We start from the raw sequence: 56,488 nt of genomic DNA on the forward strand, positions 1-56,488 counted from the left end.
ATTGTTGGGAAAGGCCAGCACGGTTTTGCCTCCGACGGGCAGGCCGCCGGGGTTCGGCGTTGCATCCGCATCGATGTAAAACGGTGCTGTATTTACAAGCGCCTTGGTTTGCGCGATCTGTGCGATGTTGCGCGAATACCAGCGATTGTTGGCAGGGTCGTTGGTGCGCAGGAAAAGCCCGCCGGTTTCGGGTGCCCGCATCAGGCCGGTGATGTCGATCGGGCCAGTCATTTCACTTTGTGGGCGCATCGAGGGATCGCGTTTATCGGTGGGCACAAAGCCACGGTTGATGATGACAAGTGAACCGTCAGCTTGTTGCAAAGGCGTCAGTACCCAATAGCCGGGGCCGAGATCGGACACCGTATAGACCTGCACCTCGTCCTGATGGCGGAACGTGCCGGAGACGTGCACGCGGCGGTATTCATATAGGGCGGGAGTGGTGAGTGACGGCCACTCGGTGGCCGCAGGCGCTTCCACCGGCGCGGCGTGGGCGCGTTGCTCCACTTGGGCGATGAGATCGCGTTTCCACATCAGGCGGCTCACTTGCCATGTGCCTAATGCCAGCAGGCAGCCCGTCAGAACCAGTGTTATCGCCATGACGAAGACGGCGGCAGGGCGAATGCCTTTGGTTGGAGAGACTTCTTTTTGGACTGTCATCGACGTTTTCCAGCTCAACAAAAAACCCACAAACCGGCTCTCCGATGTGTGGGTTTATGAGGTCTTTCGGAGAGATACAGCCGGCTTGAAAGCGGGCCGCGATTTCGTATGCAGGTCTGCCTGTCAAGGCATGTTGCGCATCTGCTCCATAGTCATGGTCGGCATCATGTTCTTGTTCATGTTGTACATGACCCAGAGCGAACCAACGAGAGTGATCATAACCACCACCAGCGTGAACAGCAGCGACATGAATATCCAGCCGCCCTGCGACTTCGTGTTCATGTGCAGGAAGTAGATCATGTGCACAAAAACCTGCACCACGCCGAACAGCATGATGACCAGCAGGGTGGCCGTGCGGCTTTCCAGCACATCACCCATGACCAGCCAGAATGGAATGGCCGTCAGGATGACCGAGAGGATAAAGCCGATCATGTAGCTCTTGAACGAGCCGTGATCTTCTCCGCTGTCGTGGTCATGCCCATGGTCATGATCATGATCGTGTCCGTGGTCATGCGAATGACCGTGATCGTGTGTGTTCGAAACCATCACAGAACTCCAGCCAGATATACGAAGGAAAATACGCCGATCCAGATCACGTCCAGGAAGTGCCAGAACATGGACAGACACATCAGGCGGCGCTTGTTTGCAGCGTGAAGGCCATATTTCTTGACCTGTACCATCAGCGTGACCAGCCAGATGACACCGAATGTGACGTGCAAACCGTGGGTGCCGACCAGCGCGAAGAATGCCGACAGGAAGGCAGAACGCTGTGGCGTCGCACCTTCATGGATCAGGTGGTAGAACTCGTAAAGTTCGACACAGAGGAAGGCCAGACCAAACAGGCCGGTGATGGCAAGCCAGATCAGCGTTGTGTTGATCTTCTTCTTGTCCGCTTCCAGCATGGCAAAGCCATAGGTGATGGAAGACAAAAGCAGGAAGGCCGTGTTGATGGCCACGAGCTTCAGATCGAACAAATCCGCGCCGGAAGGGCCAGCCGCATAGTTGCGGCCGACAACGGCATAGGTTGCAAAGAGCGTTGCGAAGATAAGGCAGTCGCTCATGAGGTACAGCCAGAAACCGACTGCTGTGCCGTTTTCCGGGTGGTGGTCTTCCTTCAGGTAGAAGACCGGCTTTTCCGCGCCATTGGCGCTCTGGGCAGGTGCTTGAGACATTCTGTTACGCCTGATTTGCCAGCAGCTTGGTACGGGCTGCTTCAACGTCCGTCACATCCGATGCCGGAATGTAATAGTCGCGATTATAGTTGAAGGTGTGGGCGATGGAGACCCCGATGATGGCAACCAGCGCCACGATTGCCAACCACCAAATGTGCCACACCAGAGCGAAGCCGAGCGCAATGCTGATGGCGCTGAGGATGACGCCCGTGCCTGTGTTCTTCGGCATGTGGATGGGTATGAACCCGTCCACAGGGCGTTCCGCACCGTGTCTCTTCATGTGCGCCCAGGCATCGATTTCATGCACGACCGGCGTGAAAGCGAAGTTGTAAGCAGGCGGAGGAGACGATGTGGACCATTCCAGCGTGCGACCATGGAAGGGGTCGCCCGTAACGTCACGCAGCTCTTCGCGTTTGAAGTAGCTGACAATGAGCTGGATGATGAAAGACGCAATGCCAAGCGCGATGAGAAAGGCACCGAATGCGGCGATGATGAACCAGATTTGCAGCGACGTGTCTTCGAACTGGCTGAGGCGGCGGGTCACGCCCATCAGGCCCAGTACGTAGAGCGGCATGAAGGCAAAGTAGAAGCCGATGAACCAGAACCAGAACGACATTTTGCCCCAGAAAGGATCGAGACGGTAGCCGAACGCCTTCGGGAACCAGTAGACGATACCCGCCAGCACGCCGAACAGCACGCCGCCGATGATCACATTGTGGAAGTGTGCGACCAGGAACAGCGAGTTGTGCAGCACGAAGTCTGCTGGAGGAACGGCGAGCAGAACGCCCGTCATGCCGCCGATGACGAAGGTGATCATGAAGCCGATCGTCCACAACATCGGGACATCGAACGTGATGCGACCCTTATACATGGTGAACAGCCAGTTGAAGATCTTCGCACCCGTCGGAATCGAGATGATCATGGTCGTTATGCCGAAGAAGGCATTGACGCTGGCACCAGAACCCATGGTGAAGAAGTGGTGCAGCCAGACGACGTAAGCAAGAATGGTGATAACCACTGTCGCGTAAACCATCGAAGCGTAACCGAAGAGGCGCTTGTTGGAGAAGGTCGATACGATTTCGGAGAAGATGCCGAAGGCAGGCAGCACCAGAATGTAAACTTCCGGGTGGCCCCAGATCCAGATGAGGTTCACATACATCATCGGGTTGCCGCCCAGCTCGTTGGTGAAGAAGTTTGTACCAACGTAACGGTCAAGCGTCAGCAGCGCGAGTGTTCCGGTCAGGATCGGGAAGGAGGCCACGATCAGGATGTTGGAACACAGCGATGTCCAGACGAAAATCGGCAGGCGCATCATGGTCATGCCCGGTGCGCGCATCTTGATGATGGTGACGATCAGGTTGATGCCCGATAACGTCGTTCCCACGCCGGCGACCTGTAGACCCCAGATATAATAGTCCACACCGACGCTTGGACTTCCCTCGATGCCGGACAGTGGTGGATAGGCCAGCCAGCCGGTCTGGGCATATTCACCGATGAACAGCGAAATCATGGTGATGATGGCACCAGCCATGGTCATCCAGAAGGAGAAGTTGTTCAGGAACGGGAAGGAAACGTCACGCGCGCCGATTTGCAGCGGGATGACGAAGTTCATCAGACCCGTGATCATGGGCATTGCCACGAACAGGATCATGATCACGCCATGGGCGGTGAAAATCTGGTCGTAGTGATGCGGGTTGAGATAACCTTCCGAACCGCCAGAGGAAATGGCCTGCTGGAGACGCATCATGACAGCATCGGCAAAGCCGCGCATGAGCATGACGAGCGCCAGAATAATGTACATGATACCGATCTTCTTGTGATCGATGCTCGTGAACCATTCCTTCCAGAGATACCCCCAGAGCTTGAAATAGGTGAGCAGACCCAGAAGGGCTGCGCCACCAAGAGCCACGACCGCAAAAGTGACGATCAGAATGGGCTCGTGGAGGGGGATGGATTCCAACGTCAGCTTCCCGAAGAGAAACGACGTTTGATCGGTAGTGGCGACCATTTTAGCCTCTTGCGATTGACTTAGAGTGCCTTGCTTCCATCTGGATGCAAGGGACGCTCCAATCTATTAATTCTACGCATCGTCATTCAGATGCGCTTTACGACGTTCAGCCTGCGTTTTTTGGTGCAGACGACAGCTGAGCCTTGGTGTCTGGCAGAGCCGCTGGCTGGAAAGTCTGGCCCTGGATTGCAGCAGGCAGCGACTGTGAGCCTGATGCAACGCCATAAGGCGAAAGCGGCGTGCAGATCACGGAATTCAGCGCCTTGGCCATATCAATGCCTTCCTTACCGCCGCCGCCATTTGCATCGATATGCATCATGTCGCGCATGCAAAGCTTGTTCGGCTCCACACAGCGGTTGAGGATTGCGTCGAACAGCTCAGGATCGACGCTGGCGAAATACTGTACAGGCTCGCGCTCGCTTGGTTTTGCGAGGTCGAGATATTCCATGCGGCCAAAGCCCTTGCCGCCATCCTTGACCTTCGCAACCCACTGGTCAAAACCTTCCTGGCTCAGACCATGGAACTTGAAGCGCATGTGCGAAAAGCCGGGGCCGGAGAAGTTGGCCGAGAAACCATCATACACGCCGGGCTTGTTGATGACCGCGTGAAGCTTGGTCTGCATGCCGCCCATGGAATAAATCTGGCCGGCGAGTGCGGGAACAAAGAACGAGTTCATGGCGGTCGTGCCGGTGATCTTGAAATTGATCGGCACATCGACCGGTGCTGCGAATTCATTGACGCTGCCGATGCCGAGTTCCGGATAGAAGAACAGCCACTTCCAGTCCATCGACACAACTTCGACCGTGATCGGCTTCATATCAGCCGTCACCTGACGTTCGTGGTCGATACGCTCGATGGGGCGATACGGATCGAGACGGTGCGTGGAAATCCACGTCACGGTTCCGAGCATCAGGATAATCGCCACCGGCGCGGACCAGATGACCATTTCGAGACGGGTAGAGTGGTGCCATTCAGGATCGTAATCCTCCGCCTTGGCGGACGCACGGTACTTCCACGCAAAGAAAAGCGTGAGGGCAAGCACCGGAACGATGATGAGGAGCATCAAAACCGTTGAGGTGATGATGAGGTCGCGCTGCTGGATGGCGATATCGCCCGCAGGGTTCATCACAACGAGATCGCAACCGCTTAACAGCAGCAGAGACGAAATGGCCAGGAGGGCAGAGGGTATTTTCATGAGCGTGCGCACGTTCTCGTACTCGTACTGTTTTTGGTAATGTCGCGTATAATTGTCAAACGTCATAAATGACATGAGGTAGTTTGTCGCGGTGCAGCATAACCTTCCGACCGTGATCATCGCGGCACAGGGATTGGACCCGGAAGGCAAGACGGTGAGCCATTATCTCATAGGATACCGTCTGGGCAACCCCTTACGGCATCGGCCGGAAAATCGGGATCAATTTTCGGAAAGCGCGATGCTCGAATCTAAACGGCTGGAGCGTCCTTTTGTGTGCCCGAGAGGGCGTACAACGCTCTTGCAGCAATCTTCAATTGACGGTCTGAAAACCCTGTGTGACAATCCGCCGCATGCGACGCAACGGAAGAGGAGCCGGTTGCGTTGCACACATGGCTTGCCCATACGCAGGAGGGAATTTTTATGAGTTATACTGATACGGCCTCATCCTACAAACAACCGAACGGCCAACCCGGTGCGCCGGTGGCTGTTGATCCAGATCGCATTACGATCGCGGTCATTCTGGCAAGAATGACGGAGTTTTTCGACTTCTTCGTGTATGCCATTGCCTCTGCTCTGGTTTTCCCTCACGTCTTCTTCTCGTTTGTCGATCCTCTCACGGCAACGCTTTATTCCTTCGCCGTGTTTTCGCTGGCCTTCATTGCCCGCCCCATCGGTTCCCTTCTATTTCTGCAAATCGACCGCAAGTTCGGACGTGGCGTCAAACTCACGGCAGCGCTTTTCACCCTCTGTGGATCGACGATGGCGATCAGCTTCCTGCCCTCATACGCAGAAGCCGGAATGCTCGCGCCCGTTCTTCTTGCTGTGTTCCGTATCGGCCAAGGCATTGGCCTCGGTGGCGCATGGGATGGTCTTGTTTCGCTGCTGGCGATGAACGCACCTGAAAAACAGCGCGGCTGGTACGCGATGATGCCGCAGCTGGGTGCCGCCATGGGCTTCGGTCTTGCCAGCGCGTTCTTCATCATCTTCACCACGCAGCTTTCCAACCCGGAATTTCTGGCATGGGGCTGGCGCTTCCCGTTCTTCGTCGCGCTGGCACTCAACGTTCTGGCGCTGTTTGCGCGGCTTCGTATGATCATGACGCCGGAATTCCAGAGCATGTTGGAGCAGCATGAACTGGAACCAAAGCCGATGTTCCGCATGTTGCGTCAACAGTCTCGAGTCGTGATAACAGGCGCGTTCGTGCCATTGGCGAGTTTTGCGCTGTTCCATCTCGTTACCGTGTTTCCGCTCAGCTGGGTGTCGCTCAACACCAATCAGAGAATTTCTGATTTTCTGTTCGTGCAGTTCGTCAGCGCCATCATCGCGGGCGGTATGATTGTCGTGTCGGGCATTCTGGCGGACAGGATCGGCCGTCGCAAACTGCTCGGCATCGCCGCGGTGTTGATCGGGATATTCAGCTTTATTGCACCAATCCTGTTGGCGTCCGGCGATATCGGTCGTTACCTCTTCGTGTTGATCGGGTTCTCGCTGCTGGGCTTGTCCTTCGGTCAGGCTGGTGGCGCGTTGGCCTCCCGTTTCAGTCGAGAATATCGCTACACGGGTGCATCTTTGACTTCGGACATTTCGTGGCTCATCGGCGCAGGTTTTGCACCATTGGTGGCGCTTGGCTTCTCATCGAAATTTGGCCTGTTTGCGGTTGGCATCTACCTGTTCTCAGGGGCAGCCTGCACACTCATCGCATTGGCTTTCAGCCGCAAACTGGACATGCCCGCCGACTAACTCCGTTATGACAACAAAAAACGCTGCGAAATCGAGATCGATTCCGCAGCGTTTATTTTTTCATGAAGCCGAGGGTTCTCTTAGCAATTGCTACAGGGGATAGGATCTGCCTCACGCTTGGCGAAGTAATAATCGCGACCAATGGTAATGGGCGTGATCTTGGTGGATACCGACGACATGAACATCAGCAGCGTATGCGGTATCGTCAGTTCGGCGTGAACAAGAAACGCATTCGGTTGTTTCAGGTTCTCCGGAATGTTGACGATGGAATTCACCACATACGGGCGTCCATCACTCTGATCCCACGACCAGCTTATCTTTGCGACCTTGTTGGCATCCACCAGGATGCCGCTGATCTTCAGTTTAAGACCATCGGTGCCGTACGGAGCGAAGATCGCCCCTGCAACATCTTCCATCGTGTTGAGATAGACCTTGTTGACGGTGGACTGTTGCGACACAAGGTCGGCAATCGAGCCAGCCGCATGTGTCGCTCGCTTATAGACGCTGAAGCCGATGGTCAGTTCGAAGGCCGTAATATAGAGCGCCAGAAGCAGTGGAAAGACGATGGCGAATTCGACAGCGCCGACGCCTTGCCGGTCGCGTCTCAGGCGTCCCAGCATATTGCCTATTGCGCGTAGGGCTTGCTTCGATCTCTGTGTCATCCGGGCACGCTCTTTAATAGGATTCATTGCGGAAAGCGTCCGTAGAGACAATCAGGAAATGTGATGGCATGGAGCCGTCTGCCGGGCGGATTTTGGTGAGGTAGGGCCGCACAAGATCGGTAATCACCTGCCAGCGATAATAGACGCGCAGCATATTGATGGTGTTGGGGCCACCCGGCTTAAAGCCAAAGGTGCTATAATCGATATCGTAATATTGACCGTTCGCGATCAAGGGAATGGTCTTTGGTATATCCGCGAAGGTGCTGAACTGCCGAAGATCGATATAGAGCTTGCTCTCTTTCTTGATTTCATCTGCGGAGCACGTAATCAGCACTGACACTTCCGCGCAAAACTGCTTCCTGAAGTCTTCTTTTGCAATCGTGCTGGCAATCTGTCCGGTGCGCAGCTTGCGCGCCATGGTGTCTGTCGCATTCGACACCAGTTGCTCGCCCATCATCGCCAGAAAGGTTTCGATGATAGCGAAAACGACGAGAAAATAAGGAATTGCCAGAATGGCAAACTCTATCGCCGCTGTGCCATCGCGAGAGCGTGCGAACCTCCGGGCCAGCTTTGCTTTGGAAAAGAGTGATCGCATTGAGCTTTTTCTATCTTCATGATGGGAAAGCATGTCTGCCGGACAGCATTTATAGAATAGAAGTGTATTGCGGCTTCGTTTAAATTTTCTTGCGTGAAAGCCTCGCATTTCCTGTATTGGGACGATTTTGTCCTCCACAACCGATCGGGAACGGAGATCATATCAATGTGCGTCAGAAATAATATAAATATTGCCAATTTGCTTTGATTACGGGATATTTGGAAAATCAAAAAATGAGGACGCAGACAATTCGCAAAAGCGATGTCTCGAATTTGCCTGGAGTGAATATTGGCCAGCTTCAATGAAAACGTCGAAGGCGGCGCAAAAGAACATGCCACTGTTGGCCGTGCCGGCGGCTCGCTGGTCAGCCAGACGGCTGAGGCGTTGCGGCAATCCATCCTGTCCGGTGAATACAAGCCGGGTGATAAGTTGCCCAGCGAGGCCGGTCTGACCGAGCTTTACAAGGTCAGCCGCACGGTGGTGCGCGAAGCCGTTGCGGCTCTTAGGGCCGACAAGTTGGTCGAGGCGCGGCATGGGGCAGGCATTTTCGTGCTGACGCTGCCTGCGCAGCAACCACAGCCGTTTCAGGATGTGGACCACGATCGTATTTCCTCCATCATCGAACTTCTGGAATTGCGTGCTGCCGTCGAAACCGAAGCGGCCGAGCTTGCTGCAATCCGCAGATCGCCTGCGCAGGAGGAGGCCATCATCCGCTGCCTGTCAGCCGTGCAGGATTGCATCGAAAACGGTAAGCCGACAGCGGAAGCCGATTTCAAGCTGCATCTTGCCATTGCTGACGCCACCAACAACCCGCGCTTCCGCGAGTTTTTGGAAGTGATGGGCCAGAACGTTATTCCGCGTGCGGCGTTGCGGTCATCGCAATCCGAGAAAACCGCCGCCTCCTATCTGCAACAGCTTCAAAACGAGCATGATGTGATCGTCCACGCCATTTCGGATGGCGACGCATCCGCAGCGCGTGAGGCCATGCGTCTGCATTTGAAGGGCAGCCAGCAGCGCTACCGCGCCATGTTGCGGCAGGGCTGATCAAGCACAGAAGTAAAAGGCTGACGCCACAGGGAGTTTTCATGACACTGGTTAGAACCTTTGAGGGCAGGCGCCCGCACATCGCCATGCCCAAGGGCGCAATCGACACCCAGATGCATATGTATCTGCCCGGTTTCCCCGGACTGGCGGGCGGACCGCCTGTGCCGGAAGGCACGCCGGGACCGGAAGAATACCGCCGCCTGATGAAATGGATCGGCATCGACCGCGTCGTCATCACGCAGGGCAATGCCCATCAGCGCGACAACACCAGCCTGATCGCCTGCTTGCGCGCCATGGGCCACGTTGCCAAGGGCGTCGCGGTCGTGACCCGCGAAACGCCACTGGATGAATTGCAGGAGCTTATCGATGTCGGCGTCGTGGGCGCGCGTATCATGGACCTGCCGGGCGGTGCGGTTGATCTGACGCATCTGGAAGAGGTCGACAGTCTCGCGCAGGAACTTGGTTGGAGTATCGCCGTCCAGTTTGATGGCTCGAGTATTCTCGATCATGAAAAGCGGCTGGCCGCCATCAAAAGCCGCTGGATTTGCGACCACCACGGCAAGTTCTTCGCAGGCGTGACCCCGGATAGTCCGCAGGTTACGGCACTGAAGCGGTTAATCGACAAGGGCAATTGCTGGTTCAAATTTGCAGGCTGCTATGAATCCAGCCGTTCCGGTGGCCCAGATTTCGAAGACATCGCCGCTGTTGCAAGGGTGATAGCCGAATACGCCCCCGACCGCATCATCTGGGGCACCAACTGGCCGCATAACAACGCCAAGACAACGGAAGAATATCCTGATGATGCGGACCTGCTGGACACGGTTCTGTCATGGCTGCCGTCGGACGAAGCGCAGTTAAAGGCGCTCGTGACGAATCCGGAAGAACTGTTTGGCTTTGACCCGGTTTGAGTGGAAAGTAGACAAAGAAAAAGCCCGGCGTTGACCGGGCTTTTTTTGTTCGTAAACGCTCTCCAAACCCACCTTCGTCGTCCCTGGGCTTGTCCCGAGGATCTAATCACGTCTCCAAAATTGCGACGTAGCAGATGCTCGGGACAAGCCCGAGCATGACGAGTGAGAAGTTTGCGCCTTACTCAGCGTCAGCGTTGTAAAGCACTTCCAGTGTCGGGATCGACGTGATGTTGAAGCCGCCGTCGACGTAGTGACATTCGCCCGTCACGCCGCGTGACAGGGACGACAGAAGATAAAGTGCAGAGCCGCCAATGTCTTCGATGTCAGGTGTACGACGCAGCGGTGCATTCTTCTGGTTCCAGGAGAAGATCGCGCGGGCATCCGAAATGCCAGCGCCTGCCAGTGTGCGCACCGGGCCAGCGGAGATGGCGTTGACGCGAATGCCCTTCGGGCCGTAATCGGCGGCGAGGTAACGAACGGATGCTTCAAGAGCAGCCTTGGCGACGCCCATGACGTTATAGTTCGGGATCACGCGCTGCGAACCATTATAGGTCAGCGTCAGCATGGAGCCGCCATCGCCCATCAGGGCCGCTGCGCGCTTGGCGATTTCCGTGAATGAGAAGCAGGAGATAACCATCGTGCGGCTGAAGTTTTCGCGGGTCGTGTCGGCGTAAAAGCCCTTCAGCTCGTTCTTGTCGGAAAAACCGATGGCGTGAACTACGAAGTCCAGCGAACCCCAGCGCTCGCGAACCGCTTCAAACAAAGCATCCACGGAGGCGATATCCTCCACGTCGCAGGGGACGATGAAGTCGGAGCCGAGTTCAGCTGCCAACGGCTTGACGCGCTTGCCCAAAGCGTCACCCTGATAGGTGAACGCCAGTTCTGCACCCTGTGCCGCCAGCGCCTTGGAGATGCCCCAGGCGATGGAGTGATTGTTTGCGACGCCCATGATGAGCCCGCGTTTTCCCTGCATGATGCCAGTCATGGACATTTATCCGTTGTAACGCTGGAAGACGAGCGTGGCGTTGGTGCCGCCGAAGCCGAAGGAGTTGGAAAGGACAGTGTCGATCTTGGCATCGTCGATACGCTTGCGGACAATCGGAACGCCATCGAATTCCGGGTCGAGCGTTTCGATATGCGCGCTCTCGCCAATGAAGCGTTCCTGCATCATCAGCAGGCCATAGATGGATTCCTGAACGCCAGCAGCACCCAGCGAGTGACCGGTCAGCGACTTGGTGGACTGGATATGCGGAATCTTCGAACCAAAGACTTCGCGAATCGCACCGATTTCCTTGCTGTCGCCAACAGGTGTGGATGTGCCGTGGGTGTTCACGTAATCAACTTCACCCTTAACGGTGGCCAGCGCCTGACGCATGCAGCGGATGGCACCTTCGCCAGACGGGGCGACCATGTCGTAACCGTCGGACGTTGCGCCGTAACCGACGATTTCCGCGTAAATCTTCGCACCGCGTGCCTTGGCATGTTCCAATTCTTCGAGAACCAGCACGCCAGCGCCACCAGCGATGACGAAACCATCGCGGTTGGCATCATAAGCGCGGGAAGCCACGTCGGGGGTTTCGTTGTATTTAGAAGACATTGCGCCCATGGCGTCGAACAGGTTCGACATGGACCAGTCGAGGTCTTCATGGCCGCCAGCAAACATAACATCCTGTTTGCCCCACTGGATCATTTCCGCAGCGTTGCCGATGCAATGTGCAGATGTCGAGCAGGCCGAGGAAATCGAGTAGTTGACGCCATGGATCTTGAACCAAGTTGCAAGCGTGGCCGACGCTGTCGAAGACATGGCCTTCGGCACGGCAAACGGGCCAATGCGCTTGGGGCTGTTGTTCTTCAGCGTAATGTCCGAAGCTTCGACGATTGTGCGGGTGGAAGGACCACCAGAACCCATGATAATGCCGGTACGCTCGTTGCCGCTGATGACGCTTTCTTCAAGCCCTGAATCGGCAATGGCCTGCTTCATGGCAACATGGTTCCACGCGCCACCTTGGCTGAGGAAGCGCATGGCGCGACGGTCGACAAGCTCAGTCGGGTCGAGTGATGGCTTGCCCCAGACCTGGCATTTAAAGCCATGCTCGGCAAAATCAGGGGAGAACGAGATTCCCGACTTAGCATCTCTCAGGGAAGCCGTAACTTCCGCAGCATCACTGCCGATTGATGAAACAATACCGAGGCCGGTGACTACAACTCTTCTCATGAAGTTGACCTTTTCTGTGTTTGCCGCCTGACTTGTTTGCGCTCCAGCGGAAAAAACCGCGGGGACCGAAACCTCAGGGTTCAGGCGGTCTTTTCTTTTGACAGGCCGACACGCAGGTCAGACGCTTGATAAATGGTTTCGCCATCCGCTTTCAGATAACCGTCGGCAGTGCCCAGAACGAGGCGACCGCGCATGACGCGCTTGAAATCGATGCCGTATTCCAAAAGCTTGGTTTCAGGGCGAACCATGCCCTTGAACTTCACTTCCCCGGTGGAGAGGGCCATTCCGCGACCCGGTTCACCCAGCCAACCGAGGAAAAAGCCGGTGAGCTGCCACATGCCGTCAAGGCCAAGGCAGCCGGGCATGATGGGGTTGCCCTGAAAATGGCAAGGGAAATACCAGTCATCCGGTGTGACATCATATTCGGCACGGATGTAGCCCTTGTCGAACGCGCCGCCTGTTTCCGAAATTTCAGTGATACGGTGAACCATGAGCATCGGAGGCAGAGGAAGCTGTGCATTGCCGGGGCCGAACAGTTCGCCACGTCCGCACGCCAGAATTTCCTCGTAATTGTAGCTCGGTTGCCTCGTTGCCATATTGTATCCGTTTCCCCGTTACTGGTGTTGAACGACTTCTGTAGAGCAAGTTAGGTCCAAAATGAAGCGCCACAAGGGCATCTTGCATGTTCGGCCACTAAAGCTCGAAGCTTAGGTCCGTCCTTAATATGGCGCCCGCATACAGGAAGCGTAAGGCCGTCACCAGAGGAAAATTGCAAAAACCCCCGGTTTCAGGCCAATTGCCGCGCCTGCCGGGCCGGAAACTATTGAAAGCCCTGCTCGTAAAAGTTATATGAAATCTGGATTGGGTTTATTTAACCGCTTTTGGGGCCGCATTGCATGGCATTTGACGCCACACTGGATATTGGAACGAGGTTGCGCCGCTTCGGCTTGCGGCCGACGCGACAGCGCGTTGCATTGGGCGATCTTCTGTTTGCAAAAGGCGACCGGCATCTGACCGTTGAAGAACTGCATGATGAAGCTGTAAATGCTAACGTGCCTGTGTCTCTGGCCACGGTTTACAACACGTTGCACCAGTTTACTGAGGCAGGCCTGATCCGCGTTTTGGCCGTCGAAGGTGCAAAAACCTATTTCGACACCAACGTGTCCGATCATCATCACTTCTTTGTGGAAGGTGAAAACGAGGTTCTGGATATTCCCGTCAACAACCTTCAGATCGGCAATCTGCCGGAGCCGCCAGAGGGTATGGAAATCGCCCATGTGGACGTGGTCATCCGCCTTCGCCGCAAGCGTCGCTGATTTTCTGCACCATCAGAAACAGTCAAAGCGCCTTCGGGCGCTTTTTTCGTTCCTGTTCACATCACATCTTCAGGTGGTCTGCCGGGGCGGGCCTTGTAACGCGGGAAGGTCCAGCCGAAAATCAGGGCGCCGCTTCTGATCGCAAACGCCGTCAGCACACCAGCGGCAGATGCTACGAGCAACGGCAGACCAATGGCATGGGCAGCGGTAAATACGCAGGCACCTGCCAACGCGCAGCTTATATAGACTTCCGGGCGCAGCAGCACGGAGGGTTCGCCCGCCAGAATATCGCGAAGCACGCCGCCAAAGGTGGCGGTCAATGTGCCGGTTACAATGGCAACCGTGGGAGAACCGCTGGCGGCAAGCCCTTTCGCAGCACCCATGACGCAATAGGCAGACAGGCCGATAGCATCTAGCCAGATCAGCAGCCGGTAACGGGATTCCATCAGATGTGCGGTCAGATAGACCAGCAATGCAATGCCGACGCAGACCAGAATATAGGTAGGGTTGACCACCCAGAACACCGGAGCGCGGCCAAGCACGAGGTCACGCAGCGTACCACCACCCATGCCGGTGGCAGCTGCAAAGAACACGAAACCAATGAGATCCAGCTGTTTGCGGGACGCCGCAAGTGCACCTGTCGCCGCAAAAACAGCAACGCCCGCATAATCGAGAAAAGCCAAAAGTGTCATGCGCAGGCCGCTCCTCGATTGTGGTTACGCGGGGTCAGTGTCACGCAAGGGCCGCGCCCTATAACCCATCGCCGGATTAAAGATGGCACGCTCCATGCGTCCGCATCCATAGCGGAAACAGACTTAAAGGAAAATGCAGTGAAACGCTTTCTCTTCGCAACGCTTCAAGCCCTGGTGTTCTTGGCCGTGCCGGTTGTTGCAACGGCCCAGCAGGCGCTTGTCAGCGACCCGGAAGTTTATGAGAAAGATCATTTCCGCAAGGAATGCAAAGTTGCCGAGTTTGATGCAGATTTTATCACTCGGCTCGATATCAACAATGACGGCCTGATCGATGCGGTGACCAATCGCGGCGCATTGACCTGCGACGGCGAAAAAGCGCGCAGTTGCAACGAGGATGGCTGCCCCTATAATTTTTATGTTCAGGTCAAAGAGGGGGGGTATCTGATGATCGCCACCGCCACGATTTATAGCTATGAGTTCGTCAAACGTTTTGGCAACATGGTTTTCGCATTCAAGATGCATCCGCGTTATTGCGAGCGGACCGATAGCGAACCCTGCCTGATGACGGTGCGCGTGCGCGGCACGAAGTTTGTGACCATTTCCAGCAAGTAGAACCCATCCAACTGTGTTCTTCCTAAGGGCGAGGTGGGGTGCTATCACGCTTGCAATGGAATGGGACGACTGAGACTATGGCTGAAGCCCCCCGGGTTCAGGAAAAATCGCTGCACGAGCGTATTACCAGCGAGGTGGAAGGCCGTATTCTGTCTGGTGAATGGCCACCGGGGCACCGTATTCCTTTCGAGTATGAGCTGACTGAGGAATATTCCTGTTCGCGCATGACCGTGAACAAGGCTCTGGGCGAACTGGTGAAGAAGGGCCTGATCGAGCGCCGTCGCCGTTCCGGCAGCTTCGTCACCCAACCACACGCGCAATCAGCAGTGCTTGAAATTCATGATATTCAGCGCGAGGTGCAAGCGCTTGGTCTCACCTATGCCTATCGGCTCGATAGCCGCGAAGTCAGAAAATCGACCGCCGAAGACCGGGTGATGTTGGAGGTTAAGGCTGGCGCACAGGTTCTGGCGTTAACCTGCCGTCACTTCACCGGCGACGTTCCCTTTTGTCTTGAGGAGCGCGTGATCAACGTCTCGTCCGTTCCAGAGGCGCGGGATGCGGATTTTTCCATTGTTGGTCCCGGTTCATGGTTGCTGAAAATGGTGCCGTGGAGTGCCGCCGAACATCGTATTCGCGCCGTGTCCGCAGACCGGCGCGTGGCTGAATCCCTGGCAATACCCACGGGAACTGCCTGTCTGGTCATCGAACGCCGCACCTGGAACGGGCAGACCTACATCACTCACGTTAAAGTGACCTATCCGGGTGACCGTCACGAATTGGTGGCGCAGTTTCTTCCATCACAACAAACGTGAATAGGCTGGGCGTCGTCTTTTCGTAAAAGAAGAGTTTACAGCTCTGCTTTCGGCAATGTATTAGTTGCCAATCTTACTCAAGTTTGTTAGCGGGTGCGCAGATAAAACTGCAACCGCCAGGTTTGAGAGCGCGGGCTGGCCTGCGAGAGCGACGCATTGTTACGGAAATCCGGGAAATACCATGATGGCATCTGAAAAATTGACCCTCTCGTTAAATCTCAAGGTTTTGCCCATCCGTCGGCGCGGGTCTGTCGCCTTCATGATGTCACTCGTTGCTTGCCTTTATGCAGGCGCAGCTAATGCCCAGACAGCGGCACCGGCTCCAGCCAGCGAGCCAGCACCTGTTGTTCAGCCTGCACCGCAGCCTGCTGCCCCTGAAGCGACGCAGCAAGCACCAGCAGCAGTCCAGCCCTCGACGCCTGCGCCCGCAGCTCCTGTCATTGAACAGCCTGCGCCGGATGCGGCAAACCAGCCTTTGATCCAGCCAAGCACAGGCGGGGTATCGCCCCAGCCACCGGTCAACCCGGAAAAGCGCAATGACATTCCGCATAATCTTTCCCCTTGGGGCATGTTCATGGCTGCCGATTGGGTGGTCAAGGGTGTGATGATCGGGCTGGCGTTCGCGTCGCTGGTGACATGGACAGTCTGGGTTGCAAAATCGATCGAACTGGCAGGTGCGCGCCTTCGTGCCGGTTCCACGCTCAAGATTGTCCATAAGGCCAAGACATTGGCGGAAGCGACGAATGCCGTTGAGAAGAAGGGTGGCCCTGGCGCCCTGATGCTGCGCATGGCAAGCCATGAAATGCATCTTTCCGATGCCGTTGTAGAGCACACGGACGGCGGCGGTATCAAGGAGCGCGTCTCGTCGGTTCTCGGACGCATCGAAACCCATGCGGGCCGCCGTATGGCGCGAGGCACCGGCGCACTGGCGACAATTGGTTCGACGGCACCTTTCGTCGGGCTGTTCGGCACGGTCTGGGGCATCATGAATTCCTTCATCAGCATTTCGGAATCGCAGACAACCAACCTCGCCATCGTGGCACCGGGTATCGCTGAAGCGCTTCTGGCAACGGCCATCGGTCTCGTCGCTGCTATTCCTGCGGTGGTGATCTACAACGTGTTTGCCCGCTCGATCACCGGTTATCGCCACCTGCTGGCCGATGTCGCCGCTGGTGTTGAACGTCTCGTCAGCCGTGATCTCGATTTCCGCCGCGTTCCGCCGGGCAGTTCTCTCAAACATCCAGTTTCACTGGTGGGGCGCTGAACCATGGCGGGCGGTATTCGCGAAAGCGGTGGGGACGACCTGACCGAAAATCATGAAATCAACGTCACGCCGTTCATCGACGTCATGTTGGTTCTGCTCATCATTTTCATGGTGGCCGCGCCACTGGCGACAGTGGACGTCAATGTCGATCTGCCAGCCTCCACGGCAAAGCCAGCCGAACGTCCCGATGAGCCGCTCTACCTAACCGTCAAAGATGATCTTTCGCTCAACCTTGGCAATGATGCCTTGGCACGGGAAGCGTTGGCGGCAAGTCTTGATGCCCGCACTGGCGGCAACAAGGACACGCGCATTTTCCTGCGGGCCGACAAAGCTGTCGATTACGGTCACTTCATGGAAATCATGAACCTGCTGCGGGACAGCGGTTATTTGAAGATTGCGCTTGTGGGACTTGAAGGGCCTGCGTCTGCGCCCGCAACCCCACCACCAGCTGTCGCACCTGTACCAAGTGGAACAACACCATGAGTGGAACCGGCTTGCTTCGACCCAGACGTTCCCGGTTGGGAGAATTGGCGTTGTGGACAGCTGCCGGCGTGCTCACACTTTCCGTGCACGCAGGTGCTGCCTATTATCTGATGCAGGAGCCGCCGGAATCAGAGGCCGATGGCGCACCGCCCGCTGCAATCATGATTGAACTTGCCGCCCTTCCAGAAGCTGCCAACGTCGAAGAAACGGTGGAGGCGGCCGATGTCGAGGATACGGAAGAAGTAAAAAGCGTCGTTCCAGAAAAAGTAGAAGAGGTACCGCCGGAAGAGCCGCCGCAGCCACAGCCAGAACCTGTTGTGGAAGAAACGCCACCGGAGCCTGAACCTGCACCAGAGCCGCCGCAGGAGGTTGCCGAACCTCTGCCGGAAGAAATGCCGGAACCAATCGAAGAAATCGACCCGATCCAGAACCAGCAGATGGCTGCGCTGGAAAATGTAGAGGTGCCGCTGCCCGTCATGCGCCCACCGCCGCCGCCCGTTGAAAAGAAGGTGGAGAAAAAAGAAGAGCCTGAGAAGAAGAAGGTCGAGCGCAAGCCACCACCGACACCAACTTCTGCTGCCTCGGTGGCGAAAGAAACGGCGAAGGTTGAGACGACCCAGTCGGATCGCACCGCTGCTTCGCGAAATAGTGCTGGATTATTCTCGTCCGCAATGACTCCTGCGAAATGGCAATCTCGAATTCGTTCGCAAATAGCACGTAAAAAGCCGAAATCTTTGAGTGCGGGTGGACTGATCGTGACCGTGAGGTTCAACGTGAGCGAAAGTGGTGCTCTGGGCTCCATCAAGCTGTTGGGTTCGACTGGCGATGCCTCCATCGATCAACAGGTTATCGCCTGGATTGAGAGAGCATCTCCCGTAACCGAGCCACCGCCAGAAGTGAACCGCGTTGTCACGCTTCCCATCAAGATTGAGTAGCTCTGGCTAAGTCCACCGCAAAAGACGTTTCGCTTTAGAGCGTCCTGCGCTATGGCTGGATTTTACCCACCGCAGGTCAAGCCAATCATGAAATTCAGCATAGAGCAGGCGGAAGAGTTCGTTTCTTCCATCTTTGAAAAAAACGGCGTCTTGCCGGACAATGCGCGTTCTGTTGCGCGAGCGCTTGTGGCGGCGGAGGCTGCCGGGCAGGGGGGGCACGGCGTTCGGCGCATTCCCGCTTATGTCAGCCAGCTGCATGTTGGAAAGATCGATGGAACGGCAAGGCCAGCGGCAACGCGGCTTCGCCCGGCCGTACTCTCCATCGATGCGGGTCATGGCTATGCTTATCCGGCTATTGATCTGACTGTCGAACAACTTCCAGACATCGCGCGGGAACAGGGCATCGCCCTTGCTGTGATTGGTCGGTCGCACCATGCCGGTGTTATGGCATTGACGGTAGAGCGGTTTGCCGAGCAGGGACTTGTTGCCTTCATGGTCGCCAACGCGCCTGCGTCGATGGCGCCTTGGGGCGGTATCAAGCCGCTTTACGGCACCAACCCTATCGCTTTTGCTGCACCCGTTGAGGGCGCCGATCCTTTGGTCATCGACCTTGCCTTGTCCAAGGTGGCGCGTGGAAAAATCATGGCGGCACGGCAGAAGGGTGAAAACATTCCCGAGGGCTGGGCGCTGGATGCCAGCGGACAGCCGACAACGGATGCCAATGCGGCGATCAACGGCACGATGGTGCCAGCGGGAGACGCCAAGGGCGCAGCTTTGGCCTTGATGGTTGAGATTATGGCAGCAGGTCTAACCGGCGGCAACTTCGGTTTTCAGGCCTCATCCTTGCTGGATGATACCGGCACCGCACCATCGCTCGGCCACACCATCATCGCGATAGATCCGGCTATTGCCGGAGATCACGTCTTTGCCAAGCGTCTGGCGCTGATGGCGAGTGAAATTGAAGGCCAAGAAAATGCGCGCCTGCCGGGGCGTCGAAGCCAAGGCATTCGCAAGCAATCGCTCGAAAATGGCATCACCATCGAAGACGATATTCTGGCCGAGATCAGGGCTTTATGAGTTGCAACGGCTGATCTGTTCTTCGAGCAAGTCAGCCAGCGCCTTGCCGGAATGTTCCAGCGAGCCGCTGTTGTCGATGGTCGTCACGTCAAAATCGCCGGAGACTTCGAGGGAGCTGCGCTGGAGGCGGCGAAGGATTTCCTCGCGGCTCTCGCGTCCACGGCTTTCCAACCGTGCCGCCAGAACATCTGGCGTGGCGACAATATTGATGACTTTCAAGACTGGAAATGCGGCCTTGAAATTGGCAAGAGCAGACCGCGACCCATTGGCGATGACGATTTCGCCCTGTTCCAGTCTGTCCTCCACAGATGCCGGAATGCCATAGCTCAGGCCATGCGCCTGCCATGACACACAAAAATCCCCGGCCTTCTGGCGACGGTCGAATTCTTCCTGACTTACACCATCATGGTTTTCACCACCCGCATCGCTGCTGCGGGTGATGACGCGGCGTGCGAAGTGCACGAGGCTGCAATCGGAAAGTCGCGCCGCCGCGAACTCCATCAGCGTGTCCTTACCAGCACCGCTCGGCCCCACCACCACGATCATCACACCGTGAGATTTTGCGCCGGGGTGGGAACGTTGTGGGGTGCTGTCACTCATGCCACGCGCTTGCCCTGCCGCCACACGGAACGAACGACGGGAACGCCGTTTTGGCGGTGTACCCGTACCAGATCCGCCCGCAAGCCCTGAGCAACACGACCGCGATCTTCAAGGCCCACAGTGCGCGCAGGCGTGGCTGTGACCATCGACAAAGCCTTCGGAAGCGTGATGCTGTCCACCTGATCGGCAAGAATGAACGGCGCATAGAGCAGGCTGAACGGCACGTAGTCGGACGATAGAACGTCCAGCACGCCAAGCTCTGCCAGATCACGCGCAGCGATGTTGCCGGAGTGGGATTTGCCACGAACGATGTTCGGCGCGCCCATCAAAACGCTCATGCCAGCGCCATGTGATGCTTTGGCGGCTTCTTCGCTGGTTGGAAATTCCGCCAGCCGTACGCCGTGGCCGATGGCTTCATCCACATGCGCCTGCGTCGCATCATCATGGCTGGCAACGGTTATGCCGCGTTCTGCACAACGGGCCGCAAGATAATCGCGGTGTTTGGTGGAATATTTCGAAGATGCCGCGACGCGCCGATCGACAAAAGCTTTGAAGACCTCATCGCTCAAGCCGCGCTTTTTCTGATAGAACATGATGTATTGATCCATCGTTTGAAACTGGCGCTGGCCCGGGGAATGGTCCATCAACGAAATCAGTTTCACATGCGGATCGTTTTCGAAATCCTCGAAATGCTCCAGCACATCCGAAGACGCCACTTCGCAACGCAGATGCAGCAGATGGTCGGCACGCAGACGGTTTTGTGTCTGGGCCTGCTCGATGGCATCGGCCATGTCGCGCATTTCACCCCGCGCAAAACCACCATCCTCGTCCGAACCCAGACGAAGGCAATCGAACACCGTAGTGATGCCAGAGGACGCGACCTGCGCATCATGGGCCTGAATGGCGGCAATCTTGTTCCACGTCACACCCGGACGCGGCGAATAATGCTGTTCCAGATGGTCCGTGTGCAGCTCGACAAGACCTGCGATCAAATAATCGCCTTCGAAATCCTCGCCCGTGCGGGATGTGCCCTCGCTGATATCGGCGATAAGGCCATCACGGATCAGCACCGAGCCTTCGATAATGTCGTCTTCAAGAACGACACGCGCGTTGGAAAGAACAAGTTCGGTCATGCGTGTGCTTCTTTCGTGTCAGGGCCGGTCAATGGCAGCCATGTGTGAACGGTAAATGGTTCGCCGCGTGCTTCTTCGATAAACAGGCCAAGGCCTGAAATGCTGAGCGGGCGATCCGTGAAATCGGAAAACTCTTGAGTGAGAACGCTGGTGATATGCGCAGAAACAGTGTCATCCACGGGGCCGGTCAGCGTCATATGAAAGCGAAAATCATCCATCACATGCGGATAACCCCAAACAAAGAGGTTCTCGCGCTGGCTGTCCGTCAGCTTTTGCGGCCTGCGCCGCGCTATATCGCTCTCCGATAAGGCAGCGCGAAACGGCTCAAAATGCTCGACGACATCAGCGGCGAAATCTTGAAGCGGCGGGTGAGTGTCGTGTGGCACAAGCGCGAAGAACGGGCCGAGATTACCGATGACGAGTTTTGGTATTTCAACGGCCGCGCGGCTTTTGGCAAAGGCATGAAAAGCCTCCAGAAGATCGGCTTCGCTGTGTTCATCGGAAAGCTCGAAAGGTGCTTTCAAGGTGGCGTGAAAACCGTAGCGGCGCGGTTCTGCGGTGGTGTCCGCGTAGGCCTGATGGTCATCGTGCCCGGTGCCGGAGAAAGCGTTGCGTCCCAGCCACCGCGATGCCTTTTGGGTCAAGGGATCGGTTTCGGCCGGTGTGAAATAGATGGCGTAGCGCACGAGGTCGCACTTTCAAATGTCAGGAAAACCGTAAGGAGGCTATTTGAGGTGACTCGCCTTCGCCCCGCAAGACTGGAATTGCGGGTTAGCCCTTTTCCGTGACAGAATGATGATATCCGCAAGGAATAGCGCCTCAGTGGTGTGTTTTTCCGATCAAGCGGGAGCGGATAGCGTTCGAGGCATTGTCGAACAGGAACACCACCATAAGAATGAGCAGCACCATATAGGCGACCTTGTCCCAGTCGGCATTGGTGCCCATGGCTTCCAGCAGTTTTAGGCCGATGCCGCCGGCACCCACCGCACCGATGATGGTGGCAGAGCGTGTGTTGCTTTCCCAGAAATACAGCGACTGCGAAATGAACACCGGTAGCACCTGCGGAATAACGCCGTAACGGTTGACGATGGCGGGCGATGCACCAACCGATTTGACACCCTCGCGCTGCTTGTCATCCACATTTTCCAGTGCTTCGGCATAAACCTTGCCGAGTGCGCCGGTGTCGGTGAAGAAAATCGCCGCGATGCCCGGGATTGGTCCGGGACCGAAACTGCGCGTGAAGAACAGTGCCCAGATCAGCATATCGATGGAGCGCAGGAAATCGAACATGCGTTTCATGCCCCAATTGGCAAGGCGGCTCTGGGTAATGTTGCGGGCCGCGATAAAAGCCAGAGGGAAGGCAAATAGCGTCCCGAGCAGCGTGCCGACAAAAGCCATCACCAAAGTCTGCATCAGCTTGGACAGAATATCTGCATGCTGCCAGACGTCATTGTTCAGGAAGTCCTGCTGCATTTTAGAGAGGTTCGATTGAGCAGGATCGATGCGCTCTCCCCAGAATGCAAGACCTGCAAGGTCACTCCAGCGTTTGCCCCAAAATGCGGAGCGCGTATCGAAGAAAAAGTTGGCCCAGCCCAGAAAGCGGCGCTGAACGTAGACCTGACTGGTACGAATTTCGGCCTGACCGGCAAATCCGTAGTCCACGATCACCTTGCTTCCATCCTGCCGGATTTCGCCGGGTGCGTTTGCTGGCGCAGTGACGGCGTCGGCGGTGATCATCACCGGATAAGATACGCCATCGACATGAACGTCGACACGCGCAGGTGTTACATCAAGCCGATTGTCCGTATTGCCGTAGGTGATTGCGTAGCCGCCATTTTGCAGCGGTTGCAGCCAGTCGATGTTGGCATTGGCAGGATATTGCCCACGGCTGGACCATTGCGGCACTACCTTGCCGTCATCGAAACGCAGCCGCGGCTGGGCGCGCCAGGAATACCAGTCCTGAATATAGCTTGATGCACGATCCCACCGGCCTTGCATGAAAGCTGGTCCGACATTGAAGGCGAAGAAGCAGATGACGAGATAGGCCAGCACACCACCTGCCGTTAGCAGCAGGCCATAACGTTTGAAGAAACTGCGCTGGAACACCTGCGGGTATTGGGCAAGCAGTCTTTCGCGGTCGGCACCATTCACGGCGAAGCTGGAAGACATCATGCGGCTCCTCTGCCGAAATCAAAGGATTGCTGGCCGATCAGTCGACGGCGAAGCCATGCCGAGAATTGGTCAACGGCAATGATGGTGAGCAGAAGCAGGATGATGATTGCGTAGGTTTTGGCCGCGTGGTCCCGCCCGATGGAAAGTCGGAAAACCTCACCAATACCGCCACCGCCCACAGCACCGATGATGGTGGAAGCACGCACATTGATCTCGGCGCGCAACAGCGCATAGGACACGAAGTTCGGCATAACCTGCGGTACGATAGCAAAACGCACGCGCTCAAACCAATTGGCACCGGAGGCACGCAAACCTTCATCCGGTTTCATATCGGCATTTTCGACCACTTCGAAAAACAGCTTACCAAGCGCGCCGACGGTGTGAACCGTGATGGCGATGATGGCGGCAATCGGCCCGATGGACAGAATGGCCGTCAAAAGACCGGCGACGACGATTTCGGGAAAAGCGCGCATCAGTTCCATCACGCGGCGCACCACAAAACGTACCATGCCTGCGCCCACCAGATTGGTGGAGGCGAAAAAGCACAGGGCAAAGGCAAAGGTGGTGCCGATGATGGTGGATATCAGTGCAATGTTGATGGTGATAACGAGTTGGTAGAAGAAATTCGGAATGTAAAAATTGTCGGTCAGATAAACCCGATCCGCCGTGTAATTGTATTTCAGCGACCCATCGGCATAAGGCGATGGCAGGTCGAACATGGCGCGGAAGACTTCCAGCGGGCTGTCCGGCGTAAAGGTTTTCATGAAATCGAAGAAGTATGGCAGGCGTTCAAAAAACTTGCCGGAATTGGCGCTGTTGGCAAAATTCAGAGAAGCGCACAGAACGGCCAGAAACACGGCGATGGCAATGCCTGTGTAGATACGGCGGGTCATCAACTGTTGCCGGTAGTGGCGCATCATGGTTTGCGAGGCTTCGCTCAAGCCACCATGCTGCCCTGGCGTTACTGTACTGACCATATCTTCCAAGTCCTTCTCTTAGAAAAACGGCGGCGTCCTCATGACACCGCCGTTCTCTTGATATTGCGGGCGATCAGCCGCCTATGATGGACTTACGGGCGTCAACGATGGTCTGGTAGAAGGACGCATCAACCTTGATGTAGTCCTTGTTTTTACCCTGCGTGAAGCCCTGGAAGCAGGCCAGGTCCTTCTTCGGCAGTTCAAGGAAGAAGTCTTCGATCTTCTGCTTCATGGGTTCACCAACCTTGTTGGCAACCATCAGCGGGCCGTTCGGGATCAGCGGTGACTTCCAGACTTCGACGATATCGTCCATGTCGAGATTGCCCTTGGCGACCATCTGGTGAAGGTTGCCGCCGGTGTAGCCATCTTCCCACTTGCCAACGCCAGAGCCGAAGGTGGTGCCGACATCGAACTTCTTGTCGAGAACGGCGAGAACGAGGTTCTCATGACCGCCACCGAAACCGGTTTCAGAGAAATATTCCTTGACCGGTGCGCCGATTTCCTTTGGCAGAGACACGTTTGGAACGAGGTAGCCGGAGGTGCTGTCTGGGTCGGCAAAACCGATTTTCTTGCCCTTGGCATCGGCCAGAGACTTGATGCCGCTGTCCTTGCGGGCAACCATGATGGAGTAATAACCGCTGGAACCGTCAGAGCCTGTGTAGGTCAGGATTGGATCGACGGCCTTCGGGTCCTGAAGGGCGATTTTGGCATAGGAAGAAGCGCCCATGGAAGCGATATCGATGGTGCCGCCGAGCAGGCCCTGAATAACGCCGTTATAATCTGGCGAAGGAAAAATCTGTACTTCGGAAACGCCGGTCGAAGCCTTCAGGCCATCGGCAATGCACTGCGCATTGCGCAGCTGGTCGGACGCGTTTTCAGAACCATCGAGACCGATGCGCAGAACCTTGACGTCCTGTGCCATGGCGGAACCGGCAAGCACACCGATGGCGACTGCCGATAGAAGAATTTTCTTCAACATGGATTTCTCTCCTGTTTTCCGGCGAACCGGAGTTTGTTGCCTGAGATGGATGCCCTTTACGCGGGCGAAAACGATGCGCAGATCAGAGCCCAGCCATAGCCAAGGGCTCCGGACCGGCAGATTGCGTTGCAAGGCGTGCGGGAAGTTGCGCGCCTTCAATATTGATGCTGGTCGATGTCATGGTCTCATCAATGCCAGCGCCTTGCTGATCCGTGCCGTAAATCGCCTTCACGGCGCTCGCGGTCAGTTCGTTTGGCGTGCCATCGAAAACAACGCGACCAGCGGCCATTCCGATGATGCGTTCGCAATAATTGCGCGCCGTATCCAGCGTGTGCAGGTTGGTGATGACGGTAATGCCTTCGCGCTCATTGATATCGCGCAACGCATCCATCACGATCTTCGCATTGAGGGGATCAAGCGAGGCAATCGGCTCGTCGGCCAAAAGCATGCGGGGAGATTGCATGAGTGCACGGGCAATCGCCACGCGCTGCTGCTGTCCACCGGATAGGGTGCCTGCCGCCTGCATGGCAACATGCTCGATGCCCAACCGCTCCAGCGCCGAGATCGCCATAAGGCGCTCTTCGGTGGAGAAAATGCCCAGAAGGCTCAGAACCGACGAGCGGTGATTGAGACGACCGAGCATCACATTGGTCAAAACATCGAGGCGTGGAACGAGATTGAACTGCTGAAAAATCATCGCGCAGTCGCGCTGCCAGTTGCGTAGTGCCGCGCCTTTAAGCGATGACACTTCACTATCATTAAAATGGATGGAGCCGGAGGACGGGTCGGCAAGACGGTTGATCATGCGCAACAGAGTGGATTTTCCAGCGCCTGAGCGGCCAATTACGCCAACCATCTGGCCTTGAGGAATATCGACAGTCACGGCATCGACGGCCAAGTGATTGCCGAAGCGCCGTGTGACCTGTCTAAGCTGAAAACTCATGTGCCAAACCCAACCTTATTCGTTGGAAGCGGCGTATCAGCGGTGCGTGAAATGCGAATGTCAGTTTGATGAAGAAAATATTACAGTGCGAACTCGTGAATGCTACCCGCCGTATCTCGTCACAAACTCCGCAGCGCCGAGTGCACGAAAGTCATCCAGTGCAGTACGCAGTCGCGCATGATCCCAGTCCCACCATCCCAGACGGTCCATGCGTTGTCCGAGTTCTGCGGGAAAACGCTCCTTAATGAGCTTTGTCGGAACACCGCCGACAATGGTGTAGGGCGCGACATCCTTGGCCACCACAGCACCAGCACCGATTACCGCACCATTACCAACCGTCACACCGGGAAGAATGGTTACGCCATGGCCGATCCAGACATCGTGGCCGATCACCACACGCTTTGCGCGGCGGGCCTCGAAAAACTCCGTCTCGTTCTCGGCGTCGTCCCAATAGCTTGCAGCGCGATAGGTGAAATGGTGCAGGGTTGCGCGCCATGTGGGGTGGTTGGTGGCGTTGATACGCACCGATGCTGCAATATTGACGAACTTGCCAATGGTCGTGCACCAGACTGCGCCGTCCTGCATGATGTAAGAGTAATCACCCATCTCGACTTCTTCGAGGCGGCAGCGCTCCGAGATTTCGGTGTATCGGCCAATCGTGGAGTTGGTAACGCGGGCCGTTTCGTGAATGGCGGGTTCGATACCGACCTTGACGCTCATGCTGCGGCCTTTCGTGGTGAAAACTGGCTGACATCGAGAATGCGGTCGGCCACGGCTTCGCGGACTTCTTCATCATGGAAAATACCGAGAAGGGCGGTGCCCTGTTCTTTCTTTTGCCGGATCATCTCCACCACCACACGGCGATTGGCGGCATCCAGTGACGCGGTCGGTTCGTCCAGCAGCAGAATGGTGTGGTCTGTAATGAACCCACGGGCGATGTTGACGCGCTGCTGTTCGCCGCCCGAAAAGGTCGCTGGTGGAAGGGACCAAAGTTCACGCGGCAGGTTGAGCCTGGCCAGAAGTTCGCCGGCCTTTTCGCGTGCTTGCTCAGCTGGCACCTTGCGTGCGACAAGCGGCTCTGCCACCACATCGATGGCCGCGACACGCGGAACGGTGCGCAGGAACTGGCTGACATAGCCTATCGTGCGATGACGAATTTCAAGGATAGAGCGTGGCAACGCGCTGCCGATATCGATGACCTGACCGTCGTGCTTGACGAGGATTTGGCCTCTATCGATGGCGTAGTTGCCATAGAGCATTTTCAAAATGGAGCTTTTGCCGATGCCGGACGGGCCGCCCAGCACGACGCATTCGCCAGCGGCGACGGAAAAGCTCACATCACGCACGACGGGCAATTCGATGCCATCACGCAGATGCATGGTGAAGCTTTTGAAGACTTCAGAAACAACGAGAGGTGTCGGCATGGGATTACACCTGCAAAATAGAGGAAACGAGAAGCTGGGTGTAAGGCTCACGCGGGTCGTCCAGCACCCGGTCGGTCAGACCATGCTCGATGACATTGCCGTCCTTCATCACCATCATGCGGTGAGACAGCAGACGCGCAACGGCCAGATCATGCGTGACGACGATGACCGACAGGCCGAGGTCGTTGACCAGACCGCGCACGAGATCAAGCAGCCGTGCCTGAACCGAGACATCCAGACCACCGGTCGGCTCATCCATAAAAATGAGACGCGGCGAGGTCACGAGATTACGGGCGATCTGCAAGCGCTGCCGCATGCCGCCAGAAAACGCCCGTGGCTCGTCGTCAATCCGGTCGGTGCCGATTTCCACCCGCTCCAGCCATTCGCTGGCCTCGTTGCGGATATTGCCGTAGTGGCGGTTGCCGATGGCCATCAGACGTTCACCCACATTGGCCCCGGCTGATACGGTCATTCGTAGGCCATCCGCCGGGTTCTGGTGCACGAAACCCCAGTCGGTGCGCATCAGCAGACGGCGCTCGGCCTCGCTCATATGGTAGAGATCACGCATGGAGCCATCGCGCATACGATATTCGACGCTGCCGGTGGTGGGCATCAACCGCGTGGAAATGCAGTTGAGTAGGGTGGTTTTCCCGGAGCCGGATTCCCCGACAATGGCCAGAACTTCGCCGGGCCAAAGCTCGAAGGACACATTGCGGCAACCGGCGCGGTCGCCATAATATTTCGAAACGTCGCGAACTTTCAGAAGCGGTGCGTCGCTCATTCGGCGGCCTCCTTGATATCGGCCAGCATGGTGCCACGGTGGCCATGGGCGCGGCGGTCTTCGCAATGGTCGGTATCGGAGCAGACGAACATGCGCCCGCCCTTGTCATCCAGCACCACCTCGTCGAGATAGACGTTCTCCCCGCCGCACAGCGCACAGGGTTTGTCGAAGGTCTGGATTTCGAAGGGATGATCCTCGAAATCAAGACTGACGACCTCAGTGAATGGCGGCACCGCATAAATGCGCTTTTCGCGACCCGCGCCAAAAAGCTGCAAGGCTTCCGACATGTGCATTTTTGGATTGTCGAATTTTGGTGTGGGTGAGGGGTCCATCACGTAACGACCAGCAACCTTCACCGGATAGGCATAGGTGCGCGAAATGCGGCCATTATGGGCGATGTCCTCGTAGAGCCGCACATGCATCAGGCCATATTCTTCCAGCGCATGCATGACGCGAGTTTCGGTTTCGCGTGGTTCCAGAAAGCGCAATGGCTCGGGGATCGGCACCTGATAGACCAGAACCTGACCTTCGCTCAGCCCTTCTTCGGGAACCCGGTGGCGGGTCTGGATGATGGTGGCGTCCTTGGTGTGGGTGGTAACGGCGACATTGGCGACCTTCTGGAAGAAGGCGCGGATGGATACCGCATTGGTCGTGTCGTCAGCACCCTGATCGATCACCTTCAACACATCATACGGGCCAATGATGGCGGCTGTGACCTGCACGCCACCCGTTCCCCAGCCGTAAGGCATAGGCATTTCCCGCGATGCAAACGGCACCTGATAACCGGGAATGGCGATGGCTTTGAGGATGGCGCGGCGGATCATTCGCTTGGTCTGTTCGTCCAGATAGGCGAAGTTGTAGCTCGCCAATCCTTCATCAAATGAAACTTCTTCAAACATTGTGCATTGTCCTTCCGTAGATCAACACGGACGTCAGGAGTACAGGCATATGGAAATCGGTATTCTCATCGCGATGTTCTTCACTGTGTTTGCAGCGTCCAGCGTTTGCTGCGCATACTGGTTTGGCGAACACGGAAATCGCTAAGACATTACTCTGCGGCATCTGAAAGCCGATCTATGAGGTCATTGTGCGCCGCTTCGAAATCGGCGCGCATCTTTCGAACCAAACCAAGCTCCGCTTGAAAATCCACATAATGCGGTAGCTTGAGGTGCTCTACGAAACCCGTTGCCTGCACGTTGTCAGCGTGAGAAATCACGAATTCCTCGTCCTGCGCTGGTGCGGTTCTGTCTTCTCCAAATTCGTCTGCGCGCAGCGCCCGATCCACCAGTGACATGGCCATGGCCTTACGTTCGCTCTGGCCAAAAACCAGCCCGTAGCCGCGTGTAAATTGCGGGGGCGCTTTGGCCGAGCCTTTGAACTGGTTGACCATCTGGCATTCGGTCACCTGAATATCACCAATTGAAACGGCAAAACCCAGCTCCGGCACATCCAGATCAATCTCTACATCACCGATGCGAATTTCCCCGACGAAGGGGTGGTTGCGCCCATAACCACGCTGGGTGGAATAGGCGAGCGCCAGAAGAAAACCTTCATCGCCGCGTGCCAGAGATTGCAGCCGCAAATCCCGCGGCATCGGAAACTCCATCGGTTCGCGGGTCAGGTCGCCGGGCAGGTGATCGGCAGCCATGTCTCCGTCGCTTTCGATCAGGCCTTCCGCTGCCAGAATGTCGGACACGCGGATCACGGGTTCCGCATCGCCATCGCGCAACGATGGTTCTTCCACGGCGTCGTCTTCCAGAAGTGAAGGGTCGAGAAGTCGGTGCGTATAGTCGAAAGTCGGGCCGAGAAGCTGGCCTCCCGGCAGGTCTTTGTAGGTGGCGGAAACGCGACGCTCCACCAGCATGTCCCCGGTTTCAACCGGAACAGAGTAACCGAAACGTGGCAATGTGGTGCGATACGCCCGCAGCAGGAAGATCGCCTCGATTATATCGCCCCGCGCCTGTTTGACGGCCAGTGCCGCCAGTGCGCGGTCATAAAGCGAGGCTTCGGCCATGACGCGATCCACAGCCAGACCAAGCTGCTCGACAATCTGCGCAACCGTCATCGCAGGCAGGGCGCGGTCGCCGCGACGGCGATCTGCCAGCAGGCGGTGCGCATTGGCAATGGCGGTCTCGCCACCTTTTACAGCAACATACATGACTAGCTCCCCATCACTTCAATGCGTGTGGTGCGCGGCAGGCAGATAAGGCGATTGCCGCAGGTGAGGATGACATCGACGCCACGCGGAAAAACCGCACGGTTTTCGTTCCACAGCCGTTCGAAAATCTCTGGCAGTCCAGATGGACGGATCGTCTCGGTGTGGCGGATGCCGGGACCGGACAGGACCATCTGCGGGCCGGTCTCAAAATCCGTGACCCCGATGATGACGGTGGCCGAACGGTCTGGATAGTCTTGGGTCCCCTGCGCAAACAGATCGAAGGAAGACAGGCCGCTGCCGGGTTCGATCACCGCGAAGCGGGCCTCGGTTTTCGCCTCGGCCACGGGTGCGCCCGTATGAAAGGCAAGCCAGCCGGCGACGATGGATTTGGCAAGCGGGGCGCTGAGCCAGACCGGCGTATCGTGGTCGCAAAGCGTTAGCAGGATGCCACCTGTTGCATGACCAAGCGGTGCGGGAGGGTTGATCGAGAGATCGATGGACTTCAATGTTCCAGGACGTGCCATGCCGTCCATCACGGTTTTGAAAACCTGTTGCGATTGGAAAACCGCATCTGAAAATCCACCGCTGACGATGGCTGCTTTCGTAGGCATCAGTCTTCTCCCCGAACCATGGTGAAGAAATCGACGCGTGTTGCCGCCGTTTCCTGTTGTTTCTGCGCTTTGCGCTCGCTCAAACGTTGGGCGACCGGCGCAAGAACACGGTCTTCTATGATCGACCGTGTCGCGTCCTCCTGCCACAGCGCATCCAGAATGGCGGCGTACCAGGCATGTTTGCGGCCGGTGCCAAGCGCATGCGCATGGCCAATGGTGCCGGAGGAAAGCTTGACCGTTGCGCGCGTGACCGTGGCTTCGCCCAGATTAAATGGCGCGCCGCCGCCGCCGATCTTTCCGCGCACCATAACGAGACCCGTTTCAGGACCACGCACCTTTTCAACGTCCGGTTTGTTATCCAGCGCATCCCAGCCGGACAAAAGTTCCTGCACTGTGGCGCGTGCCAGCAAACCTGCTGCGCGCCGTCTGCCATCCTCAACATCAATCATCGCAACACCTCAAATGTCTATTGATATAGACAACTAGACAATATAGACTATTGTTACGTGATGAGAATGACAAGTGTGTGACATGCCTGTAGCGAACCAGATGAAACGAAAAAACGGCGTGGCCCTTTGGCGGCAGATTGCGGACCGCATCAGAACGGCCATTGCTGCCGGTGAATACGATAGCAACAGTATGCTGCCGCCCGAAATAGCACTGGCCGAAAAGTTTGCCGTCAACCGCCATACCGTGAGAAGCGCAATCGCAGCCCTCGCGGAAGAGGGCATCGTGCAGGCCCTTCAGGGGCGCGGCACGATGATTACCCGCAAGGAACGCCTGAATTTCCCGATCTCGAAACGCACCCGCTTTACCGAGGGTTTGAGTGATCAGGCGCGGGATATGGAGGGCTTGTTGCTATTTCACTCGATCGAAGCGGCGACCGCGACGCTGTCTGAAAAACTGAGACTGCCGCTTGGCGCACCTCTCATCCGGCTGGAAATTCTGCGAAAGGTCAACCGCAGGCCGGTATCGCGGTCAACATCATGGTTTCCAGCGGATCGTTTCGAAGGCGTTGCGGAAGCTTATAAAACCAGCGGGTCCATCACGGCGGCGCTTCGCGCAACCGGCATTGACGATTACGTGCGTTTGTCGACCGTCATTTCTGCCCGCCATGCGGAAGCAGATGATCTCGCCGATCTTGAACTGTCACCCGGTGCCATCCTGCTTGTCACCGACGCGTTGAACACGGATATGGAGGGTACACCCGTTCAATATGCAGTCAGCCGGTTTTCGGCGGATATGGTGCAGTTCACCGTGGAAAATTGAAAACCGCGAGGCTCATGGTTTTTTACAGTCCACTCAGTTCGACGGGCCATCGTTGAACCCAACTTCGTCCACCAATTCGGATGCTTCCTTGCGATGGGCGGCAATGTCCGTAAGCGACAAACTATCCGGTTTGATGGGGCCGAAATTCTTGATGACATCCGAAGGCTGGGCGCCGGGTAGGACGGGGTATTCGTACACTTGGCTTGCGTAGAATTCCTGTGCTTCGCCGGAGGCCAGAAATTCCATCAGCTTCAGCGCGTTTTCCTTATTGGGCGCATATTTGGTCATAGCCACGCCGGAAATGTTGACATGTGTGCCGCGATCCTGCGCATTCGGGAAAATGACGCGCACGGCGTTGCCCCAGACCTTTTCCTCAGGTTCCTGTTCATTGGTCAGCATCAGTCCGACATAATAGGTATTGCCCAGTGCTATATCGCACTCGCCGGAATAGATGGATTTGGCCTGGGTGCGGTCCGTGCCGTCAGGCTTGCGGGCCAGATTGTTTTTGAGGCTCGTCAACCATGTGCGGGTATAATCCAGGCCGTGATGGGCGATCATTGAGGCAAACAAGGCTATGTTGTAGGAATGCTGGCCATCGCGAATGCAGATTTTGCCCTTCCATTTCGGATCGGCAAGCTCTTCATAGGTGATGTCTTTCTGGCTTACGCGGTCTTTCGAGGCGTAAACGACACGCCCGCGCGTCGTCAGCCCGAACCATTCGCCTTCCGGATCGCGCAGATTGGCGGGGATATCCTTTTCGATCACCGGATCGTTCAAAACGGGCTGCGTGACCTTGCCTTCCTTTGCTTCGACAAGGCGGGCTATATCCACCGTCAGCAGAATATCTGCCGGGGAATTGACACCTTCGGCCTGAATGCGCTCCACAAGTCCCTTGTCGAGAAACAGGACATTGGTTTCGATGCCAGTCTCTTTGGTGAAGGCGTCCAGCAGCGGCTGGATCAGTTCCGGCTGGCGGTAGGAATAGACATTGACCTCCCCACCCGCAAAAGCTGTGGACATTCCGCAACTGACAACCGATGTCGCTGCTGCAATCGCATAAATCGCGGATTTCATGCTTGCCATGGAAAAAGCCTCGGATAGATTGGATTCTTGAGTTGTTTGTTCATGAATCGAATGACCGGTCAACAGGGCAAATTTGGAACATGAAAAATCTCTTTAGGAATTTTTTATTTCTGGAATTGTTCTAAACTGAAAAAGCGACTATATGACTCCAGATTACTTGGAGTTAGGAGATCAGCATGCGTTTGACCAAACAGACCAACTACGCCGTTCGCATGTTGATGTACTGCGCAGCCAATGAAGGTAACCTCAGCCGAATTCCGGAAATTGCCAAGGCTTACGGTGTTTCGGAACTGTTTCTGTTCAAGATTCTTCAGCCTTTGAACAAGGCTGGCCTTGTTGAAACCGTTCGTGGTCGCAACGGCGGCGTCAAGCTCGGCAAGGCTGCTGATAAGATCAGCCTGTTCGATGTGGTCAAAGTGACCGAAGACAGCTTTGCCATGGCGGAGTGTTTTGAAAACGACGCAGTCGAATGCCCGCTGGTCGATAGCTGTGGCCTGAATTCGGCACTGCGCAAGGCACTCAACGCCTTCTTTGACGTGTTGACGCAATATTCCATCGACGATCTCGTCAAGGCGCGTCCGCAGATCAGCTTCCTGCTGGGCCTTGAGGACACGATGGCAAAACGGCGTCCGTCGCCGGTTGCGGTTGTTGCACCGGCAGCTTGAACGATCAAAACCATCCCATCAAACCCGCAAACTTCACTTGCGGGTTTTCTTTTTTGGGACGCGAGGTTGACGATAGCAGCTGAAAAGGCGCAACTGACCACCGCATTCCTACCGTTCCGATTCCCCTCGCATTTGTCATGATTATCAAGCCAGACTTTCATAGCTTTCTCCTGACTGCGATTATCGGCAGCCTCGGCGCTCTGATGGCTTATGTCATAGACCTTCCGGCACCTTTTCTGTGCGGTCCGGCACTGGCAGTCACCGTTGCCGGCTTGGCTGGCTTGCGGCTTTCGGTTCCTGTTTTTCTGCGCAACGCCACATTCGTGGTCGTCGGCATTTCCATGGGAACGAGCGTGACCCCCGATGTGATCGGGGCGGCAAAAACATGGCCGCTGAGCTTCCTCGCGGTTCTGCTGACAGTGGTTATCCTGCTTTACGTTGCCTACTGGATTTTACGGTACGGCTTTGGATATGACCGCACGACGGCCATGCTTGGCGCGTCCCCCGGACATCTCAGCTACATCATCAGCCTGACGGCAGAAACGAAAAGCGATCTTGCAACAGTCAGTGTCATTCAGAGCGTGCGTGTTCTCGCCTTGACGCTGATCGTGCCTTTAATCGTCGAGTATTTCGATCTGATCAGCATTGAGCCGGCAAACGTGCCGCAGCCCATGGGACTGTTTGTGCTTGGCCTTGTCGTACTTGCGTCGCTGGCGGTTGGCTGGATTTTCATGCGCTGGCGGTTTCCGGCGGCTCTTCTGCTGGGTGGCGTTGCCGTCTCCATCGGCGTCCACATCACCGGGCTGACAAGCGGTGGCGTTCCGAGCTGGCTGAGCCAACCCACCTACATCGTTCTCGGTAGCCTTATCGGCACACGGTTTTCCCGTGCGTCGTTGAGAGACATGAAAAAGGCATTTCTGGCAGGCGGTGTGGTGACGGTGGCTGTTATGGTACTGGCCTGCGTTATCGCAGTCGGCGTCTCAAGGTTTACCGGCGTGCCACTCAATGCGGTCATGATCGCCTTTTCTCCCGGCGGACTGGAAACCATGGCGGCGATGGCGGTGATGATGCATGCAGACACCGCCTATGTCGGTTCGCACCATGTGTTGCGCCTGCTGTTTCTTTCCGTGCTGATGCCCTTTGTGATGGGCAAGGATGCTCGCAAGACATCGGAATAATTTACGCCGGTTTCATGTCACCGAATACGGTCGGAATAAGCTCCGACACCGTGGGGTGAATGTGAACGGCCCGCGTGATGGTGGTGTAGGGTTTGTCGGCATACATCACATCCAGAATGCTCTGTACCGCTTCATCGCCGCCCGTTCCCAGAATGGACGCCCCAAGGATTTTGTTGGTCTCGGCATCCACGATGACTTTCATGAAGCCCAGCGTTTCGCCCTTTTCCACCGCCCGCCCAACGCGGCTCATCGGTCGCGTGCCGATCAAAAGTTTGCGTCCGCTGGCGCGAGCCGCCGTTTCGGTCATGCCGGCACGGCCAAGCGGCGGATCGATGTAAAGCGCATACGTGGAGATGCGGTCGCTGACCTTACGGGTGTCATTGTCCAGCAAATTGGCTGCAACGATCTCGAAATCATTATAGGACGTATGGGTAAAGGCACCGCGGCCGTTGCAATCGCCCAGCGCGTAGATGTGATCGACGGTGGTTTTCAGGCTATCATCAACTTCGATAAAGCCTTTCTTGTCCAGACTGACGCCTGCTCTATCCAAACCCAGATCATCCGTATTCGGACGACGGCCTGTGGCGATCAACACATGTGACACCTGTATTTTCGCATCATTGCCGATCGTGATTTCCACGCCATGACCGTTGTTGGCGAAACGTAAGTCTGCCGCCTCGAAATGGAATCTTACGCCTTCCGCAGCCAGAATATTCTTCACTGCCAGAGAAACATCCTCGTCCTCATGGGCAATCAGCCGCTTGCCGCGTTCGATGACGGTGACGTCTGATCCGAAACGCCGGAACATCTGGGCAAATTCCAGAGCGATGTAACTGCCGCCAATAATGGCGAGATGTTGCGGCAGGGTGTTCAGATCCAGCAACGATACATTCGTGAGATAGGGAATGTCGGATAGGCCGGGATAATCCGGTATCGCTGCCCGCCCGCCGCTATTGATGAAGAACTGGTCTGCCGTCAAACGCTCCTCGCCAACCGAAATCGTCTGGGCATCCTCAAAACGGGCATGTCCTCGTATCAGCGTGCAGTTTTCCATCCCCGCGAGCCAGTCTTCATTGCTCTTGCGGGCGTTGAACCGGACGTTGTCTTTGCGGGCCATGACCCTGGCAAAATCAATGGCGGGAGTGCCGGAAATACTGACTCCGTATTCGGAGGCGCGTGCTACAACGCGCGCAGCATAGGCGCTGGCGACCATGGCTTTGGTGGGCATGCAGCCGGTGTTTACGCAGGTGCCGCCAATGTGTTTGCGTTCAATCAGCGCAACCTTTCGGCCTGCCCCTGCCAAACGGCCCGCAAGCGATGGCCCCGCCTGACCGGCACCGATAATGATGGCATCGAAATGTTGCGTCATAGGACCGAGGACACCACCCAGAGTGCGAGAATAACGGCAACGGCATCCTCCAGAAGTGCAATCGGCAAGTCCTGGCCGCCGATGGCTGCGACAAGACGTTTCCGCGCCTCATAACCACCGAGCGTACCCAGCACCGCACCGATCACGCCGCCCATCAGTCCGACAGCCAACGATCCGCTGACTGTCCCGATAATCGCGCCGCTAAAGCCACCGCTGATGATGCGTGCCCCGAACTGTTGCGGCACCTTGCGGCTGGGTGTGCCGGGCAATTGGTCTGTGACGAATTCCACCAATGCCAAAATCGCAAAGATGGCCAGCGCCAGCCAATGCCCCATGAAAGAGGCCCATGTTCCAGAAACGGGTAGCCAGCCGAGATAGGCGCCCAGCGCCACGGCGGCGGGCGCTGACATGGCCCTGAGACCAGCGACGAAGCCAATAAGAACGGTTAGAATAAACAGGGTCATGCGCAGTTCTCCGATCAGTGGTAACGGGGAAACGGGATTGGCATGCACGCGATTTTGGTCTCAATGAGTGAGTGTGCATAAATCGAAATTCGAATGCAACCATTTTGCTCTCGTTTTCGTTACTGCCCACTGACTTAGCGAAGCATCGCTTGGATCGTTGCGCCCGCATGACAATAAACTTTCTTTTCCCTGCACCCGTTTCGAATGGAGAATGTCGATGAAGCGTTTGATGAAGCTGACTGGCGCAGGACTGGCGTTCGCTCTTTATGCCTCGATTGCGCAGGCCCAAGTGGTCGTTTCCTCCAAAATCGATACCGAAGGCAGCGTGCTGGGCAATATTATCCAGTCTGTTTTGAACGTGAATAACATCGCGACCACGGACCGCATTCAGCTTGGCGCGACGCCGGTGGTGCGTAAGGCGATCATGGCTGGCGAGATCGACATCTACCCGGAATATACCGGTAACGCCGCTTACTTCTTTGAAAAGGCCGATGATCCGCTCTGGAAGAATGCCGCAAAGGCATATGAGGAGGCCAAGACGCTTGATTTCGACGCCAACAAGATCATTTGGTTGACACCGTCCCCCGCCAACAACACCTGGGGCATCGCCATTCGCAAGGATGTGGCAGACAAGAACAATCTGAAAACGCTCAGCGACTTTGGCAAATATATTGCTGGTGGTGGTGAGGCGGTGTTGGCCGCGTCGTCGGAGTTCGTCAATTCCGCAGCAGCACTTCCAGCCTTTCAGAAGACATATGGCTTTACACTGAAACCGGACCAGCTGATTACACTCTCCGGCGGTGATACGGCAGCGACGATTGCGGCGGCGGCCAACCAGACCAACAAGGCCAATGCGGCCATGGTTTATGGCACGGATGGCGGCATTGCCCCTTCTGGCCTTGTGGTTCTGGAAGATGATAAAAACGTGCAGCCTGTTTACCAACCCGCGCCGATCATTCGCGAAGAGGTTTTGAAGCAGCACCCGGATATCGAAAAACTTCTCAAACCCGTTTTTGAGAAGCTCGATCTCGCGACGCTTCAGGAACTGAACGGGCGTGTGCAAGTCGGCGGCGAGCAGGCGAAAATTGTTGCCTTGGACTTTTTGACGAAAAATGGCTTTGTGAAATAAGGGGCGGTCTTGCAACACGCCTTGCAAAAGTCCGACGCATTCTCTTTGCGCCCCGACAAGGTCGGGGTGCTGATTGCCGGGCTATTGATTGTCGCGGCAACGATGTTGCCCTTCGCAACCTTCCGCGCCAACCGCATCGTGCAGGGCGAGGTGCGGGGCGTGGTTGAGGCACTGCCTCCGATCATCGGATACGGGTTTATCGCAATTATAGTGGCGGCAGGCCTGGTCGCATTTTTCCGCACCGGTGTGAAAATAAGGCTGGGCCTAGCGCTGATCGCTTTGGCCGTTTTGGCAATTTCGATCGGCATTGCTGCGTCCAATCTCACACCTGTCGGTAACACCTACGCCCGCGTTTCGCCAGCCAGCGGGTTTTGGTTGATATTTGCAGGCCTCGCACTTCTGGCAACGGACGCCATCGCGAGGCTCAATCCCGGCCCATTGATCCGCATTTTGCTATTGATCGGCACCCTCGTTGTTGTCGGTGGCATTCTCGTATCGGGGCAATGGAACGATCTTTCCGTGATGAAGGAGTATGCCAGCCGTTCGGATATTTTCTGGACGGAAGCGAAGCGCCATGTGCAGCTTGCCATGGGCTCGCTCTTTGCTGCCACCCTCATTGGCATTCCGCTGGGCGTGCTGTGTTACAAGGTTGAGAGACTGCGCGCTGGCGTGTTGAACAGCCTCAATATCATGCAGACGATACCCTCCATCGCGCTGTTTGGCCTGTTGATCGCCCCGCTCGGCTGGATTGCCACCCATGTGCCTGGCGCATCGCAAATCGGCATTCGTGGCATCGGCATGGCACCAGCCTTTGTTGCCCTGTTTCTCTATTCACTGCTGCCGGTGGTTTCCAACACGGTTGTCGGTCTGGATGGCGTGCCGCAGTCGGTTCGAGAGGCTGCCCGCGGGCTGGGCATGACGGGCTGGCAGCGGTTGTTGCGCATAGAGTTTCCGCTGGCGATGCCGATCATTCTCACGGGTATCCGCATCGTTCTGGTGCAGAATATCGGGCTGGCGACCGTTGCCGCCCTCATCGGCGGCGGTGGTTTTGGTGTGTTCGTGTTTCAGGGCATTGGGCAAACAGCCATGGATCTGGTGCTGCTCGGCACCATTCCCACCGTTGTTATGGGCTTTGCGGCCGCAATCCTGCTGGATGCCCTGATCGATAGCAACCTGTTCAACCGGGGAGTGGGCGTGTGATCGAGATCGAAAATCTCACCAAGACATACGGCGATGTTACGGTGGTAGACAATGTATCGCTGGCGATGCAACCGCGCAGCATTACAGTCATCGTCGGCACCTCTGGCTCCGGCAAGACCACGTTGCTGCGAATGATCAATCGGCTGGTCGAGCCGACGTCCGGCATCATCCGCATCGATGGGCAAAATATTCTCGATATTCCGGGCCACGCATTACGCCGCAGCATCGGTTATGCCATTCAAGGTCACGGGCTTTTTCCGCACCGCACCGTCGCGCAAAACATTGCAACAGTGCCGGAGCTGCTGGGTTGGGATCGGTCCCGGATCGATGCCAAAGTGGCCGAGCTTCTGGCGCTGTTTCAACTGGAGCCATCGCTTTACGCCAAGCGCTTTCCAAGAGAGCTTTCCGGCGGTCAGCAGCAGCGTGTCGGCGTGGCACGGGCCTTGGCTGCGGAACCTAATATTTTGCTGATGGATGAGCCGTTCGGCGCTCTCGACCCCATCATTCGCGCAAAAGCGCAGGACGATTTGCTGGCTATCCAGAAAAAGCTCGACGTCACCGTGGTTCTTGTGACGCACGATATGGATGAGGCGTTCCATCTCGCCAACCGCATCGCCGTGATGGATAAAGGCAAGATCGTGCAATACGCCCCGCCCGCGGATCTCGTGTTGAAGCCCGCAACAGAGTTCGTGCGAACCATGATCGGAGAGCGCGAAAGACCGCTCCGGCTTCTGTCGGTCGCGACCATTGCGGAGATTGTGGAACCGGGTGAGGCGGAGGGTGAACCGCTACCCGCCACAACCAGCCAGCGGGATGCGCTATCGGCGATGTTATGGACAGGCCGCGAATCGCTGCCAGTGATCGGCACGGATGGTCGAAAAGCCGGGCGCATTCGCCGCGAAAGCTTGCTGCACAACGCGGCAGGTTCTTCATGAAAAGAAGGCTCGCGCCCATTCTGCTGACGGCACTGTCTCTGCTGCTTATTGCGTTTCTGGCAGAGCCGAAGCTTTTCGAACCACTGTTCAGGCCACTCGTTCAGGCAAACGCGCCCGCCATTTATGTACAGGCCAACCTCCTGTCACTGACGCTCTCTCATATCGCAATCATGGCGATGGCGACGGGCGCGGCTATTGTGATTGCCGGAACGCTGGCCATTCTTGTGACCCGGCCTTTCGGTCAGGAATTCCTCCCGCTGTCGCGCAGCATCGTCAATATCGGTCAGACTTTGCCCCCAGTGGCTGTTCTCGCGCTGGCCGTGCCGATCATGGGGTTTGGCGAAAAGCCGACACTGATTGCACTGTTTCTCTATGCCCTGCTGCCGATATTTGAAAATACGCTGACGGGCCTCACTACGCTTCCGCATGCCGTGATGGAAGCGGCCCGTGGCACGGGCATGACTGGCTTTCAGCGGCTTTGGCGCATCGAACTGCCCCTCGCTTTACCCGCTATCCTGGCAGGCATTCGGCTGTCCGCCGTCATCAGCCTGTCCACAGCAACAATAGGCTCAACCGTTGCAGCCAAAACGCTGGGTGAAGTCATCATCGCCGGTCTGCAATCCAACAACATCGCCTTCATTCTTCAAGGCGGATTGATCGTCGCCGCATTGGCCGTCTTGATCCATAGCACTCTATCGATGCTGGAAGCGAAAGCGGCCCGACAAACGGGCCGCTAAATGTTCATTTTACGAGCCGTGCAGCCGTTTTTGCGCCGGTGTCTGCGCCATCATACGACGTCAGAGACCAGTTGGCGGAGTTGACGATCATCGTATTCACCACCATCGTAATTTTGTTCGATTGATTGGTGGTGGAGTTGTAGGTCACGTCGCGGTTGGGCAGGTAGATAATCCCCTCCAGCGTTTCGCCTTTGGAACCATTGAAAATATACTGCCTTGTGTTGGAGCCGACGGCTGCATCGCTGGTTTTTTCAAACATCAGGATGCCCTTATAGGCACCACTTGTCGGTGCTGACGCCTTGAATGTCAGTCCGCCATTGGCGCGGATTTCGCTGTCGACATCCGGGAAGTAGAATGTCACGCCATCGGCAACGACCGTGGCATTGCTGTTGATGATCATGCGGCCCTTGATGATGTGCAGACCCGGTTCGAACGTCACCGTTGGGCTGCCGTTGAATGTCAGGTCGCATTGCATGCCAGGCTTGATAGACTGCGTCTGGCCATCCTTCGTGCCGCTGTTGGTGCATGTCGTCGGGAGTTTCGGCTCGGCGAATTTGCCCGCGTAAGGGTCGGCAGCGGCATTGCAGCCCACCAGCATATTGGTCAGGGTGCCGCCATTTTTGATGTATTTGGTGCCTTTTACGCAGAAACGCGTCGTATCGATGGTCGATCCACTGTTCATGATGAAAGCCGGATCACTGACGGATTGCACGTCGATACCGCAAGTTGTTGATTTGACGATGGCGCCGGAGTTGATGAGCACCGCCTGGTTTTTGTTGCCGAGAACGTAAATGCAGGCACCGGATGCTTTTGCTTTCGGCGCAATAGCCGTGGAGGACACTGAAATCGGCAGGGTGTTGAGGCCAATGATGCTCAGGAATGACGGTTTGAAATCGGATTTAAAATCGCCGGTGACGCTTCCATCCGAGTTAGACGCAACGGAGACGCTATTGGTTAAATCGATTTTCTTGCCATCTTCCCCCACCAGATCGCCCAGAAAGTTCTCGATTTCGGCGCGCTGTGTCTGAGGGGTGGATTTAGTCGCTGCGGCGAGAACGCCCGCATCCAGCTTTTCTTGCAAATGCCGCTTTTCCGTAAAAGCATTGCTCACATCCACCGTACCGCCAGCGACCACCAGAAGCACGGGCATCATCACAGCCGCCATCATCGCAAAGTTGCCTTGGCGGTTTTGTGTCAGTTTGAGAAATTTGTCGGCTAGTGGTTTTGTTTTAAGACGAGATTTCTTATTTGTCATAATTTATGGGCCATTTTAAAACATGAGCTATATTTGATATTTCCTTTTAGTTTCAATAGTTTAATTTTTAAAAAATATCTGGTATCAACATTTCGCTAACTGGAAAGGTAAAGATTTAACAAACGTCAAACCGTTGTTGGAACCCCAGAAAAAGTTTCCGATTCGCTGCACGATGTTGTAGTTCGATGCGGGATCATTTTAGAAGATGCAGAGGTTTTCGTGACACAGGCAATCATCGTGATGGGCGTCAGCGGCTGCGGCAAATCCACCGTGGGCGAAGAACTTGCCAAACAGCTGGGTGTGCCATTCGCGGAAGGCGACAAGCTGCACCCGGCCTCCAACGTGAAAAAGATGGCCGCCGGAACTCCACTCAATGATGATGACCGCTGGCCATGGCTGGATCTGGTCGGTGCGGACCTGCGCAAGGGGTATGAGGCGGACGGTATCGTCATCTCCTGCTCCGCGCTGAAGAAGATTTACCGTGAACGCCTGCGTGAAAGCTGCGGCGGGCCGCTGGCCTTCGTCTACCTCGAAGGCAGTGTCGACCTTCTGACCGAGCGCATGGGTGCACGCACTGGCCACTTTATGCCACTTTCGCTTCTGCAAAACCAACTTGCCACAATGGAAGTGCCAACCGGAGAGCCGGGCGTCGTCACCGTCAATATTGATGCGTCGCCAGAAGAGATCGTCGCGAACGCCTTGAAGGGCCTCGCTTCTCTTTAATCGGTCTTGCGCAAGTGCGGACGCACAACCGCTTCACACTTTTGCTTGAATTGCCTTAAACACCCAGCTTGTCCCGCAGGCCGTACCACCATGCACCCAGCATGGTCAGCGGCACGCGGAAGGTTTTGCCGCCGGGGAACGGATAGTTCGGCAGGGAAGACCAGACATCAAAGCGTTCCGCATGTCCCGCCACCGCTTCACCAAGGATTTTGCCCAGAAGTTGCGTTGTCGTAACCCCATGGCCGCTATCACCATGAGAGAAATAGACGTTCTGCGACAGCCGCCCGATATGCGGAATGCGAGTCAGTGTTAGCGCGAAATTGCCGCTCCATGCAAAATCGATCTTGGTGTTTTGCAATTGCGGAAACGTCTTGAGCATATTGGGGCGAATAACGCTGGTCAGGTCTGCGGGATCGCTGCCGCCATAACCAATGCCGCCGCCGTAAAGCAGGCGGTTGTCGGAGGTGCGGCGGTAATAATCCAGAATGTAATTGGCATCCTCGACGCAATAATTCGCGGGCAAAAGCTCTTCGATCAAAGCTGCATCCAGCGGTTCCGTCGCCATGACCTGACTAGACACCGGCATCATACGTTCGCCGATTTCTGGCAACAGCTTGCCCAGGTAAGCATTGCCACAGACCAGCACATATTTGGCGGCCACCTTGCCTTGGGCCGTGCGCACCACCGGGGTTTCACCCTGCTCAACTGAGATGACACGAGAGTTTTCGAAAATTCGCCCGCCAAGGCTTTCGATGGCCGCTGCCTCGCCCAACACATAGTTCAGCGGGTGGATATGTCCACCGAGACGGTCGATCATGCCGCCAGCATAACGATCAGATTTTACATATTTGCCGACTTCGGATTGGGACACCATCTCAAGCCCGGTGTGGCCGTGTTTTTCCCAATGGGCCTTGTTGGCTTCCATGCCCTTGATTTGTTTGGGCGTAAAAGCCGCGAAGAAACCGCCATCCACCAGATCACAATCAATGTTGTACTTCACCACCCGATCGCGGATAATCTGCCCGCCTTCCAGCGACATTTCACCAAGCTGGATGGCCTTTTGCTGGCCATAGCGACCGGCAATCGTTTCCAGATCGCGGCTATAACCATTAACGATTTGTCCGCCGTTGCGACCGGATGCACCAAAACCGATGCGTTCGCCTTCGAGAACGATGACGGAAAAGCCTTTTTCAGCCAATTCAAGTGCAGCGGACAGACCGGTAAAACCTGCGCCGATGATGCAGATATCTGCATCCTGATCGCCTTGCAGGGCGGTGCGTACGGTCTTGTTGTTGGCGGAGGCTGCGTACCATGAAGACGTATGGCCGGGGTTTGGAATGCTCGTCACTGCTGCCATCTCACACCGTCCTGATATAAGCGTCGTATTCGACGTCTGTTACGCGCAGCGAAAATTCGGACAGCTCCTGCTGTTTGCAGGACGAGTAGAGCGTGCGGTATTTCTGTCCTAAAGTCGCATAGGCAAAGCTGGAGCGCGTGAAACGCTGGAGCGCATAATCCCAGTTGGTCGGAAGTGGTTCGTGGTTGATGGCATGGCTGTCACCAGAGATTGCGCCACCCGGCTGACGCTTTTCCTTCATGCCCGACAGTGCAGCACTAAGGATCATCGCCAGCACCAGATAGGGATTGGTATCGGCTCCAGCCACGCGGTGTTCGATACGGGTCGCCGGCTTGCTGGCGACAATCACGCGCACCGCCGCAGAGCGATTGTCGATGCCCCACGAGGCATAGGTCGGCGCATGTTCACTGGGACGCAGGCGGCGGTAGGAATTGGCATGCGGCGCAAACACCGCCATGCTTTCCCCCATATTTTCCAAGAGCCCGCCCACCGAATGCATCAGCGCTTCGGATGGTCCATTCTCGCCTGCATAAATATTGTTGCCATCCCGATCCAGCACGGAAAAATGGACGTGCATGCCATTGCCCGCCTGCATACCGTATGGCTTTGCCATGAAGGTGGCATCCAGATCATGCTTGCGGGCCACGCCCTTGACGATGCGTTTCAGGAAGACCGCGAAATCCGCAGCTTGAAGTGCATCCGGCACATGGTTGAGATTGATTTCATACTGGCCTGGGCCGTTTTCGCGGAGGGTGGTATCGGCGGCAACCTTCTGCGCGCGGCAGGCGGTGGCGATATCGTGAAAGACTTCTTCGAAATCCTGCAATTCGGAAATGGACAGAACCTGCGTCTGGCCGGTGTGCCAGCGACCTTCACGGCTGCGCGGCGGACGAACGGGGTCGAGTGCGGAACGAACCGGATCGATGAGATAAAATTCCAGCTCCGTCGCAACAACCGGCGTCAGGCCGCGCCGCGTGAAACCAGACAGAACCTGCGCCAGCACATTGCGCGGATCACCATAAAAACCACTGCCATCAGGGTCTCTCATGGCCAGCAGAACCTGAGCCGTCGGCCGGCCCAGCCATGTGACGCGCGAGAGCGTTTCCGGCACGGGAAAACACAGGCCATCCGGGTCGCCAGTGCCTTCGGCCAGACCAGCGGCGTTCACATCGCGGCCCCAGATATCCAGCGCGTAAACAGAGCGCGGCACGGCCATGCCTTTTTCCAATACGTCGATGGCCCGCTCACGCGGAATCCACTTGCCACGCGGCACGCCGTTTACGTCGATGACGAAGGCTTCGAGGATTTCAATGTCGGGGTTCTGTTCGAAAAATGTCTTTGCGTATTCGATATCGGCCATCATTCACCAGCAGGTTGTTTCAGTTTCGGTCGCGGCAGAGTCGCTAACGGAAAACATCCACAAGCTGATAAATCAAATATCGCGCCGTCATGATGACAATACGCCTCATTGTTTCCCACGTTCTTCGAGCATGTTACGTGGGCTGACCCAAGAAGGCCAGTGTGTTTTTAGGGCATAGCAAGCGGTGGCTGTGCTTATTCGCTCACCGCAGCCGTCTTCACCGCCTCGATATTAAAAGCCGCCGCCATCAGCGCCCGTGTGTATTCTTCTTTAGGTGCCTCGAAAATAGATTTCGCGGGACCGCTTTCCACCACCTTGCCGTGGCGCATGACAATCATGTCATTGGCCAGTGCTTTGACCACTTTCAGGTCATGGCTAATGAACAGATAGGCGAGATCGTGCTTGGCCTGCAAATCTCGCAGAAGATCCACCACCTGCGCCTGCACGCTCATGTCCAGCGCCGACGTCGGCTCATCCAGCATCACGAAACGCGGCTTCAACACCATGGCACGGGCAATGGCGATGCGCTGCCGCTGACCGCCGGAAAATTCATGTGGGTAACGCCAGCGCGTTGCAGTGTCGAGCCCGACTTCGTCCAGTGCCTGCGCCACCCGCCGGTCACGCTCATCATGGGATAACCACTTCTCGTGTACGCGCAAACCTTCGGCGATGATTTCACCCACCGACATGCGGGGGCTGAGCGAACCATAGGGGTCTTGAAACACCACCTGAAGCCGGTTTCTCAGCGGCTTCATCATGGCATAAGAATAGCTATCGATGGATTGGCCGATAAAGCTTATGCGCCCTTTCGAGGAAATCAGCCGCGAAAGCGCCAGACCCAGTGTTGTCTTACCGGAACCGGATTCACCCACAACGCCCACCGTTTGCCCGGCACGCAGCGTAATATCGATACCATCCACCGCCTTGACGTGATCCACCACCTTGCGCATCAAACCAGCCTTGATCGGGAACCAGACCTTGATGTCATCGCCCTGCATGACCACAGGTTTGCTGGTATCGGAAAGCGGTGGCTCGCCTTTGGGTTCTGCCGCCAGAAGGTGGCGGGTATAGGCGTGTTGCGGGGTGTTGAAGACCTGCTCGACCGTGCCCGTCTCAACGATCTTGCCCTTGGTCATCACGCAAACGCGGTCGGCAAATTTGCGCACGATGCCGAGATCATGGGTGATGAACAGCATGGACATGTCATGCTTGTTCTTCAACTCGCCCAGAAGCTCAAGGATTTGCGCCTGAACCGTGACGTCCAAAGCCGTTGTCGGCTCATCCGCGATCAGCAATTTTGGCCGGTTGGCAAGCGCCATGGCAATCATCACACGTTGGCGCTGGCCGCCGGAAAGCTCGTGCGGATAGGCTTTCAGCCGTTTTTCCGGTTCGCGAATACCAACCTGCAACAGCAGTTCCAGAACCCGTTTTCTGGCCTCGACACCGGTGATCGCCTGATGCAGCTCCAGAATCTCACCAATCTGCCGCTCAATGTTGTGCAGCGGGTTGAGCGAGGTCATAGGCTCCTGAAAAATCATGGTGATGTCGTTGCCACGCACGGCGCGAAGCTCGCGCATCGACGCGTCCAGCAAGTCCTGACCCTGGAAGATGATTCGCCCGGACGGATGGCTTGCAGCCGGATAAGGCAGCAGCTTCAGGATGGAGTTGGCCGTCACCGATTTGCCGGACCCGGATTCCCCCACCAGCGCCACGACTTCGCCGGGCATGATGTCGAACGAAACACCATCAACCGCCACGCTCTCCTTGCCACCCTGGTGAAAGGCGACGGAGAGGTCGCGAACGGCCAGAAGCGGGGCGATCATTCTTTCTGTGACGGCGCTCATCGGAATGTCTTTCGTGGGTCAAAGGCATCGCGCACCGCTTCACCCACGAAGATCAGCAGCGACAGCATGATCGACATGGTGAAGAAAGCCGTCAGCCCCAGCCACGGCGCCTGAAGGTTGTTCTTGCCCTGCGCAATCATTTCGCCCAGCGACGGCGAGCCGGGCGGCATTCCGAAGCCGAGGAAGTCCAGTGATGTCAATGTGGTGATCGAACCCGAAAGGATGAAGGGCAGGAAGGTCAGCGTCGCGACCATGGCGTTGGGCAGCAAATGGCGAAACATGATGGTGCCGTTGCTGACACCAAGTGCGCGGGCGGCATTCACATATTCAAAGTTTCTGGCGCGCAGAAATTCCGCCCGCACAATGCCGACAAAACCGACCCATGAGAACAGCAGCATGATGCCCAAAAGCACGAAGAAGCCGGGCGGCAGAATAGCGGCGATAATCAGCAGGATATAAAGCACCGGCATCGAAGACCAGATTTCGATGAAACGTTGCATCAGCAAATCCGTCCAGCCACCGAAATAACCCTGCACGGCACCGGCGGTCACACCAACAATGGCCGACGCGATGGTCAGCACTAGGCCGAACAGCACGGAAATACGGAAGCCGTAGATCACGCGGGAAGCGACATCACGGGCCTGATTGTCTGTACCGAGCCAATTGAGATTGCCGACTGTACAGGCCGGATCGGCAACGCCCTGCGGATAACCGGAGCAACGTTCCTGCTCATCCATCAGCCAAAAGGGGCGTGTGGGCGCGGAGTGCGGAATATTGGAATTGACCGTCTGGTAGGAATAACGGATCGGCGGCCAGATCATCCAGCCATTGGCGTTGATTTCTTCCTGAATGAATGAGGATTTGTAATCCGTCTGCGCAAGAAAGCCGCCAAACTTTTCCTCCGGGTAATCCACCATAACAGGCACCAGAATTTCGCCCTTGTACGAGGCGATAATAGGCTTGTCATTGGCTAGAAATTCCGCAAACAGGCTGAGGCCGAATATCAACAGGAAAACCCAAAATGACCAGTAGCCGCGACGGTTCGCCTTGAAATTCTGCCAGCGTCGGACGGTGGTGGGCGAAAAGAACGGCCGCTTCTGTGGTGGTGTGTCGGTCGCTGCGAGTGTTGGAACTGGCATCACACGTCCCTCCGCTCAAAGTCGATGCGCGGATCGATCCATGTGTAGATCATGTCGGATAAGAGGCTGACGACGAGGCCCATCAGCGAGAAGATGAACAGCGTTCCGAACACGATCGGGTAATCGCGGTTAACGATCGAGAGATAACCAAGCCTCCCCAAACCATCCAGCGAGAAGATATTTTCGATCAACAGCGATCCTGTAAAGAAAGCCGAGATGAAGGCGCCGGGGAAACCGGCAATGACGATCAGCATCGCGTTGCGGAAAACATGGCCGTAAAGAACCTTACGCTCAGACAGGCCCTTGGCGCGGGCCGTGACCACATATTGCTTCTTGATTTCATCAATGAAGGAGTTCTTGGTCAGAAGCGTGGTGGTGGCAAATGCGGATAGGACGAGTGCCGTCAATGGCAGCGCCATGTGCCAGAAATAATCGAGAATCTTCTGCCACCATACCAGTTCGGCAAAATTATCAGACACCAGACCGCGTAGCGGGAACCAGTCAAAGAACGAACCGCCTGCAAAAACCACAATCAGCAAAATACCGAACAGAAAGCTCGGCACCGCATACCCGACGATCACGATACCCGACGTCCAGACATCGAATGTCGAGCCATCCGAAACGGCTTTCTTGATGCCGAGAGGAATGGAGATGGCGTAGGAGATGATCAATATCCAGAAGCCGAGCGAAATCGACACAGGCAGCTTATCGATGATGAGGTCTATGACAGAGGAATTGCGGAAGAAACTGTCGCCGAAATCGAAGCGGATATAATTCCACATCATTTCAAGGAAGCGCGTCAGCGGTGGTTTGTCGAAACCGAACTGCTTTTCCAGCTTGGCAATCAGCTCCGGGTCCAACCCCTGCGCGCCGCGATATTTCGAACCGCTTTCGTCAAAGCCGCCACCACCCATCAGGTCGCCACCACCGGAAAGCCGATCGGAGGCGCTATCACCAGAGCCGGAAAGCTGGGCGATGACCTGCTCCACAGGTCCGCCCGGTGCGAACTGAATAACAAGAAAGGAAATGCCCATGATGCCGATAATGGTCGGTATCATCAGCGCCAAGCGCCGCAGAATATAAGCTCCCATCAGACGCCCCGCTGTATGGAATTGGGCTTAAATGTCATCGGTTCCGTCAAACCGTTTCCTTTCACGCATACGGCAAAGGCCGCATCTGTCATGATTCGCAATAGCCCATGTGGATCAAGGCTTGGCTGATAAAGCAAGGCTTACGTTATTTTCCAGCACTCGTGGACCACCATGCATTCGGGAAACCGATGCCATAGCGGGGCAGGCTTTGCGGCTGCACCAGCACATTCCAGTAGGCGAGCGTCATTTCTCCACGATAAAATTGCGGGATAACGTAATTTCCGGCCAGAAGTACACGGTCCAGCGCCTTTACGGCAGCGACCTGATCGTCACGATTTCCTGCAAAAATAACTTTACGGACAAGGGCGTCTACAGCCGGATTGTTGATACCAGCAAAGTTCTTGGATCCCTGACGATCGACGGCTTTGGAACCCCAGTAGTCGGCCTGCTCATTTCCAGGATTGGCGCTTTGCGCCCAAAGATTGACGATCATATCATAATCGAAGGACCGGGTGCGGTTTGTGTATTGCGATGTATCGACAAGCCGCACGGTCGCATTGATGCCGATCTTGCGAAGGTTATTGGTGTAGGTGACGACGACACGTTCCATGGCAGCGGAATCAACGAGAATTTCAAACTCGAACGGCTGGCCGCTGGACGCATTGACCATGCGGTTGCCGCGAAGCTCGTAACCGGCTTCTTTCATCAGCTTGACTGCTTCACGAAAATTATCGCGCTGTTTGGCTGGATCGCCGCCTACCGGATTTTTATATTCCTTGGTGAAAACGTCAGCCGGAACCTGATCCTTGATTTCGTTCAGAATTTCCAGCTCTTTGCCTTGCGGCAGGCCGGATGAGGCAAGATCGCTGCCCATGAAATAGCTGTTGATGCGCTGATACTGATTGTAAAACAGCGTGCGGTTCATCTCTTCAAAGTCAAACGCATAGTTCAAAGCCAAGCGGACTTTTGGGTCTTTAAACTTGTCGCGCCGTGCATTGGGCACCAGCGCCTGCATTATGCCGACCGAACGGTAGATATTCGGTAACTCCTCGCGCTTTATCCGACCGTCTTTGACGGCGGGAAAATCATAACCCGTTGCCCAGCGTCCCGCGGAGTTTTCTTGCCAGAAATCGGTATTTCCGGCTTTGAACGCCTGAAACTCAACGTCGCGATCGGTGTAGAAGGTATAGCTGATCGTCTTGAAATTATTCTGGCCGACATTGACGTTCACGTCCTTGCCCCAATAATCGTCACGCAATTCGTAGGTGATGGTCGAGCCTGGCGCTACGGATGCAATCTTGTAAGGACCGGACCCCATAACCGGCTCCAGCGTACCGCGAGAGATATCACGCGGTTTGCCATCTGGTCCGTTGCCCTCCCACCAGTGTTTCGGCACCACTTGCACTTGCCCGACGATCTGCGGCAGTTCCTTGTTGTTCTTCTCATCGAAGGTGAATGTCACTTCACGGTCGCCGGTCTTTTCCGCCTTGATGACGCTGGCATAATAGGTGGCCTGTTGCGGGTTCAGATCTTTTGCTTTTTCGAAACTGAAAACAACGTCTTCTGGCGTTACCGGCTGACCGTCAGCCCATTTCGCTTCTTTTCGCAGACGATAGGTCACTTTGGAGATATCATCCGGGAAGCTCACGGCCTCCGCCAAAAGACCGTAGGAGGAAGACAATTCCTCTTCCGAGGACTTCATCAGCGTGTCGAATACAAGGCCCAGTCCCGTTGCAGCTTCGCCCTTTGCAAGCACTGGATTGACCGTATCGAACGTGCCGGCGGTTGAAAGTCTGAGCGTGCCACCCTTGGGCGCATCCGGGTTCACGAAATCGAAACGCGCGAAACCATTGGGATGCTTCAGTTCACCGACCGTCGAAATCCCGCTCCGCCAATTGTCGCTGTTCTGGGCGAAGGCTCCCATCGAAGCTGTCATGAGAGATGCGGCGGCGAGAGCGAACAGGCCGGATTTCAACATTGCCAATGCCATGAAGCGATGGTCCTTTTTACTTTTCATTGCCGTGCAGCATAAAACAAACATTGGCAAAAAATAGGGGGCATGACGGTCAGTCATCTCACAAGCGCTTTATCCGGTGTCATCAGGCAAACATGCTTTCACCAAATTCCCGTTCCAGCGTATGATTCAAAGAGAATCAATTCAGCATCGCAGGCGGCGGACCCATGAAAAAACAGGCAACCAGCATGCGCAAGGCATCGCTTCTGGCCCTCTCGATTGTCTCTATGATCGGTGTGGGGGCGGGTTCTGTGTTTGCGCAAGACGGACCGGCCAAGCAGGTTTTCGGCAATATTGCTCTTCCTTCTGCTGGCGCGCCCGCGTCTTACGGGTCTTATGCCAAGGGTTGCCAGTCTGGCGCCGTTGCGCTTCCGACAGAGGGCCAGGGTTTTCAGGCCATGCGGCTTTCCCGCAACCGCTATTGGGGCCAGCCGCAGCTGATTTCCTTTATCGAGCGTTTTGCAAAAGACGCGCAAAAGATCGGCTGGCCGGGTCTGTTGATCGGCGATATCTCACAGCCGCGTGGCGGGCCGATGTTGACGGGCCATGCCTCGCACCAGATCGGTCTGGATGCCGATATCTGGTGGCGTCCGATGCCAAACCAGATCATGAGCGCCGAGCAGCGCGAGAGTACGCCCTTCATCTCCATGCTCGACAAAAGCAAATTCCTGACCGTCGATGACAAAAAATGGTCTCCGCTCAACGCCAAGCTGGTGGTGATGGCGGCAAGCTATCCGCAAGTGGAGCGCATTTTCGTCAATCCGGCCATCAAGCAGAAACTTTGCCAAACATGGACCGGCGACCGCACCAATCTCGGCAAGATCAGGCCGATTTACGGACATGACGAGCATTTCCATGTGCGTCTGGAATGCCCTCCCGGCGCACCGAACTGCAAACCTCAGGCTGCGGTGGCTGCTGGCGATGGATGCGATAAATCTCTGGCATGGTGGTTCACCAAGGAGCCTTGGGAAGCGCCGAAAAAAGACCCGAATGCCAAGCCACCAAAACCACCGCGCCCGATGATGGTATCTGACCTGCCCAGAGCCTGCGCCGCAATTGCCGCCGCACCGTCTGCTGGAGGTCGCAGCATGGCCGTTCAGGACGCCTATGTGCCAGCTGCCGCGCCGCAATCGGTTCCACAGTCGTCCAGTGGTTCGGGTGTGCCCACGCCACCTGCCGATGTGCCCCGGCCGTCATCACGTCCCTCTTTGAATTGATTTGCGCCCGAAGCACTGCTTTTCAAATAGTGCAGAGTTGCTATAGAAGGCTTCAATCGATTTAGACGCTGGGGCGCAGAGAGTTACAATGATAGGTCAACGCTGTATCGCACTGATCGCGCATGATGAGAAAAAAGACGATATGGCCGCCTTTGCCCGTGAGCATCAGAAGGCTCTGTCGCAATTTCGCATCGTCGCCACCGGCACGACTGGTGGGCGGGTGCAGGATGCCTGCCCGGATTTGAATGTGCTGCGTCTTAAAAGTGGCCCGCTCGGTGGCGACCAGCAGATTGGTGCGATGATCGCAACCGGTGAAGTCGACATGCTGATCTTCTTTGTCGATCCTCTCACGTCCATGCCGCATGATGTGGATGTCAAAGCCTTGACACGCCTTGCGACCGTCTACGACATTCCCATGGCGCTGAACCGCGCGACGGCTGAAAAGCTGACCGATTTCAATTAAGACACCTATTACCGCTATTCAGGAGCAGCAATGCTTAAGCAGAACGACACTCTTTCCTTCCCGATTCTCATCGGAGATATCGGTGGCACCAATGCGCGTTTCTGCATTTTGCTGGATGCCAATGCCGAGCCTGTTCATCTGACAAGCGTAAAAACGGCGGACTTCGAAAACATCGATGACGCCATTCAAAGCGTGATCCTTGACAAGACCTCTATTCAGCCGGTGTCGACCATTCTTGCTATTGCAGGTCCAATCGAGACGGACGAAATTCCGCTGACCAATTGCCATTGGGTCGTCAGACCCAAAACGATGCTCGCCGATCTCGGGCTGAAAGACGTCATCGTTATCAATGATTTTGAGGCGCAGGCACTCGCCATCGCGTCTCTTGGCGACGACAACCGCAAAACCATCGGTCCCCAGAACCCCGATATGATGGCGTCACGCGTGGTGCTTGGTCCCGGCACAGGCCTTGGGGTCGCTGGGCTCGTTTACGCCCGCAACATGTGGTTTCCGGTTCCCGGTGAAGGGGGGCATGTGGATATTGGCCCGCGTAGCCCACGCGATTATCAAGTGTTTCCGCATCTCGAAACCATTGAGGGCCGCATTGCGGGCGAACAGATTTTGTGTGGGCGCGGCCTCGTCAATCTTTATCGCGCCGTCTGCGCGGCAGATGGCGTATCGCCCGCCTTCTCCGATCCTGCCGATGTGACCGCAACCGGCTTGAGCGGTGAAAACCCTCAGGCGAAAGAAACTCTGTCACTGTTCAGCACTTATCTTGGACGTCTTGCAGGTGATCTGGCGTTGATCTTCATGGCGCGTGGCGGTGTTTATCTGGCTGGCGGCATTTCGCAGAAAATCATCCCGGCGCTGGAGCTGCCGGAATTCCGAGCTGCCTTCGAAGACAAGGCACCGCACAGGGCCTTGATGCGCAGCATTCCAACCCATGTCGTGACCCATCCGCAGGCCGCATTGGCCGGTCTTTCCACCTATGCCCGTACACCCGGTGACTTCGGCCTGACGCTGGATGGCAGGCGCTGGCAGACGTGATGAGAACTTCAGACTGGTCAAAACCCGCCTGAATGGCTATAGACCCGGCTTGAAAAGGCGGGTTTCCCGCCAAGAACCGCAAGGTGGATAAACGCTTGAAGACCGCCAAGACAAAACATCCTGTTGATACCGACACAATCACATCTGTCCTGAAACGCATTTTTTCAGAAAATGCACGTGACCATATTCCGGGTTACGCATTCGCGATTTTCTGCCTTTTGACAGTTGCCGGTACGACAGCGTTCACGGCATGGATCATGGACTCGATCATCAACGAGGCATTCGTCAACCGGCGTGCTGACCTCGTCTGGATCATCTGCGCCTCCATCTTTGCGGCTTTCTTTATCCGTGGATTGGCGACTTATGGTCAGTCGGTTGCCCTTTCGAAAATCGGCAACAATATCGTTGCCCGATACCAGAAGCGGCTCTACTCGCATCTGATGACACTATCTGTGGGATATCTCAGCGAGTCGCGCTCAGCGCATCTGGCTGCACAGGTCAGTCAGAACATTGGCGGTATCCGCGATGTCATGAACATCACCGTCACGACCGTCGCGCGTGACCTGCTGACCTTCATCGCATTGGTTGCCGTGATGATCGTGAAAGACCCGATTCTTTCGATCGTGATTGTATTTATCGTACCGCCTCTGGTTCTTGGTTTGCGTTATATCGCAAAGCGTCTGCGTCAGGCCACGCGTGATGCTGTTATCCTCAACAGCCGTGTGCTGGGCGCCATGCAGGAAACGCTGCAAGGCATTGCCATCGTCAAAGCCTTCACCATGGAAAAGCAGCTGGAAGAGCGCGTAGACCGCGTTGTGGATTCCGCTGAATGGCGTGCAAACCGTATTGCCAGATTGACGGAAAAAACTGCGCCTTTGACCGAAACAATCGCTGGTCTTGCCGTTTCCAGCGTGCTGGCTTATGCAGCCTATCGCGCCATCTATGACAATGTGCCGCCAGGCGCATTCTTCGCCTTTGTCACCGCCTTGCTGTTGGCGTATGACCCTGCGCGCCGCCTTGCCCGCGTGCAGATTTCAATGGAACGTGCGGTCGTCAATGCGCAGATGATCTATGATATCCTCGACATGAAACCGGTACAGCGCGAAAAGCCCGACGCGCAACCGCTGAAGATTTCAAACGCTACAGTCGAGCTGCGCGATGTTTTCTTTTCCTATAAAGATGGTGGTCAAATCCTGAAGGGTGTCAGCTTTGTTGCAGAAGGCGGCAAGACCACGGCGCTCGTCGGGCCGTCCGGTGCTGGAAAATCAACCATCATCAACCTCGTTCCGCGCTTTTATGATCCGGACGGAGGGGCGATTCTGATCGATGGTCAGAACATTGCTGACGTGACGACATTGTCCGTTCGTCAGAACCTGGCCTATGTCTCGCAGCAACCCTACCTTTTCGAAGGTACGATTCGTGACAATATTCGCTATGGACGGCCGGAAGCGACGGATAGCGAGATCGAAGAAGCAGCAAAGCTGGCCTTCGCGCATGATTTCATTCTGGCGCAACCGCAGGGATACGAAACGCCTGTCGGTGAAAATGGCATGACGCTTTCTGGCGGTCAGCGCCAACGCCTGTCCATCGCTCGTGCGTTGGTGCGCAATGCACCGATCCTGCTTCTCGACGAAGCCACCTCAGCCCTCGACACCGAGTCCGAAGCCGTAGTTCAGAAGGCGCTTGATACCGCGATGAGCGGACGCACCGTGATTGTCATCGCTCACCGCCTTTCGACCGTGGTGAAGGCAGACAAGATCGTGGTGATGAACGATGGTCTTGTC

Annotated in this window: 57 protein-coding genes (2 of these 57 cut by a window edge); 22 read left to right on the top strand and 35 right to left on the bottom strand. The window is 56.2% G+C overall.

Going from position 1 to position 56,488, the window contains the following annotated elements; all coding sequences use genetic code 11:
* The 5 genes from RMR16_RS14080 to cyoA form a co-directional block, all read right to left on the bottom strand.
* A protein-coding gene (locus RMR16_RS14080; RefSeq protein WP_320200275.1) for an SURF1 family protein crosses the window boundary here: on the bottom strand, positions 1-657 show its 5' portion. Its footprint begins 93 nt before the window's first position; only the first 657 of its 750 coding nucleotides appear in the window; the start codon lies at positions 655-657; its stop codon lies off the left edge, out of view.
* 123 nt (positions 658-780) lie between these two features.
* Positions 781-1,203 (bottom strand): cytochrome o ubiquinol oxidase subunit IV, encoded by a 423-nt coding sequence (gene cyoD / locus RMR16_RS14085; protein ID WP_320200274.1) that lies wholly within the window; start codon positions 1,201-1,203, stop codon positions 781-783.
* Positions 1,203-1,829 (bottom strand): cytochrome o ubiquinol oxidase subunit III, encoded by a 627-nt coding sequence (gene cyoC / locus RMR16_RS14090; protein WP_320200273.1) that lies wholly within the window; start codon positions 1,827-1,829, stop codon positions 1,203-1,205. Before cyoC ends, cyoD begins: the two co-directional genes overlap by 1 nt.
* 4 nt (positions 1,830-1,833) lie before the next feature.
* Positions 1,834-3,837 (bottom strand): cytochrome o ubiquinol oxidase subunit I, encoded by a 2,004-nt coding sequence (gene cyoB / locus RMR16_RS14095; RefSeq protein WP_320200272.1) that lies wholly within the window; start codon positions 3,835-3,837, stop codon positions 1,834-1,836.
* Positions 3,838-3,943: 106 nt separating this feature from the next.
* A complete protein-coding gene (gene cyoA / locus RMR16_RS14100) occupies positions 3,944-5,032 on the bottom strand; it encodes a ubiquinol oxidase subunit II (protein ID WP_320200271.1) in 1,089 nt (362 codons plus the stop codon).
* Positions 5,033-5,452: 420 nt separating this feature from the next.
* On the opposite strand from cyoA, the gene RMR16_RS14105 reads away from it, so the two are divergent.
* The gene (locus RMR16_RS14105) at positions 5,453-6,772 is read left to right on the top strand and encodes an MFS transporter (RefSeq protein ID WP_320200270.1); all 1,320 of its coding nucleotides are present in this window, start codon (positions 5,453-5,455) and stop codon (positions 6,770-6,772) included.
* A gap of 80 nt (positions 6,773-6,852) precedes the next feature.
* Here RMR16_RS14105 and RMR16_RS14110 read toward each other — a convergent pair whose 3' ends face one another.
* Complete coding sequence (locus RMR16_RS14110; RefSeq protein ID WP_320200269.1) at positions 6,853-7,434, bottom strand: TadE/TadG family type IV pilus assembly protein; 582 nt, start codon at positions 7,432-7,434, stop codon at positions 6,853-6,855.
* Between the two features lie 13 nt (positions 7,435-7,447).
* Positions 7,448-8,029 (bottom strand): TadE/TadG family type IV pilus assembly protein, encoded by a 582-nt coding sequence (locus RMR16_RS14115; protein ID WP_320200268.1) that lies wholly within the window; start codon positions 8,027-8,029, stop codon positions 7,448-7,450.
* A 288-nt stretch (positions 8,030-8,317) separates the two neighbouring features.
* On the opposite strand from RMR16_RS14115, the gene RMR16_RS14120 reads away from it, so the two are divergent.
* Together RMR16_RS14120 and RMR16_RS14125 are read left to right on the top strand one after the other, a co-directional pair.
* A complete protein-coding gene (locus RMR16_RS14120; RefSeq protein WP_320200267.1) occupies positions 8,318-9,073 on the top strand; it encodes a FadR/GntR family transcriptional regulator in 756 nt (251 codons plus the stop codon).
* A 41-nt stretch (positions 9,074-9,114) separates the two neighbouring features.
* Entirely contained in the window at positions 9,115-9,981 is an 867-nt protein-coding gene (locus RMR16_RS14125; protein ID WP_320200266.1) for an amidohydrolase family protein, read from the top strand.
* A gap of 178 nt (positions 9,982-10,159) precedes the next feature.
* Here RMR16_RS14125 and fabI read toward each other — a convergent pair whose 3' ends face one another.
* The 3 genes from fabI to fabA all read right to left on the bottom strand — a co-directional run bounded on the left by fabI (position 10,160) and on the right by fabA (position 12,792).
* A complete protein-coding gene (gene fabI, locus RMR16_RS14130) occupies positions 10,160-10,966 on the bottom strand; it encodes an enoyl-ACP reductase FabI (RefSeq protein ID WP_320200265.1) in 807 nt (268 codons plus the stop codon).
* A gap of 6 nt (positions 10,967-10,972) precedes the next feature.
* Positions 10,973-12,196, bottom strand: a complete 1,224-nt coding sequence (gene fabB, locus RMR16_RS14135; protein WP_320200264.1) for a beta-ketoacyl-ACP synthase I — start codon at positions 12,194-12,196, stop codon at positions 10,973-10,975.
* 80 nt (positions 12,197-12,276) lie between these two features.
* The gene (gene fabA / locus RMR16_RS14140; RefSeq protein ID WP_320200263.1) at positions 12,277-12,792 is read right to left on the bottom strand and encodes a 3-hydroxyacyl-[acyl-carrier-protein] dehydratase FabA; all 516 of its coding nucleotides are present in this window, start codon (positions 12,790-12,792) and stop codon (positions 12,277-12,279) included.
* A 300-nt stretch (positions 12,793-13,092) separates the two neighbouring features.
* Between fabA and irrA the strand changes: the two genes are divergently transcribed.
* Complete coding sequence (gene irrA / locus RMR16_RS14145; protein WP_320200262.1) at positions 13,093-13,512, top strand: iron response transcriptional regulator IrrA; 420 nt, start codon at positions 13,093-13,095, stop codon at positions 13,510-13,512.
* A 56-nt stretch (positions 13,513-13,568) separates the two neighbouring features.
* Here irrA and RMR16_RS14150 read toward each other — a convergent pair whose 3' ends face one another.
* Complete coding sequence (locus RMR16_RS14150; RefSeq protein ID WP_320200261.1) at positions 13,569-14,204, bottom strand: trimeric intracellular cation channel family protein; 636 nt, start codon at positions 14,202-14,204, stop codon at positions 13,569-13,571.
* Positions 14,205-14,342: 138 nt separating this feature from the next.
* Here RMR16_RS14150 and RMR16_RS14155 point away from each other — a divergent pair, with 138 nt between their 5' ends.
* The 6 genes from RMR16_RS14155 to RMR16_RS14180 all read left to right on the top strand — a co-directional run bounded on the left by RMR16_RS14155 (position 14,343) and on the right by RMR16_RS14180 (position 19,387).
* On the top strand, positions 14,343-14,816 hold the full coding sequence (locus tag RMR16_RS14155; protein WP_320200260.1) for a hypothetical protein: 474 nt from the start codon (positions 14,343-14,345) through the stop codon (positions 14,814-14,816).
* Between the two features lie 77 nt (positions 14,817-14,893).
* Positions 14,894-15,628 carry a histidine utilization repressor gene (gene hutC / locus RMR16_RS14160; protein WP_320200259.1) on the top strand — a complete coding sequence of 245 codons (735 nt, stop codon included), beginning with the start codon at positions 14,894-14,896 and terminating at the stop codon, positions 15,626-15,628.
* Between the two features lie 184 nt (positions 15,629-15,812).
* Complete coding sequence (gene exbB, locus RMR16_RS14165; protein WP_413786008.1) at positions 15,813-16,892, top strand: tonB-system energizer ExbB; 1,080 nt, start codon at positions 15,813-15,815, stop codon at positions 16,890-16,892.
* Positions 16,893-16,895: 3 nt separating this feature from the next.
* Positions 16,896-17,375 carry a TonB system transport protein ExbD gene (exbD, locus tag RMR16_RS14170; protein ID WP_320200258.1) on the top strand — a complete coding sequence of 160 codons (480 nt, stop codon included), beginning with the start codon at positions 16,896-16,898 and terminating at the stop codon, positions 17,373-17,375.
* On the top strand, positions 17,372-18,310 hold the full coding sequence (locus RMR16_RS14175; RefSeq protein ID WP_320200257.1) for a TonB family protein: 939 nt from the start codon (positions 17,372-17,374) through the stop codon (positions 18,308-18,310). The genes exbD and RMR16_RS14175 overlap by 4 nt, the downstream gene beginning before the upstream one ends.
* 87 nt (positions 18,311-18,397) lie before the next feature.
* Positions 18,398-19,387, top strand: a complete 990-nt coding sequence (locus tag RMR16_RS14180; protein WP_320200256.1) for an Ldh family oxidoreductase — start codon at positions 18,398-18,400, stop codon at positions 19,385-19,387.
* On the opposite strand, the gene phnN is transcribed toward RMR16_RS14180, so the two are convergent.
* From phnN to phnG, 14 genes are all read right to left on the bottom strand, one after another.
* Entirely contained in the window at positions 19,382-19,987 is a 606-nt protein-coding gene (gene phnN / locus RMR16_RS14185) for a phosphonate metabolism protein/1,5-bisphosphokinase (PRPP-forming) PhnN (RefSeq protein ID WP_320200255.1), read from the bottom strand. The two genes, RMR16_RS14180 and phnN, sit on opposite strands and share 6 nt — an antisense overlap.
* Entirely contained in the window at positions 19,984-21,120 is a 1,137-nt protein-coding gene (locus tag RMR16_RS14190) for an alpha-D-ribose 1-methylphosphonate 5-triphosphate diphosphatase (protein ID WP_320200254.1), read from the bottom strand. Before RMR16_RS14190 ends, phnN begins: the two co-directional genes overlap by 4 nt.
* Positions 21,117-21,806, bottom strand: coding sequence for a DUF1045 domain-containing protein (locus tag RMR16_RS14195; RefSeq protein WP_320200253.1), 690 nt, complete (start codon positions 21,804-21,806; stop codon positions 21,117-21,119). Before RMR16_RS14195 ends, RMR16_RS14190 begins: the two co-directional genes overlap by 4 nt.
* Positions 21,807-21,939: 133 nt before the next feature.
* Positions 21,940-23,289 carry a phosphonate ABC transporter, permease protein PhnE gene (gene phnE / locus RMR16_RS14200; protein ID WP_320200252.1) on the bottom strand — a complete coding sequence of 450 codons (1,350 nt, stop codon included), beginning with the start codon at positions 23,287-23,289 and terminating at the stop codon, positions 21,940-21,942.
* Positions 23,289-24,269: a phosphonate ABC transporter, permease protein PhnE gene (gene phnE / locus RMR16_RS14205; RefSeq protein WP_413786007.1), complete on the bottom strand. Its 981-nt coding sequence runs from the start codon at positions 24,267-24,269 to the stop codon at positions 23,289-23,291. The genes phnE (RMR16_RS14200) and phnE (RMR16_RS14205) overlap by 1 nt, the downstream gene beginning before the upstream one ends.
* Before the next feature lie 73 nt (positions 24,270-24,342).
* Positions 24,343-25,248, bottom strand: coding sequence for a phosphonate ABC transporter substrate-binding protein (gene phnD / locus RMR16_RS14210; protein ID WP_320200251.1), 906 nt, complete (start codon positions 25,246-25,248; stop codon positions 24,343-24,345).
* An 82-nt stretch (positions 25,249-25,330) separates the two neighbouring features.
* Positions 25,331-26,191, bottom strand: coding sequence for a phosphonate ABC transporter ATP-binding protein (gene phnC / locus RMR16_RS14215; RefSeq protein WP_320200250.1), 861 nt, complete (start codon positions 26,189-26,191; stop codon positions 25,331-25,333).
* A gap of 102 nt (positions 26,192-26,293) precedes the next feature.
* The gene (locus RMR16_RS14220; protein WP_320200249.1) at positions 26,294-26,911 is read right to left on the bottom strand and encodes a DapH/DapD/GlmU-related protein; all 618 of its coding nucleotides are present in this window, start codon (positions 26,909-26,911) and stop codon (positions 26,294-26,296) included.
* Positions 26,908-27,615: a phosphonate C-P lyase system protein PhnL gene (gene phnL / locus RMR16_RS14225; RefSeq protein ID WP_320200248.1), complete on the bottom strand. Its 708-nt coding sequence runs from the start codon at positions 27,613-27,615 to the stop codon at positions 26,908-26,910. The genes RMR16_RS14220 and phnL overlap by 4 nt, the downstream gene beginning before the upstream one ends.
* A gap of 4 nt (positions 27,616-27,619) precedes the next feature.
* Positions 27,620-28,396 (bottom strand): phosphonate C-P lyase system protein PhnK, encoded by a 777-nt coding sequence (gene phnK / locus RMR16_RS14230; RefSeq protein ID WP_320200247.1) that lies wholly within the window; start codon positions 28,394-28,396, stop codon positions 27,620-27,622.
* On the bottom strand, positions 28,393-29,295 hold the full coding sequence (locus RMR16_RS14235; RefSeq protein WP_320200246.1) for an alpha-D-ribose 1-methylphosphonate 5-phosphate C-P-lyase PhnJ: 903 nt from the start codon (positions 29,293-29,295) through the stop codon (positions 28,393-28,395). Before RMR16_RS14235 ends, phnK begins: the two co-directional genes overlap by 4 nt.
* A 149-nt stretch (positions 29,296-29,444) precedes the next feature.
* Positions 29,445-30,554, bottom strand: a complete 1,110-nt coding sequence (locus RMR16_RS14240) for a carbon-phosphorus lyase complex subunit PhnI (RefSeq protein ID WP_320200245.1) — start codon at positions 30,552-30,554, stop codon at positions 29,445-29,447.
* A gap of 2 nt (positions 30,555-30,556) precedes the next feature.
* Positions 30,557-31,165 (bottom strand): phosphonate C-P lyase system protein PhnH, encoded by a 609-nt coding sequence (gene phnH / locus RMR16_RS14245; protein ID WP_320200244.1) that lies wholly within the window; start codon positions 31,163-31,165, stop codon positions 30,557-30,559.
* The gene (gene phnG, locus RMR16_RS14250; RefSeq protein ID WP_320200243.1) at positions 31,165-31,614 is read right to left on the bottom strand and encodes a phosphonate C-P lyase system protein PhnG; all 450 of its coding nucleotides are present in this window, start codon (positions 31,612-31,614) and stop codon (positions 31,165-31,167) included. The genes phnH and phnG overlap by 1 nt, the downstream gene beginning before the upstream one ends.
* A gap of 100 nt (positions 31,615-31,714) precedes the next feature.
* Between phnG and phnF the strand changes: the two genes are divergently transcribed.
* Positions 31,715-32,434, top strand: a complete 720-nt coding sequence (phnF, locus tag RMR16_RS14255) for a phosphonate metabolism transcriptional regulator PhnF (protein WP_320200242.1) — start codon at positions 31,715-31,717, stop codon at positions 32,432-32,434.
* 33 nt (positions 32,435-32,467) lie between these two features.
* Here the strand turns inward: phnF and RMR16_RS14260 are convergent, their stop codons facing one another.
* The gene (locus RMR16_RS14260) at positions 32,468-33,517 is read right to left on the bottom strand and encodes a Fe(3+) ABC transporter substrate-binding protein (RefSeq protein WP_320200241.1); all 1,050 of its coding nucleotides are present in this window, start codon (positions 33,515-33,517) and stop codon (positions 32,468-32,470) included.
* Positions 33,518-33,693: 176 nt separating this feature from the next.
* On the opposite strand from RMR16_RS14260, the gene rirA reads away from it, so the two are divergent.
* Positions 33,694-34,182: an iron-responsive transcriptional regulator RirA gene (gene rirA, locus RMR16_RS14265; RefSeq protein ID WP_320200240.1), complete on the top strand. Its 489-nt coding sequence runs from the start codon at positions 33,694-33,696 to the stop codon at positions 34,180-34,182.
* A 137-nt stretch (positions 34,183-34,319) separates the two neighbouring features.
* The gene (locus RMR16_RS14270) at positions 34,320-35,360 is read left to right on the top strand and encodes an AbrB family transcriptional regulator (RefSeq protein ID WP_320200239.1); all 1,041 of its coding nucleotides are present in this window, start codon (positions 34,320-34,322) and stop codon (positions 35,358-35,360) included.
* Between the two features lies 1 nt (position 35,361).
* On the opposite strand, the gene RMR16_RS14275 is transcribed toward RMR16_RS14270, so the two are convergent.
* Positions 35,362-36,729 (bottom strand): FAD-containing oxidoreductase, encoded by a 1,368-nt coding sequence (locus RMR16_RS14275; protein WP_320200238.1) that lies wholly within the window; start codon positions 36,727-36,729, stop codon positions 35,362-35,364.
* Positions 36,726-37,193: a DUF4126 domain-containing protein gene (locus RMR16_RS14280; protein ID WP_320200237.1), complete on the bottom strand. Its 468-nt coding sequence runs from the start codon at positions 37,191-37,193 to the stop codon at positions 36,726-36,728. The genes RMR16_RS14275 and RMR16_RS14280 overlap by 4 nt, the downstream gene beginning before the upstream one ends.
* Positions 37,194-37,404: 211 nt before the next feature.
* Between RMR16_RS14280 and osmF the strand changes: the two genes are divergently transcribed.
* From osmF to RMR16_RS14300, 4 genes are all read left to right on the top strand, one after another.
* Entirely contained in the window at positions 37,405-38,322 is a 918-nt protein-coding gene (gene osmF, locus RMR16_RS14285; RefSeq protein WP_320200236.1) for a glycine betaine ABC transporter substrate-binding protein OsmF, read from the top strand.
* Positions 38,323-38,424: 102 nt separating this feature from the next.
* Entirely contained in the window at positions 38,425-39,522 is a 1,098-nt protein-coding gene (locus tag RMR16_RS14290; RefSeq protein ID WP_320200383.1) for an ABC transporter permease, read from the top strand.
* The gene (locus tag RMR16_RS14295) at positions 39,519-40,457 is read left to right on the top strand and encodes an ABC transporter ATP-binding protein (RefSeq protein WP_320200235.1); all 939 of its coding nucleotides are present in this window, start codon (positions 39,519-39,521) and stop codon (positions 40,455-40,457) included. The genes RMR16_RS14290 and RMR16_RS14295 overlap by 4 nt, the downstream gene beginning before the upstream one ends.
* A complete protein-coding gene (locus RMR16_RS14300) occupies positions 40,454-41,194 on the top strand; it encodes an ABC transporter permease (protein WP_320200234.1) in 741 nt (246 codons plus the stop codon). The genes RMR16_RS14295 and RMR16_RS14300 overlap by 4 nt, the downstream gene beginning before the upstream one ends.
* 4 nt (positions 41,195-41,198) lie before the next feature.
* Here RMR16_RS14300 and RMR16_RS14305 read toward each other — a convergent pair whose 3' ends face one another.
* Positions 41,199-42,362, bottom strand: a complete 1,164-nt coding sequence (locus tag RMR16_RS14305) for a TadE/TadG family type IV pilus assembly protein (RefSeq protein WP_320200233.1) — start codon at positions 42,360-42,362, stop codon at positions 41,199-41,201.
* 327 nt (positions 42,363-42,689) lie between these two features.
* On the opposite strand from RMR16_RS14305, the gene RMR16_RS14310 reads away from it, so the two are divergent.
* A complete protein-coding gene (locus RMR16_RS14310) occupies positions 42,690-43,172 on the top strand; it encodes a gluconokinase (RefSeq protein ID WP_320200382.1) in 483 nt (160 codons plus the stop codon).
* A gap of 55 nt (positions 43,173-43,227) precedes the next feature.
* On the opposite strand, the gene RMR16_RS14315 is transcribed toward RMR16_RS14310, so the two are convergent.
* From RMR16_RS14315 to RMR16_RS14340, 6 genes are all read right to left on the bottom strand, one after another.
* Positions 43,228-44,529: an NAD(P)/FAD-dependent oxidoreductase gene (locus RMR16_RS14315; protein WP_320200232.1), complete on the bottom strand. Its 1,302-nt coding sequence runs from the start codon at positions 44,527-44,529 to the stop codon at positions 43,228-43,230.
* A gap of 1 nt (position 44,530) precedes the next feature.
* A complete protein-coding gene (locus tag RMR16_RS14320) occupies positions 44,531-45,892 on the bottom strand; it encodes a glutamine synthetase family protein (RefSeq protein WP_320200231.1) in 1,362 nt (453 codons plus the stop codon).
* Positions 45,893-46,083: 191 nt separating this feature from the next.
* Positions 46,084-47,733 (bottom strand): ABC transporter ATP-binding protein, encoded by a 1,650-nt coding sequence (locus tag RMR16_RS14325; RefSeq protein ID WP_320200230.1) that lies wholly within the window; start codon positions 47,731-47,733, stop codon positions 46,084-46,086.
* Positions 47,730-48,872 carry an ABC transporter permease gene (locus RMR16_RS14330; RefSeq protein ID WP_320200229.1) on the bottom strand — a complete coding sequence of 381 codons (1,143 nt, stop codon included), beginning with the start codon at positions 48,870-48,872 and terminating at the stop codon, positions 47,730-47,732. Before RMR16_RS14330 ends, RMR16_RS14325 begins: the two co-directional genes overlap by 4 nt.
* Entirely contained in the window at positions 48,872-49,963 is a 1,092-nt protein-coding gene (locus RMR16_RS14335) for a microcin C ABC transporter permease YejB (protein WP_320200228.1), read from the bottom strand. The genes RMR16_RS14330 and RMR16_RS14335 overlap by 1 nt, the downstream gene beginning before the upstream one ends.
* A gap of 145 nt (positions 49,964-50,108) precedes the next feature.
* A complete protein-coding gene (locus RMR16_RS14340; protein ID WP_320200227.1) occupies positions 50,109-51,953 on the bottom strand; it encodes an extracellular solute-binding protein in 1,845 nt (614 codons plus the stop codon).
* 191 nt (positions 51,954-52,144) lie between these two features.
* On the opposite strand from RMR16_RS14340, the gene mepA reads away from it, so the two are divergent.
* The 4 genes from mepA to RMR16_RS14360 form a co-directional block, all read left to right on the top strand.
* The gene (gene mepA / locus RMR16_RS14345; protein ID WP_320200226.1) at positions 52,145-53,194 is read left to right on the top strand and encodes a penicillin-insensitive murein endopeptidase; all 1,050 of its coding nucleotides are present in this window, start codon (positions 52,145-52,147) and stop codon (positions 53,192-53,194) included.
* Positions 53,195-53,282: 88 nt separating this feature from the next.
* Entirely contained in the window at positions 53,283-53,657 is a 375-nt protein-coding gene (locus tag RMR16_RS14350; RefSeq protein ID WP_320200225.1) for a methylglyoxal synthase, read from the top strand.
* Between the two features lie 30 nt (positions 53,658-53,687).
* Entirely contained in the window at positions 53,688-54,704 is a 1,017-nt protein-coding gene (locus RMR16_RS14355; RefSeq protein WP_320200224.1) for a glucokinase, read from the top strand.
* 95 nt (positions 54,705-54,799) lie between these two features.
* Positions 54,800-56,488, top strand: the 5' portion of a protein-coding gene (locus RMR16_RS14360; RefSeq protein WP_320200223.1) for an ABC transporter ATP-binding protein. The gene runs 96 nt beyond the window's last position; only the first 1,689 of its 1,785 coding nucleotides appear in the window; the start codon lies at positions 54,800-54,802; its stop codon lies beyond the right edge, outside the window.

The organism is Agrobacterium sp. rho-13.3 (assembly GCF_033957765.2).
Lineage (GTDB): Bacteria > Pseudomonadota > Alphaproteobacteria > Rhizobiales > Rhizobiaceae > Agrobacterium.

Coding starts and splice junctions, on each gene's coding strand:
- cyoD (WP_320200274.1), bottom strand. CDS start 1,203: ATGGTTTCGAACACACACGATCACGGTCATTCGCATGACCACGGACAC.
- cyoC (WP_320200273.1), bottom strand. CDS start 1,829: ATGTCTCAAGCACCTGCCCAGAGCGCCAATGGCGCGGAAAAGCCGGTC.
- cyoB (WP_320200272.1), bottom strand. CDS start 3,837: ATGGTCGCCACTACCGATCAAACGTCGTTTCTCTTCGGGAAGCTGACG.
- cyoA (WP_320200271.1), bottom strand. CDS start 5,032: ATGAAAATACCCTCTGCCCTCCTGGCCATTTCGTCTCTGCTGCTGTTA.
- RMR16_RS14105 (WP_320200270.1), top strand. CDS start 5,453: ATGAGTTATACTGATACGGCCTCATCCTACAAACAACCGAACGGCCAA.
- RMR16_RS14110 (WP_320200269.1), bottom strand. CDS start 7,434: ATGACACAGAGATCGAAGCAAGCCCTACGCGCAATAGGCAATATGCTG.
- RMR16_RS14115 (WP_320200268.1), bottom strand. CDS start 8,029: ATGCGATCACTCTTTTCCAAAGCAAAGCTGGCCCGGAGGTTCGCACGC.
- RMR16_RS14125 (WP_320200266.1), top strand. CDS start 9,115: ATGACACTGGTTAGAACCTTTGAGGGCAGGCGCCCGCACATCGCCATG.
- fabI (WP_320200265.1), bottom strand. CDS start 10,966: ATGACTGGCATCATGCAGGGAAAACGCGGGCTCATCATGGGCGTCGCA.
- fabB (WP_320200264.1), bottom strand. CDS start 12,196: ATGAGAAGAGTTGTAGTCACCGGCCTCGGTATTGTTTCATCAATCGGC.
- fabA (WP_320200263.1), bottom strand. CDS start 12,792: ATGGCAACGAGGCAACCGAGCTACAATTACGAGGAAATTCTGGCGTGC.
- irrA (WP_320200262.1), top strand. CDS start 13,093: ATGGCATTTGACGCCACACTGGATATTGGAACGAGGTTGCGCCGCTTC.
- RMR16_RS14150 (WP_320200261.1), bottom strand. CDS start 14,204: ATGACACTTTTGGCTTTTCTCGATTATGCGGGCGTTGCTGTTTTTGCG.
- hutC (WP_320200259.1), top strand. CDS start 14,894: ATGGCTGAAGCCCCCCGGGTTCAGGAAAAATCGCTGCACGAGCGTATT.
- exbB (WP_413786008.1), top strand. CDS start 15,813: ATGGCATCTGAAAAATTGACCCTCTCGTTAAATCTCAAGGTTTTGCCC.
- exbD (WP_320200258.1), top strand. CDS start 16,896: ATGGCGGGCGGTATTCGCGAAAGCGGTGGGGACGACCTGACCGAAAAT.
- RMR16_RS14175 (WP_320200257.1), top strand. CDS start 17,372: ATGAGTGGAACCGGCTTGCTTCGACCCAGACGTTCCCGGTTGGGAGAA.
- RMR16_RS14180 (WP_320200256.1), top strand. CDS start 18,398: ATGAAATTCAGCATAGAGCAGGCGGAAGAGTTCGTTTCTTCCATCTTT.
- phnN (WP_320200255.1), bottom strand. CDS start 19,987: ATGAGTGACAGCACCCCACAACGTTCCCACCCCGGCGCAAAATCTCAC.
- RMR16_RS14190 (WP_320200254.1), bottom strand. CDS start 21,120: ATGACCGAACTTGTTCTTTCCAACGCGCGTGTCGTTCTTGAAGACGAC.
- phnE (WP_320200252.1), bottom strand. CDS start 23,289: ATGTCTTCCAGCTTCGCCGTGAATGGTGCCGACCGCGAAAGACTGCTT.
- phnE (WP_413786007.1), bottom strand. CDS start 24,269: ATGGTCAGTACAGTAACGCCAGGGCAGCATGGTGGCTTGAGCGAAGCC.
- phnD (WP_320200251.1), bottom strand. CDS start 25,248: ATGTTGAAGAAAATTCTTCTATCGGCAGTCGCCATCGGTGTGCTTGCC.
- phnC (WP_320200250.1), bottom strand. CDS start 26,191: ATGAGTTTTCAGCTTAGACAGGTCACACGGCGCTTCGGCAATCACTTG.
- RMR16_RS14220 (WP_320200249.1), bottom strand. CDS start 26,911: ATGAGCGTCAAGGTCGGTATCGAACCCGCCATTCACGAAACGGCCCGC.
- phnL (WP_320200248.1), bottom strand. CDS start 27,615: ATGCCGACACCTCTCGTTGTTTCTGAAGTCTTCAAAAGCTTCACCATG.
- phnK (WP_320200247.1), bottom strand. CDS start 28,396: ATGAGCGACGCACCGCTTCTGAAAGTTCGCGACGTTTCGAAATATTAT.
- RMR16_RS14235 (WP_320200246.1), bottom strand. CDS start 29,295: ATGTTTGAAGAAGTTTCATTTGATGAAGGATTGGCGAGCTACAACTTC.
- RMR16_RS14240 (WP_320200245.1), bottom strand. CDS start 30,554: ATGTATGTTGCTGTAAAAGGTGGCGAGACCGCCATTGCCAATGCGCAC.
- phnH (WP_320200244.1), bottom strand. CDS start 31,165: ATGCCTACGAAAGCAGCCATCGTCAGCGGTGGATTTTCAGATGCGGTT.
- phnG (WP_320200243.1), bottom strand. CDS start 31,614: ATGATTGATGTTGAGGATGGCAGACGGCGCGCAGCAGGTTTGCTGGCA.
- phnF (WP_320200242.1), top strand. CDS start 31,715: ATGAAACGAAAAAACGGCGTGGCCCTTTGGCGGCAGATTGCGGACCGC.
- RMR16_RS14260 (WP_320200241.1), bottom strand. CDS start 33,517: ATGGCAAGCATGAAATCCGCGATTTATGCGATTGCAGCAGCGACATCG.
- rirA (WP_320200240.1), top strand. CDS start 33,694: ATGCGTTTGACCAAACAGACCAACTACGCCGTTCGCATGTTGATGTAC.
- RMR16_RS14270 (WP_320200239.1), top strand. CDS start 34,320: ATGATTATCAAGCCAGACTTTCATAGCTTTCTCCTGACTGCGATTATC.
- RMR16_RS14275 (WP_320200238.1), bottom strand. CDS start 36,729: ATGACGCAACATTTCGATGCCATCATTATCGGTGCCGGTCAGGCGGGG.
- RMR16_RS14280 (WP_320200237.1), bottom strand. CDS start 37,193: ATGACCCTGTTTATTCTAACCGTTCTTATTGGCTTCGTCGCTGGTCTC.
- osmF (WP_320200236.1), top strand. CDS start 37,405: ATGTCGATGAAGCGTTTGATGAAGCTGACTGGCGCAGGACTGGCGTTC.
- RMR16_RS14290 (WP_320200383.1), top strand. CDS start 38,425: ATGTTGCCCTTCGCAACCTTCCGCGCCAACCGCATCGTGCAGGGCGAG.
- RMR16_RS14300 (WP_320200234.1), top strand. CDS start 40,454: ATGAAAAGAAGGCTCGCGCCCATTCTGCTGACGGCACTGTCTCTGCTG.
- RMR16_RS14305 (WP_320200233.1), bottom strand. CDS start 42,362: ATGATGGCGGCTGTGATGATGCCCGTGCTTCTGGTGGTCGCTGGCGGT.
- RMR16_RS14310 (WP_320200382.1), top strand. CDS start 42,690: ATGGGCGTCAGCGGCTGCGGCAAATCCACCGTGGGCGAAGAACTTGCC.
- RMR16_RS14315 (WP_320200232.1), bottom strand. CDS start 44,529: ATGGCAGCAGTGACGAGCATTCCAAACCCCGGCCATACGTCTTCATGG.
- RMR16_RS14320 (WP_320200231.1), bottom strand. CDS start 45,892: ATGATGGCCGATATCGAATACGCAAAGACATTTTTCGAACAGAACCCC.
- RMR16_RS14325 (WP_320200230.1), bottom strand. CDS start 47,733: ATGAGCGCCGTCACAGAAAGAATGATCGCCCCGCTTCTGGCCGTTCGC.
- RMR16_RS14330 (WP_320200229.1), bottom strand. CDS start 48,872: ATGCCAGTTCCAACACTCGCAGCGACCGACACACCACCACAGAAGCGG.
- RMR16_RS14335 (WP_320200228.1), bottom strand. CDS start 49,963: ATGGGAGCTTATATTCTGCGGCGCTTGGCGCTGATGATACCGACCATT.
- RMR16_RS14340 (WP_320200227.1), bottom strand. CDS start 51,953: ATGGCATTGGCAATGTTGAAATCCGGCCTGTTCGCTCTCGCCGCCGCA.
- mepA (WP_320200226.1), top strand. CDS start 52,145: ATGAAAAAACAGGCAACCAGCATGCGCAAGGCATCGCTTCTGGCCCTC.
- RMR16_RS14350 (WP_320200225.1), top strand. CDS start 53,283: ATGATAGGTCAACGCTGTATCGCACTGATCGCGCATGATGAGAAAAAA.
- RMR16_RS14355 (WP_320200224.1), top strand. CDS start 53,688: ATGCTTAAGCAGAACGACACTCTTTCCTTCCCGATTCTCATCGGAGAT.